55 protein-coding genes, 1 tRNA gene and 1 pseudogene are annotated in these 55,777 nt (G+C 64.5%); 30 read left to right on the forward strand and 27 right to left on the reverse strand.

What is annotated here, in order from left to right; translation table 11 throughout:
- A partial coding sequence (locus IVA98_RS01000) for a thioesterase domain-containing protein (protein ID WP_247354226.1) occupies positions 1-1,036 on the forward strand: 1,036 nt, incomplete at its 5' end.
- Between the two features lie 864 nt (positions 1,037-1,900).
- On the opposite strand, the gene IVA98_RS01005 is transcribed toward IVA98_RS01000, so the two are convergent.
- On the reverse strand, positions 1,901-3,394 hold the full coding sequence (locus IVA98_RS01005) for a tyrosine-type recombinase/integrase (protein ID WP_247354227.1): 1,494 nt from the start codon (positions 3,392-3,394) through the stop codon (positions 1,901-1,903).
- A 90-nt stretch (positions 3,395-3,484) separates the two neighbouring features.
- Positions 3,485-3,569, reverse strand: a tRNA-Leu gene (locus IVA98_RS01010).
- 158 nt (positions 3,570-3,727) lie between these two features.
- On the opposite strand from IVA98_RS01010, the gene IVA98_RS01015 reads away from it, so the two are divergent.
- On the forward strand, positions 3,728-4,267 hold the full coding sequence (locus IVA98_RS01015; protein WP_247299004.1) for a disulfide bond formation protein B: 540 nt from the start codon (positions 3,728-3,730) through the stop codon (positions 4,265-4,267).
- Between the two features lie 2 nt (positions 4,268-4,269).
- Here IVA98_RS01015 and IVA98_RS01020 read toward each other — a convergent pair whose 3' ends face one another.
- Positions 4,270-5,355 (reverse strand): AbrB family protein, encoded by a 1,086-nt coding sequence (locus IVA98_RS01020; RefSeq protein WP_247336607.1) that lies wholly within the window; start codon positions 5,353-5,355, stop codon positions 4,270-4,272.
- Positions 5,356-5,454: 99 nt separating this feature from the next.
- Entirely contained in the window at positions 5,455-5,742 is a 288-nt protein-coding gene (locus IVA98_RS01025) for a PsiF family protein (RefSeq protein WP_247299008.1), read from the reverse strand.
- A gap of 197 nt (positions 5,743-5,939) precedes the next feature.
- Here IVA98_RS01025 and IVA98_RS01030 point away from each other — a divergent pair, with 197 nt between their 5' ends.
- Entirely contained in the window at positions 5,940-6,434 is a 495-nt protein-coding gene (locus IVA98_RS01030; RefSeq protein WP_247299010.1) for a hypothetical protein, read from the forward strand.
- A gap of 47 nt (positions 6,435-6,481) precedes the next feature.
- Here IVA98_RS01030 and IVA98_RS01035 read toward each other — a convergent pair whose 3' ends face one another.
- Positions 6,482-7,030, reverse strand: a complete 549-nt coding sequence (locus IVA98_RS01035) for a TetR/AcrR family transcriptional regulator (RefSeq protein ID WP_247336605.1) — start codon at positions 7,028-7,030, stop codon at positions 6,482-6,484.
- Positions 7,031-7,150: 120 nt separating this feature from the next.
- Here IVA98_RS01035 and IVA98_RS01040 point away from each other — a divergent pair, with 120 nt between their 5' ends.
- Positions 7,151-7,624 (forward strand): PaaI family thioesterase, encoded by a 474-nt coding sequence (locus IVA98_RS01040; protein WP_247299013.1) that lies wholly within the window; start codon positions 7,151-7,153, stop codon positions 7,622-7,624.
- A gap of 98 nt (positions 7,625-7,722) precedes the next feature.
- Positions 7,723-8,382 (forward strand): DsbA family protein, encoded by a 660-nt coding sequence (locus tag IVA98_RS01045; protein WP_247299014.1) that lies wholly within the window; start codon positions 7,723-7,725, stop codon positions 8,380-8,382.
- 78 nt (positions 8,383-8,460) lie between these two features.
- Here IVA98_RS01045 and IVA98_RS01050 read toward each other — a convergent pair whose 3' ends face one another.
- The 3 genes from IVA98_RS01050 to IVA98_RS01060 all read right to left on the reverse strand — a co-directional run bounded on the left by IVA98_RS01050 (position 8,461) and on the right by IVA98_RS01060 (position 10,813).
- Positions 8,461-8,667 carry a hypothetical protein gene (locus IVA98_RS01050; RefSeq protein WP_247299016.1) on the reverse strand — a complete coding sequence of 69 codons (207 nt, stop codon included), beginning with the start codon at positions 8,665-8,667 and terminating at the stop codon, positions 8,461-8,463.
- Positions 8,668-8,748: 81 nt separating this feature from the next.
- Positions 8,749-9,819: a carboxylesterase family protein gene (locus IVA98_RS01055; RefSeq protein WP_247299018.1), complete on the reverse strand. Its 1,071-nt coding sequence runs from the start codon at positions 9,817-9,819 to the stop codon at positions 8,749-8,751.
- Positions 9,820-9,841: 22 nt separating this feature from the next.
- Entirely contained in the window at positions 9,842-10,813 is a 972-nt protein-coding gene (locus tag IVA98_RS01060) for a S1C family serine protease (protein ID WP_247299020.1), read from the reverse strand.
- A 287-nt stretch (positions 10,814-11,100) separates the two neighbouring features.
- On the opposite strand from IVA98_RS01060, the gene IVA98_RS01065 reads away from it, so the two are divergent.
- From IVA98_RS01065 to IVA98_RS01090, 6 genes are all read left to right on the forward strand, one after another.
- A complete protein-coding gene (locus IVA98_RS01065) occupies positions 11,101-12,519 on the forward strand; it encodes a M20 family metallopeptidase (RefSeq protein ID WP_247299022.1) in 1,419 nt (472 codons plus the stop codon).
- A gap of 256 nt (positions 12,520-12,775) precedes the next feature.
- Entirely contained in the window at positions 12,776-14,566 is a 1,791-nt protein-coding gene (locus IVA98_RS01070; protein WP_247336602.1) for a peptide ABC transporter substrate-binding protein, read from the forward strand.
- A 26-nt stretch (positions 14,567-14,592) separates the two neighbouring features.
- On the forward strand, positions 14,593-15,552 hold the full coding sequence (locus tag IVA98_RS01075; RefSeq protein ID WP_247279718.1) for an ABC transporter permease: 960 nt from the start codon (positions 14,593-14,595) through the stop codon (positions 15,550-15,552).
- Positions 15,518-16,435 (forward strand): ABC transporter permease, encoded by a 918-nt coding sequence (locus IVA98_RS01080; RefSeq protein ID WP_247279717.1) that lies wholly within the window; start codon positions 15,518-15,520, stop codon positions 16,433-16,435. The genes IVA98_RS01075 and IVA98_RS01080 overlap by 35 nt, the downstream gene beginning before the upstream one ends.
- Complete coding sequence (locus IVA98_RS01085) at positions 16,435-17,430, forward strand: ABC transporter ATP-binding protein (RefSeq protein WP_247299026.1); 996 nt, start codon at positions 16,435-16,437, stop codon at positions 17,428-17,430. Before IVA98_RS01080 ends, IVA98_RS01085 begins: the two co-directional genes overlap by 1 nt.
- Positions 17,427-18,395 carry an ABC transporter ATP-binding protein gene (locus IVA98_RS01090; protein WP_247279715.1) on the forward strand — a complete coding sequence of 323 codons (969 nt, stop codon included), beginning with the start codon at positions 17,427-17,429 and terminating at the stop codon, positions 18,393-18,395. Before IVA98_RS01085 ends, IVA98_RS01090 begins: the two co-directional genes overlap by 4 nt.
- Positions 18,396-18,419: 24 nt before the next feature.
- Here IVA98_RS01090 and IVA98_RS01095 read toward each other — a convergent pair whose 3' ends face one another.
- The 5 genes and pseudogenes from IVA98_RS01095 to IVA98_RS01115 form a co-directional block, all read right to left on the reverse strand.
- Positions 18,420-19,067, reverse strand: coding sequence for an HAD family hydrolase (locus tag IVA98_RS01095; protein ID WP_247299028.1), 648 nt, complete (start codon positions 19,065-19,067; stop codon positions 18,420-18,422).
- Between the two features lie 61 nt (positions 19,068-19,128).
- The gene (locus IVA98_RS01100) at positions 19,129-21,033 is read right to left on the reverse strand and encodes a sensor domain-containing diguanylate cyclase (protein WP_247336599.1); all 1,905 of its coding nucleotides are present in this window, start codon (positions 21,031-21,033) and stop codon (positions 19,129-19,131) included.
- A gap of 181 nt (positions 21,034-21,214) precedes the next feature.
- On the reverse strand, positions 21,215-21,436 hold the full coding sequence (locus IVA98_RS01105) for a dodecin (RefSeq protein ID WP_247279712.1): 222 nt from the start codon (positions 21,434-21,436) through the stop codon (positions 21,215-21,217).
- A gap of 143 nt (positions 21,437-21,579) precedes the next feature.
- Complete coding sequence (locus tag IVA98_RS01110) at positions 21,580-22,848, reverse strand: glycosyltransferase family 87 protein (protein ID WP_247354228.1); 1,269 nt, start codon at positions 22,846-22,848, stop codon at positions 21,580-21,582.
- A gap of 161 nt (positions 22,849-23,009) precedes the next feature.
- Positions 23,010-23,084 (reverse strand): annotated as a pseudogene (locus tag IVA98_RS01115) (HNH endonuclease); the annotation flags it as partial.
- Positions 23,085-23,241: 157 nt separating this feature from the next.
- Here IVA98_RS01115 and IVA98_RS01120 point away from each other — a divergent pair.
- Entirely contained in the window at positions 23,242-24,855 is a 1,614-nt protein-coding gene (locus tag IVA98_RS01120) for a DUF8728 domain-containing protein (protein WP_247354229.1), read from the forward strand.
- 29 nt (positions 24,856-24,884) lie between these two features.
- On the opposite strand, the gene IVA98_RS01125 is transcribed toward IVA98_RS01120, so the two are convergent.
- The 4 genes from IVA98_RS01125 to IVA98_RS01140 all read right to left on the reverse strand — a co-directional run bounded on the left by IVA98_RS01125 (position 24,885) and on the right by IVA98_RS01140 (position 29,363).
- A complete protein-coding gene (locus tag IVA98_RS01125; protein WP_008543309.1) occupies positions 24,885-25,442 on the reverse strand; it encodes an HNH endonuclease in 558 nt (185 codons plus the stop codon).
- A 211-nt stretch (positions 25,443-25,653) separates the two neighbouring features.
- Complete coding sequence (locus tag IVA98_RS01130; RefSeq protein ID WP_247299037.1) at positions 25,654-26,631, reverse strand: peptidyl-alpha-hydroxyglycine alpha-amidating lyase family protein; 978 nt, start codon at positions 26,629-26,631, stop codon at positions 25,654-25,656.
- Between the two features lie 140 nt (positions 26,632-26,771).
- A complete protein-coding gene (locus IVA98_RS01135; RefSeq protein ID WP_247299038.1) occupies positions 26,772-28,532 on the reverse strand; it encodes a flavin-containing monooxygenase in 1,761 nt (586 codons plus the stop codon).
- A gap of 183 nt (positions 28,533-28,715) precedes the next feature.
- Positions 28,716-29,363, reverse strand: coding sequence for a DNA-3-methyladenine glycosylase family protein (locus IVA98_RS01140; RefSeq protein ID WP_247336588.1), 648 nt, complete (start codon positions 29,361-29,363; stop codon positions 28,716-28,718).
- Between the two features lie 180 nt (positions 29,364-29,543).
- Here IVA98_RS01140 and gluQRS point away from each other — a divergent pair, with 180 nt between their 5' ends.
- Both gluQRS and IVA98_RS01150 read left to right on the forward strand, forming a co-directional pair.
- Complete coding sequence (gluQRS, locus tag IVA98_RS01145; protein ID WP_247299042.1) at positions 29,544-30,413, forward strand: tRNA glutamyl-Q(34) synthetase GluQRS; 870 nt, start codon at positions 29,544-29,546, stop codon at positions 30,411-30,413.
- A 91-nt stretch (positions 30,414-30,504) separates the two neighbouring features.
- A complete protein-coding gene (locus IVA98_RS01150; protein ID WP_247336584.1) occupies positions 30,505-31,797 on the forward strand; it encodes an ATP-binding protein in 1,293 nt (430 codons plus the stop codon).
- Here IVA98_RS01150 and IVA98_RS01155 read toward each other — a convergent pair.
- Complete coding sequence (locus IVA98_RS01155) at positions 31,724-32,617, reverse strand: YihY/virulence factor BrkB family protein (protein ID WP_247279706.1); 894 nt, start codon at positions 32,615-32,617, stop codon at positions 31,724-31,726. The genes IVA98_RS01150 and IVA98_RS01155 overlap by 74 nt on opposite strands.
- Positions 32,618-32,915: 298 nt before the next feature.
- Here IVA98_RS01155 and IVA98_RS01160 point away from each other — a divergent pair, with 298 nt between their 5' ends.
- The 6 genes from IVA98_RS01160 (at position 32,916) to IVA98_RS01185 (ending at position 36,890) form a co-directional block, all read left to right on the forward strand.
- Positions 32,916-33,110 (forward strand): twin transmembrane helix small protein, encoded by a 195-nt coding sequence (locus IVA98_RS01160; RefSeq protein WP_024337274.1) that lies wholly within the window; start codon positions 32,916-32,918, stop codon positions 33,108-33,110.
- A gap of 1 nt (position 33,111) precedes the next feature.
- The gene (locus IVA98_RS01165; protein WP_247299046.1) at positions 33,112-33,684 is read left to right on the forward strand and encodes a cob(I)yrinic acid a,c-diamide adenosyltransferase; all 573 of its coding nucleotides are present in this window, start codon (positions 33,112-33,114) and stop codon (positions 33,682-33,684) included.
- A gap of 124 nt (positions 33,685-33,808) precedes the next feature.
- Entirely contained in the window at positions 33,809-34,558 is a 750-nt protein-coding gene (locus tag IVA98_RS01170) for an electron transfer flavoprotein subunit beta/FixA family protein (RefSeq protein ID WP_247299048.1), read from the forward strand.
- Positions 34,558-35,502 (forward strand): electron transfer flavoprotein subunit alpha/FixB family protein, encoded by a 945-nt coding sequence (locus IVA98_RS01175; RefSeq protein ID WP_247299050.1) that lies wholly within the window; start codon positions 34,558-34,560, stop codon positions 35,500-35,502. The genes IVA98_RS01170 and IVA98_RS01175 overlap by 1 nt, the downstream gene beginning before the upstream one ends.
- Positions 35,503-35,697: 195 nt before the next feature.
- Positions 35,698-36,579 carry a 3-hydroxybutyryl-CoA dehydrogenase gene (locus IVA98_RS01180; protein ID WP_247279737.1) on the forward strand — a complete coding sequence of 294 codons (882 nt, stop codon included), beginning with the start codon at positions 35,698-35,700 and terminating at the stop codon, positions 36,577-36,579.
- A gap of 116 nt (positions 36,580-36,695) precedes the next feature.
- Positions 36,696-36,890 carry a putative motility protein gene (locus IVA98_RS01185; RefSeq protein ID WP_247299052.1) on the forward strand — a complete coding sequence of 65 codons (195 nt, stop codon included), beginning with the start codon at positions 36,696-36,698 and terminating at the stop codon, positions 36,888-36,890.
- A gap of 6 nt (positions 36,891-36,896) precedes the next feature.
- Here the strand turns inward: IVA98_RS01185 and tlpA are convergent, their stop codons facing one another.
- Positions 36,897-37,562, reverse strand: a complete 666-nt coding sequence (tlpA, locus tag IVA98_RS01190) for a thiol:disulfide interchange protein TlpA (protein ID WP_247299053.1) — start codon at positions 37,560-37,562, stop codon at positions 36,897-36,899.
- Between the two features lie 105 nt (positions 37,563-37,667).
- On the opposite strand from tlpA, the gene argH reads away from it, so the two are divergent.
- The 3 genes from argH (at position 37,668) to lysA (ending at position 40,742) form a co-directional block, all read left to right on the forward strand.
- Complete coding sequence (gene argH, locus IVA98_RS01195) at positions 37,668-39,065, forward strand: argininosuccinate lyase (RefSeq protein ID WP_247299055.1); 1,398 nt, start codon at positions 37,668-37,670, stop codon at positions 39,063-39,065.
- 94 nt (positions 39,066-39,159) lie between these two features.
- Positions 39,160-39,453: an LPS translocon maturation chaperone LptM gene (lptM, locus tag IVA98_RS01200; protein ID WP_247299057.1), complete on the forward strand. Its 294-nt coding sequence runs from the start codon at positions 39,160-39,162 to the stop codon at positions 39,451-39,453.
- Between the two features lie 23 nt (positions 39,454-39,476).
- A complete protein-coding gene (gene lysA, locus IVA98_RS01205; protein ID WP_247299059.1) occupies positions 39,477-40,742 on the forward strand; it encodes a diaminopimelate decarboxylase in 1,266 nt (421 codons plus the stop codon).
- Between the two features lie 158 nt (positions 40,743-40,900).
- Here the strand turns inward: lysA and IVA98_RS01210 are convergent, their stop codons facing one another.
- Complete coding sequence (locus IVA98_RS01210) at positions 40,901-41,806, reverse strand: NAD(P)-dependent oxidoreductase (RefSeq protein WP_247299063.1); 906 nt, start codon at positions 41,804-41,806, stop codon at positions 40,901-40,903.
- Between the two features lie 143 nt (positions 41,807-41,949).
- A complete protein-coding gene (locus tag IVA98_RS01215) occupies positions 41,950-42,333 on the reverse strand; it encodes a carboxymuconolactone decarboxylase family protein (RefSeq protein ID WP_247299064.1) in 384 nt (127 codons plus the stop codon).
- Positions 42,334-42,503: 170 nt separating this feature from the next.
- Between IVA98_RS01215 and IVA98_RS01220 the strand changes: the two genes are divergently transcribed.
- Together IVA98_RS01220 and IVA98_RS01225 are read left to right on the forward strand one after the other, a co-directional pair.
- A complete protein-coding gene (locus IVA98_RS01220; protein ID WP_247299066.1) occupies positions 42,504-44,498 on the forward strand; it encodes a TIGR02302 family protein in 1,995 nt (664 codons plus the stop codon).
- On the forward strand, positions 44,486-45,637 hold the full coding sequence (locus tag IVA98_RS01225) for a DUF4175 family protein (protein WP_247299068.1): 1,152 nt from the start codon (positions 44,486-44,488) through the stop codon (positions 45,635-45,637). Before IVA98_RS01220 ends, IVA98_RS01225 begins: the two co-directional genes overlap by 13 nt.
- Positions 45,638-45,793: 156 nt before the next feature.
- Here IVA98_RS01225 and IVA98_RS01230 read toward each other — a convergent pair whose 3' ends face one another.
- Both IVA98_RS01230 and IVA98_RS01235 read right to left on the reverse strand, forming a co-directional pair.
- Positions 45,794-46,168, reverse strand: a complete 375-nt coding sequence (locus IVA98_RS01230; RefSeq protein WP_247299070.1) for a response regulator — start codon at positions 46,166-46,168, stop codon at positions 45,794-45,796.
- A gap of 46 nt (positions 46,169-46,214) precedes the next feature.
- Positions 46,215-47,093, reverse strand: coding sequence for an MJ0042-type zinc finger domain-containing protein (locus tag IVA98_RS01235; protein ID WP_247299496.1), 879 nt, complete (start codon positions 47,091-47,093; stop codon positions 46,215-46,217).
- 179 nt (positions 47,094-47,272) lie between these two features.
- Between IVA98_RS01235 and ftsE the strand changes: the two genes are divergently transcribed.
- The 4 genes from ftsE to IVA98_RS01255 all read left to right on the forward strand — a co-directional run bounded on the left by ftsE (position 47,273) and on the right by IVA98_RS01255 (position 50,666).
- Positions 47,273-47,932, forward strand: coding sequence for a cell division ATP-binding protein FtsE (ftsE, locus tag IVA98_RS01240; protein WP_247299072.1), 660 nt, complete (start codon positions 47,273-47,275; stop codon positions 47,930-47,932).
- Complete coding sequence (locus tag IVA98_RS01245) at positions 47,925-48,893, forward strand: cell division protein FtsX (protein ID WP_247299074.1); 969 nt, start codon at positions 47,925-47,927, stop codon at positions 48,891-48,893. The genes ftsE and IVA98_RS01245 overlap by 8 nt, the downstream gene beginning before the upstream one ends.
- A gap of 272 nt (positions 48,894-49,165) precedes the next feature.
- Positions 49,166-49,870, forward strand: a complete 705-nt coding sequence (locus tag IVA98_RS01250) for a YdcF family protein (RefSeq protein WP_247299076.1) — start codon at positions 49,166-49,168, stop codon at positions 49,868-49,870.
- A 22-nt stretch (positions 49,871-49,892) separates the two neighbouring features.
- Positions 49,893-50,666: a lysophospholipid acyltransferase family protein gene (locus IVA98_RS01255; RefSeq protein WP_247299078.1), complete on the forward strand. Its 774-nt coding sequence runs from the start codon at positions 49,893-49,895 to the stop codon at positions 50,664-50,666.
- Here IVA98_RS01255 and IVA98_RS01260 read toward each other — a convergent pair.
- Positions 50,663-51,274, reverse strand: a complete 612-nt coding sequence (locus IVA98_RS01260; protein WP_247299080.1) for a gamma-glutamylcyclotransferase — start codon at positions 51,272-51,274, stop codon at positions 50,663-50,665. The two genes, IVA98_RS01255 and IVA98_RS01260, sit on opposite strands and share 4 nt — an antisense overlap.
- A 211-nt stretch (positions 51,275-51,485) precedes the next feature.
- On the opposite strand from IVA98_RS01260, the gene IVA98_RS01265 reads away from it, so the two are divergent.
- Positions 51,486-52,670 carry a DUF2125 domain-containing protein gene (locus IVA98_RS01265; RefSeq protein ID WP_247299082.1) on the forward strand — a complete coding sequence of 395 codons (1,185 nt, stop codon included), beginning with the start codon at positions 51,486-51,488 and terminating at the stop codon, positions 52,668-52,670.
- 109 nt (positions 52,671-52,779) lie between these two features.
- On the opposite strand, the gene IVA98_RS01270 is transcribed toward IVA98_RS01265, so the two are convergent.
- From IVA98_RS01270 to IVA98_RS01280, 3 genes are read right to left on the reverse strand one after another with little or no spacing between them, the layout of a single operon-like run.
- A complete protein-coding gene (locus IVA98_RS01270; RefSeq protein ID WP_247299084.1) occupies positions 52,780-53,715 on the reverse strand; it encodes a prephenate/arogenate dehydrogenase family protein in 936 nt (311 codons plus the stop codon).
- Positions 53,712-54,809, reverse strand: a complete 1,098-nt coding sequence (gene hisC / locus IVA98_RS01275; protein WP_247336578.1) for a histidinol-phosphate transaminase — start codon at positions 54,807-54,809, stop codon at positions 53,712-53,714. The genes IVA98_RS01270 and hisC overlap by 4 nt, the downstream gene beginning before the upstream one ends.
- 33 nt (positions 54,810-54,842) lie before the next feature.
- On the reverse strand, positions 54,843-55,691 hold the full coding sequence (locus IVA98_RS01280) for a chorismate mutase (protein WP_247354230.1): 849 nt from the start codon (positions 55,689-55,691) through the stop codon (positions 54,843-54,845).
- Between the last annotated feature and the right edge of the window lie 86 nt (positions 55,692-55,777).

The following is a 55,777-nucleotide window of genomic DNA, read 5'->3' on the forward strand; positions in this document are numbered from 1 at the left end:
GGGCGAGATCGAGATCGCGCTGGCGCAGATCTGGGCCGAGCTTCTGGGCCTGGAACGTGTCGGCCGGCACGACAACTTCTTCGAGCTGGGCGGGCACTCACTGCTGGCACTGCAAGTGCTTGAGCAACTCCGGCGGCGGGGTCTTACCCTCGAACTTTCCGCGCATATCGCGAGTCCCCGCCTCGACCAGTGCGCCGAGAAAGTGCGCTCGCGATCAAAGGACGGTCGAAAATCTGCGGGCCAACTCATTTCTCTTCGAGTCGCCAAGAGTCGGCCGCTTATCCTCTGTCACGCGCGTGGCGGAGGCCTGAGCATCTATGATGACCTCGTGCGGGCGTTGCCACCTACGCAAAACATCTATGGTATTCATGCCCTAAACTTCGGTCACGAACTCGCGAGCGTGCGTTCGATTGACGAGATAGCTGAAGTCTATGCTCGGGCCATTCTTCCAGTGCTACCGGACATGGCTTGTACGCTCGCCGGATGGTCTTTTGGTGGTGTGCTCGCCCACGCCGTCGCTGGGGTACTTATTTCCGCACACGTGAGGGTCGATTTTGTGGCTATGATCGATAGTGCCTATCCGTCGGTCCTAGAAGCGCCTCTCAGTCTCTCCATGGACCAGGAATGGTCTGAATTCCTTATATTCCTTGCGGAGGAGGGTGGATTGTCGCCTCAACACGGTGCAACGACCGAAATTCGGCCAGCTGACTTCGCAGCGCTTGCTCTCGCCCTCTCGGGTGCATGGAAAATTGGTGCACCCGCGCTTGAGGAAATCTTCCAAGTGTTCGTTCGCCATATTCGCGCGGGCAGACTCTACGTACCCAAGAAGGTTTCGGCGCTCGGCGTCTCTTACAATCAGAACTCCGCCAACACAGCAACTTCATGGCGCGCTGTCTTCGATAGCGTCATTGAAGCGCCGCCTCTTCCTGGCGACCATCGCTCGCTTCTGAAGCATCCAAACGTAGTTGTCCTCGCGGACGACCTCTCAAATCGCCTGTTCGCCGACGCTGTTCTCCATTCGTCCGCCATTGAATAAAAGCCGTGGCGGACTCAGTCACGAGCCGGATCGGGTCCTGGGCCCCTGTGCCGGAGGAGATCAGGCTTTCGAGGTCGCGGGCAAGATCACTCTTCGCACGAATTTCGCCAGTAACCGACCTGAGCTGCTGATTCCGCTCGATGTTGCACGCGCCGCCGCCGACCGGGCATGCTCCCGGCGCCGTTTTCCACGTCTAACTCGATCTGCGCCCGTACTTTGACTTTGACGGGGGAGCGGCCGGGTAGGGCCGGCCGGGACAGGTCTGAGCGTCCGATGGAGGAAACCTGCGCAAGCTAGCGGCGGACGGCCAAAGATGACGCGCGACGGGATTTAAGTGGACTTAGGCGGCCGTCCGAATGATCTCGAATCGCACCGCCTTTTCCGGGGGGATCATCAAAACGGCCCCCTGACTCGAACCCCGACTTTCAATACGGCTGTCCTCGCGACGCGAGGCGCCTTGGTCACGGTCCATGAAGCCGCACTCCCGTTTGGATAGCGAGACTAATACGCGGCGCGAACGAAGCGCTATAATCGTGCGACGAATGCCCATTTTCGGTCGGATAAGTCCAGGGGTGCGACCGCTAAGTCATTGATTTTTTCTCAACCCGGCGCTGTCTCTTAATCAGCGGGTCCTCGGAATTCATGCGACAAGCTTCGGGATTTCGTGCTCGATCAATCGCAAGAAATGAGTACGGCGAGCCCCTACAACCATCGATTCTTGAGCTACCAGCGACGGCGCTCCCGAAGGGGCGCCGTTCGCATTTTTGGCCCCATTTCGCAGCGATCGGGTGTTGCGCCTCCCCGCAACCAACGGTTCTTACGATATCGGCGAAGGCAACTCGGAACGGGTCGCCTTCAGGCGACTCAAGCCTGCGCGCCTCCCTTGATCGGCATCACCTTCTTGGGATCGAGCCAGCGGTCGATCCGATCAGCCCAATGCTGCATCAACTTCGTACGCGAGCCGATCAGCGCGAGCGGTCCGTGCCTTTTGTACAGCCCTTCCACAGTAGAGTTATCTAGATGCGCAAGCTGTAACTCGACGACATCGCCATCCCATGCCTTGGCGTCCTTGATCTCTTCGTGGTGAGACAGGGTCGAGAAGGTGGTTCGGAATCCGTGGGCACAATGATCAGTCTTGGTGTCAATGCCAAGCAGCCGCAAGCGTTTGTTGAGCGTGTTGTTTGATAGCGGTGCATCCTTCGAGCAGGAAAACGCGTACCGGCGATGGCCGGTCAGCTTCTGAACGCTGCGCAGAATTGCAAGTGCCTGCCGTGACAAAGGTACGACATGGTCCCAACCGGTCTTCATCTTGGCGGCTGGAACAGTCCAGCGTTCGGCATCCCAATCTACCTCGCTCCACTCCATTTCATTGACCATGCCGGGGCGGGGAATGGTCAGCGCATCAAAGCGCAAGGCAAGGCCAACAACGTCACCAAACCTCGCTCTCGTCCACGGTGCACTGATGAGCTTGAAGACGCGCGTCACGTCGCGCAGCTCGGTGACCCCGGGACGGGGCGTGGAAATATTGGCGATCATCTGCCCCTTCAGGTTGCGGAACGGATTGTAGCCGTCGCCTTCGACATCGGCATAGTCGCAGATTTGCTCACCGATGCTGCGCACGCGGTCGCGCGTTTCCAGCTTTCCCTCGGTTTCGTATGAACGCATGAACGCGAGAACGTCCGGGCGCTTGATGTCCAGCCTAGATAACTTGCCGAAGCGAGCCTTGACGTAGCCGACACGCAGCTCAAGCACCTCGATGGTCTTGGAGCCGCGCACCGCGACGATCCTGCCGCGTTTGACTTTTTCGATTTTCTTCTTCGCGAGCCACTCGTCGGCCCATCGCCCGAAAGAGCGGGCGGCCGTCTGCCTGTGCTTGTCGAGCTGCTTCTCGGTGCTTGGGTCTTTGCCTTCCTTGAGCAGGTCTTTGGCCTTGTTACGCTCTCGCCGCGCGTCAGCGAGCGAGAACGTGCCATCCTTGCCGTTGCCGTAAGGGCCGATGGAGTAGGTTTTCCGACGGGTGTGGAAGCGGTAGTCCATCCGCCAGAGCTTGGAGGCAGCGTTGCCGGGCATGCTTTGGTCGGGCGTGACGAAGAGATAGAGACCGCCGCCGGTCACGTCGGAGATCTTGGCGGGGCTCCACGTGCCGTTGTCGAATTTCGGTCGCGCGGCTCGGCAGTCGACGTCTGTCTTGATCTGCTTGGGGGTGGCGCACACGCCATCACTCTTGCCGGCCATCTGCTCAAGATCCCTTCGTTCGGAGAAGCGAAAGTCGCCGTGAACGTTTGTTCTCTGGATACCGACAAAAATACCGACAAATCGGGCGGTTGGGATCGGATGAGAACAAACGGTGACGAACACCGATGTACGCGGAAAGGCCTATTTTTCAAGGGCTTCCGAGCACTGCGCGAACGGTTGCGGACGTCTTGGAACGGTCTTGAACAGCCTAGTTGGTGCCCCTGGCCGGAATCGAACCAGCACTCCTTGCGGAACTCGATTTTGAGTCGAGCGCGTCTACCAGTTCCGCCACAGGGGCCCTCGGTCGGCCGCTCGGATGAGGGCGTCGCGAAGCCGGCGGACTATAGCCATGGACAGGATGGGGTCAACCCGCGCCAAAGTGATCCCGGCCGTTCTCGACAGCCACATAAGCCGGAGTTAGAGGCTTGGAGCGCGACCGATCGGAGAGAGGCTGCCGTGACGACCCGGAGTGCCGCAATACCAGCGTTCAAGCCGACTGGCGCCGGTCCCGCGCTGACGGCCTCGCTGCTCGTCACATTGATCGCCGCGGCCACGATCGCGGGCGCCTGGTTCTTCCAGCTCGTGCTGGAGATCCTGCCCTGTCCGCTCTGCCTGGAGCAGCGTTACGCTTATTACCTCGCGATCCCGCTCGGTGCCCTCACGGTGCTCGGGGCCAGAAGCGGCGCGCCGCGGCCGCTGCTGCTCGTTGCGCTAGCGATTCTCGCGCTGTCGACGCTCGCCAATGCCGGTCTCGGCGCCTATCACTCCGGCGTCGAATGGGGATTTTGGAAGGGGCCGACCGATTGCTCCGGTCCCGTCGTCAATCTCGGTAACGCTGGCGACCTTTTCTCGCGGCTCGACACCGTGAAGGTGGTGCGCTGCGACGAGGTGCAGTGGCGCTTCCTCGGCCTCTCGCTTGCCGGCTACAACGTGCTGATCTCGCTGCTGATGGCCGCGATCGCTGCATGGGGATTTGTGCGGACGGCGAAGCGCTGAGCTCAATCGTCCACGTCATCCTGCGTACGACCGAACAAGTGCACGATGCCAGGTGTCGCTATCGTCACGAAGACGAAGCGCGACAGGTGATGGGCGCCGACGAAGATCGGGTCGATGTGCAGTGTCAGGGCCAGCGCCAGCATCGCGTCCATCGCGCCCGGAGCGAAAGCGACGACGACATCGGAGAATTTCACCTGCGTGGTGAGCGCGACGATGCCGACGAAGATGGCGGAAACGGCAATTGCGACCGCGAACGAGCCCAGCGCCGCGTTGATATGGCCGGCCAAAGTCTTGATCCGCATCCGCGCAAAGCGGCTGCCGATCAGGGCGCCGATGCCGACCAGCGCCACGCCGCGCACCCAGCCCGGCAGGCCGCCCTCGACCCAGCCGGCGCCATGCAACACGCTGGAGGCGATCATCGCGCCGAACATCCAGCTCGCCGGAAATTTGATCAGCCGCAGAAACAGCGCCAGCGCCAGCGAGGCTGCGGCCAGCGCAACGAGGTCGAGCGGCGATGCAATGGTTGTCGTCAGCGACGGTGCGGCCGAGGGCACCACGCCCGCGATCGCCAGCACCATCGGCAGCGCCGCGGTGAGGATGATGACGCGCATGGTCTGCACCACCGCGATGCCCGGCAGGTCGGCGCCGCGTTCGACCGCCAGGATCGTGATCTGCGAAAGCGCGCCGGGGCTGCCGGCGAGGAAAGCCGAGGTGCGGTCCCAGCCATGGACGCGCTGGAGGTAATAGCTCGAGCCGAAGGTCGAGCAGAACGTCGCGAGCGCAAGCAGGCCGATGGTGACGGGATAGGCGCTGACCTGCTGGATCAGATGGCGCGAGACCACCGAGCCCAGCGAGATGCCGAGCAGCACCAGCACGGTCTGGGTCAGGATCGGCGGCAGCATCAGCTGACGACCGGCAATTGCCGCGATCCCGACCGCGATCATCGAGCCCGAGATCAGCCCGCCCGGCAGGCCGGCGAGTAGAAACACGAGGCCACCGGCGGTGCCGACGACAAGCGTCTCGATCGTGCTCAAGACGTTGGCACGGCTCGGCCATTCGAACGGCAGGGAGGCGACGATTTGCTTCACGTCACCTTATCGCAAATCAGCGAGAGGCACACAATTGCAGGCTCGTCATGCCGCAATGCGCGTGCCTCTCACCGATGCTGGCGGAGGATCGTGACGGACTTACTTCTTGTCGGCGGTGGCGGGGGCGGCAGTGCCGGCCTTCGCTTCCTTCATGCACTCGCGGCGAAATTTCTTGCGCTCCTTGCCCTTCAATGCCTTGGCGTCGGCTTGCTTGGAGCATTCAAGCGATTCGGCCGAGCGCTCCTTCGACGCCTTCTTGTCGGCGGTGGCAGCAGTGTCGGTCTTTGTATCGGTCTTGGCGGCCGGCGCGGCGGTCTGGGCGAAGGCGCTGCCGGTGGCGAGCAAGGAGACGAGAGCCAGGGCGGCGAGGCGGGAGGTGACGGTCATGTGTTGCACTCTTGTTGAATTGCGAGGGGCTGGGAACGTCGGCCTGCGTTGCTGAACGCGACATGAATGAGTCGAACGGCCCCACGACTAAATTTTGCCGGCGCAAACCCATCGCATCCTTGTCGCAAGCGATCGACACGCTAGGATAGCAATCCTCGTTTCACTTTCGTCGGGAAGACCAAGGAGGAGACCCAGGGATGACCATTCAGGCAAAATTGTTGTGTTCGATTGCAGCGTCGGCTGTCGCGGCATTGGTGGCGAGCGCGCCGGCGCAGGCACTGACCGCACAGGAGTGCAGCGCAAAATATCAGGCGGCCAAGAAGGATGGCTCGCTCGGCACCATGAAGTGGAATGACTTCCGCAAGGCCCAATGCGGTGCAGACGCAACGCCAGCCGCTGCGCCCACCGCAGCTGCTCCGGCTGCGCCCGCCGCTCCTGCCGAACCGAAGCAGGCGAAGAAGGAAGCCGCGCCCGCCGCCGCGCCGACGCTGCCCGCTGGACCTGCGATCTATCCGAACGCGGTCGATCCGAAATACGCCAAGGAGACCCCCGGCAAGGCGCGGCTCCACACCTGCGTCGACCAGTACAATGCCAACAAGGCCACAAATGGCAATGGCGGCTTGAAGTGGATCCAGAAGGGCGGCGGCTATTACAGCGAATGCACCAAGAAGCTGAAGGGCGCAGCCGCCTGAGCTTCGAAAGCAATGCGATGGCCGGGGCAAAGCTCCGGCCATTTCGCTTAGTCGAGCAGCTTCTCGGCCGATTTGGCCACAAGCTGCGAGCGCTTGCGCGGCCCGCGCTCGACGAACAAGAGGCTTTGGCCGAAGATGAAGCAGTAGAACAGGAAGGCCTGCGCCTCGGCCTCCTCGGCGGCAAGGCCGGTCGCGCGATAGAGCTCGGCGACGTGCTTGAGCCGCGCGGCATCCACGCTCGCCACCGCCGCCGCCGCGCCCTCATCCGAACGGGCCCATTGCCGGATCGCGAGCTCGATCGCCATGCCCTCCGGATTGAGCCGCTCGGAATAGAGCTGGATTAACGCTTTCAGCCGCTCGCGGGGCTCTTGTCCGTCGAGACTCGTCTGCTGCGCGATCGCCGTGGCGCGTCCCTCGCGCCAGCGTTCCAGAATCGCTTCGAGCAGTGCGGCGCGGTCGGCGAAGCGGCGGTAGAAGCCGCCCTTGGTGACGCCGAGGTTCTTGGCGAGCACCTCCACCCGCACGCCCTCGACGCCCGAGCGGGCGAGCTCGGTAAACCCTGCCTCGACCCAGACATCGCCCTTGCCGTCGCTCATGAAGAAAGCCTCGCCGGTTCTTGATACGGTGCCGTATTGCTAGCGCGGTGGAGCTCTGATACGCTACCGTATCAACACGAAGGCGGAAGAAAAGGATAAGGCGGGGAGGCGTGAACGACGATGGCATTCAAGCCGAAAAACCCGGATTATCGAGCTGCGGCCACGGCGATGTTCGCGGCCCAGCCGGCGATGCACACGCTTGGTATCTCGATCATTCATCTCGGCCCGGGCGAGGTGGAGCTGGCGATGCCGCATTCGGCTGCCTTCACGCAGCAGAACGGATTTGTCCATGCCGGTATCATCACCGCAGGCCTCGACAATGCCTGCGGCGTCGCCGCGTTCACCCTGATGCCGCGTCAAGCGGACATCCTCACCGTCGAATTCAAGACCACGCTGCTCGCACCTGCTCGCGGCGCGCGCTTTGTCTTCAAAGCCGCGGTGGTCAAACCCGGCCGCACGCTGACCTTCTGCGAAGCCAGGGCCTTTGCCGAGCATGAGGGCAAGGCGACGCTGATCGCTTCCATGACCGGCACGCTGATGGCGATGCTGCCGCGCGACGCGGCGTCGCCAACGCCAGCCGCAATCCACGCATAGCATGGCGATGACATCGCGCCCGCGACGCTCTATATGAGCCGTAACAACTCTCGGTCGCGGATCGTATTTGCAGCGATGGGACCGAAACGGGACGAGATATGGCTGGATTTGGCAATAAGGGCCTAGTGCCGACGCGGCGCGCGGCGTTGACGTTGATCGGGGCAGGCGCCTTGGCGGCTGGTGGGATCACTTTCGCCCGCGCCGCCGTCAATGACGACGAGGTGCTGACCGAATCCAAGGTGTTGCGTGATCCCGACACGCCGGTTGCCGGCAATCCCGACGGCAACATCACCATTGTCGAATGGTCCGATTATAATTGTCCCTATTGCCGCAAGCTCGAGCCTGAGCTGCGCCAAGTCGTCCAGGACGACGGCAAGGTGAGGCTGGTGATGAAGGATTGGCCGATCCTCGGGCCGGTCTCGGTCACGGCGGCGCGGACCGCGCTGGCGGCGAAATTCCAGGACAAATACCATCAGGCCCACGACGCCATGATGGGCGTCAGCTCGCGCCTGACCGAGCCGCGCATCAACGAGATTCTTGCTGGCGCCGGTGTCGACATGGACCGCCTGAAGCGCGATCTCGCCGGCCACGCCAAGGACATCGACGCCATCCTCAAGCGCAACAACGAGCAGGCCGAAGCCTTCGGCTTCCGAGGCACGCCGTCCTTCATCGTCGGCAAATACCGCGTACCCGGCGTGCTGAGCATGAACGAGTTCGAGCAGGTCATTGCCGACGCGCGCAAGGCCAAGATGAACTGAGCCAGGCGATAGTCATCACCCGACACAAAGGCGCCGCCGCGGAGTTCGCGACGGCGCCTTGTTCATGATACCGCGTCGCTACTTCGACGAGATCCGGACCCAGTCCTTGTGCGCGCGGTCCCGCAGCGCGTCCCAATCGGCCTTGGCGACATCCCAGTTCACGATGGTGCGATTGGTGATCGCGACCTCGCCATTGGCGACCGACGACGTCTGCATGGAATCATAGACGTAGACCCCGCCCGCAAGCAGCAGCGCGCCGAGGATCATTCCGAAAACAGTCTGCATGGCGAACCTCCGGTGACGAGCGATAACGTCGGTGCGGAGCGATTGTTCCGCGGCGGTGCGGCGCGGGTAAGGACGGATCGTTCATGTCCTATTCAGCCAGTCCAGCAGCTCCGCGTTGATCTCGCGCGGATAGGTGTGACTGAGGTCGTCGATCTCCCGATAGGTGACGTCGGCGCCGGCGGCAGAGAGCCTCGCCTGCGTCTGCCGTGCGGTCTGCACCGGAAACATCCAGTCGAGCTTGCCGTGGGTGATGAAGACCGGCAGGCGCTGGAGGCGCTTGGCGTTCGCCACCTCCGCCATCAGCGGGTGGAAGGTCGCCGACACCGGCGCAAGATGGGTAAAGGGCGAAGCGCCGTCGAGTCCGGTGACGTAGCAGAAGGTGCCGCCGTCGCTCATGCCGGTCAGCAGCATGCGCGAGGCATCGACCGTCCAGCGGCTGCGCACGGTCTCGAGGATGCGCATGAGATTCGGCGTGTCGGCATCATCGCCCATTAGCGCCCATGTCGGGCCGGTTGCGGTCGGCGCTACCAGGATTGCGCCGAGGCTGCGCGCATCGCGCAACCAGCTCCACAGGAAACCGCGCCCGTTGCCGCTGCCGCCATGCAGCGCCATCACCAGCGGCATGGCCCGATCGGGCGTGTAATATTCGGGCACATAGACCGAGAAGCCGCCGCGGCTGCCCGGCTCGTTGTGATCATGGAAGATGCCGGTATTTTCGCTAGCGCCACCTTCGAGCCGGGACAACAGGTCGGCACTTCCGCGATTGGCAGCGTTGAGAAAGAAGCTGCTCACGGGAGGAAACTGCACCGCCAGCGGATAGAGCGCCTCTTGCGCGCGCGGCAGGTGGCGCAGCGCGCGGAACACGGCGACGAGGTCGCCATTGCCGCGCTCGACCTCGCGGATCCCGGCAAAGGCGGCGAGCGTCTCGTTGCAAGCGCGATCGAGCCGCTCGCGCAGCCCGGCGAACTGCTCCGGCCAGTCGCCGATCGCTGCCCGCGCCGCTTGCAGCGCCTCGTCCGGCGAGCCGATCGCGTTCATCACCGAGGCGAAGGCTGGCGGGTGCAGATGCCGCTGGAAGAAGCCGAGCGCCTCCAGCGCATTGAGCAGCGGCGGCAGCACGGCCACGATGTCGTCCACCACGGCCTCGGTCATAACCACTTCCTCAAGCCTTGCGTCAGTGCAGCTGCGGCGCCTTCAGGAGCTTGAAGCGGTCGGTCGAGGTCACCGTGACGTCGAAGGTGACGCCTTCATGGTGCACGGTGAGCGGCACGTCGACGCCGGCGGCGCCGAGCGCCCACATTTTCCGATAGAAGTCGGTCTGGCTCGTGACCTTCTCGCCGTTCACGGCGAGGATGACATCGCCGGTCTTGAGCTCGGCGCGCGCGGCCGGGCCGTTGGCGGAGATGCCGATCACCACCACGCGGTTATCGATCTCGGTCGAGTAGAGCCCGAGCCAAGGCCGCGCCGGCTTGTTTACGCGGCCGAACTTGCGCAGGTCGTCGAGGATCGGCTTCAAGAGGTCGATCGGCACGATCATGTTGACGTGCTCGGCCTTGCCGTCGCGTTCGCGCTCGAGCTGGAGTGAGCCGATGCCGATCAACTCGCCGCGTTCGTTGAGAAGCGCGGTGCCGCCCCAGTTCGGATGTGCGGGATAGGTAAAGATGGCCTCATCTAGCAGATATTCCCAATAGCCGGCGAATTCCTGCTTGGCCACGATTTGGCTCGCAACCGAGCGCGTGCGGCCGCCGGCGCCGCCGACCACGACGCGATCGCCGATCCGCGATTCCGCCGAGGTGCCGAGCGGCAAGGGTTCGACGTCGAGCTGGCCGAGCGCCTGCACGAGGCCGAAGCCGGTGACGGAATCGAAGCCGAGCGCATGGCCTTCGACCACGCGTCCGTCGGCCAGGTGCAGCCATACGGATTCCGCCTCGGTGATGAGGTAGCCGATTGTGAGCACCAGCCCGTCGTCGATCACGACGCCGTTGCCGGCGCGTTCGGTGCCCAGCGTCTCGGCGCTGAAGGCGTCGGGCGGGATGATGGCGTGCAGGCCGACGACGGACGCGAGCGCGCGGTCGAGATCGAAACCATAATCGCTTGCACGCGGCTGATTGGCCGGTGGCACTCTCCATTCGGTCAGTGCGGGCATGGAGTTCTCCTGGCTGAGAGCATCGCTCCGCCGTCGCCGGGGGAACGAGGCGCGAAGCACGCATAATTTAGGCCGGAGGACGCCGTCTTGAAAGCCTCGTTCCCAACTATTCCAGAGAACGCCGCGTGAAATCTTCGAAAGGCATAACGACGGTTCGTGCGCAGGTGACAGCCGGCCCTTTGATCCGGCAGCCGTCGCATGGCTGGTGTCCGGCGAGGTGCTAGGCGCGGTGCAATGAAGCTGCTAACCATTGCCGCTTCGTTTGACCAGGGATCACGGATCGAAGCATGGATAACCGCAGCGACATCTGGCGTGGCGTCGACACGATCAAGGCGCGTTTCATCGACCTCAGCGATAAGATCTGGGGCACGCCCGAGGTGTGCTACACCGAGGCGCGGTCCGCCGCCGAGCATCTCGCCGAGCTGCGTCATCAGGGTTTCCGCATCACCGAGAATCTCGCCGGCATCCCGACTGCGCTGATGGGCGAGTGGGGCGAAGGCGGTCCGGTCATTGCCTTCATGGGTGAATATGACGCGCTGCCGGGGTTGAGCCAGGAGGCGGGTGTCGCCGAGCACCGTCCGATCGAGGTCGGTGGCCATGGCCATGGCTGCGGTCACAATCTGCTCGGTTCCGCTGCGCTGCTCGCCGCGACGGCGGTGAAGGACTGGCTCGCCGAGAACAAGGTGCCCGGCCGCGTGCGCTATTACGGCTGCCCCGCAGAGGAAGGTGGCGCGGCAAAGGCCTTCATGGTGCGCTCGGGTGCGTTCGAAGATGCCGACATCGCCATCACTTGGCATCCGCACAGTTTCTGGGAAGTGGCGGTCACGCCCTCGCTCGCCAACACGCGCGCGGATTTCATCTTCACCGGTCGCACCTCGCATGCGGCGGCCTCGCCGCATCTGGGCCGTTCTGCGCTCGACGCGGTGGAATTGATGAACGTCGGCGTGAACTACATGCGCGAGCACATGCCGAGCGATGCGCGCGTTCACTACGCCTTGCTCGACACCGGCGGCATCGCGCCCAACGTGGTGCAGGCCCATGCACGGGTGCGCTATTCGATCCGTGCCCGCGATCTTCCCGGCATGAACGAGCTGGTCGAGCGCGTGTCCAAGATCGCTCAGGGCGCGGCGCTGATGACCGAGACCAAGATGGAAATGAAGATCATCTCCGCGGTCTCCAACATCCTGCCGAATACCCCGCTGGAGCAGGCGCTGCACCGTGTCATGGAAGACCTCGGACCGCCGCATTTCGACGACGCGGACAAGGGCTTTGCCAGCCAGATTCGTGCGACGCTGACCGACAAGGACATTGCGTCAGTTTACTACGCGATCGGCATGGAGCCCACCGATCGGCCGCTGGCCGACTTCCTGGTGCCGCTGGATGCCAAGCGCAACCCGCTGGTCGGTTCGACCGACGTGGGCGACGTGAGCTGGGTGGTTCCGACCGTGCAGGTTCACGCACCGACGGTTGCAATCGGCACGCCCTTCCACACTTGGCAGGTGGTGGCGCAGGGCAAGAGCCCGCATGCCCACAAGGCGATGGTGCAGGCCGCCAAGGCGATGGCCGGGCTCGGTATCAAGGCGCTGACGGAACCGGAGCTGATCAAGTCTGCCAAGGCGGATCTTCAGAGGCGGACGGCCAAGACGCCTTACGTCTGTCCGTTGCCGGACCATGTCGCGCCGCCGCTCGATATGTCGGTGACGTAGAGCATCGATACTTAGTCTGATCCGACGAACAAATTTTCCGCAGTGCAGCGCGCAATCCAGCATGTTTTGATGCTGGATTGCCGAATGGATGGGCTCACGGAAGGCAGTTCTGCCCAACGGACAGCCAGAAGACCGTTTGCATACATACGGTCCCAGTTGACGCGCCCCCCATTCGGTGTGCCATCTACTGCCAGCTAATTGGGCGGCAGCTCTGACCGCCGTCGTCATCACGATAGGAACCAGACGGGGGACAACCATGCTGGATAAAGAACTGCGTTCGATGATCGGCCAGGTGAAGGACGGGCGGATGGATCGCCGCGGCTTCATCAAGCACATGGCCGCGGTCGGTCTCACCGCTCCTCTGGCCAATCAGATCCTCGCGCTCGGCGGCGTCGCTATGGCCGAGGGCGCCTCGACCTACAAGCCGACCAAGCGAGGCGGCGGCGGCGCATTGAAGCTGTTGTGGTGGCAGGGCCCGACCCTGCTCAATCCGCACTTCGCCACCGGCACCAAGGACCAGGACGGCTCGCGCCTGTTCTACGAGCCGCTCGCCTCCTGGGACCCCGACGGCAACATGAAGCTGGTTCTTGCGGCAGAGATTCCCTCGATCCAGAACGGCGGGCTCGCCGCCGACGGTAAATCGGTGACCTGGAAGCTCAAGCCCGGCGTCAAATGGCACGATGGCAAGCCGTTCACTGCCGACGACGTTGTGTTCAACTGGGAATATGCAAGCGATCCCGCCACCGCAGCAGTCACCATCGGCACCTACCGCGACATCAAGGTCGAAAAGATCGATGATCTCACGGTACGCCTCCTTTTCGCCAAGCCGACCCCCTTCTGGGCCGATGCTTTCGTCGGCGCACCGAACTGCATCATCCCCAAACATCTTTTTGCGGACTACAAGGGCGCCAAATCCCGCGAGGCGCCGAACAACCTGTCACCCGTCGGCACCGGTCCGTACAAGTTCGTGGAATTCAAGCCCGGCGATCTCGTGCGCGGTGTGATCAATTCCGACTACCACATGCCCAACCGCCCCTACTTTGATACGCTTGAGATGAAGGGCGGCGGCGATGCCGTTTCGGCGGCGCGCGCGGTGATCCAGACCGGCGAATACGATTTCGGTTACAACATCCAGGTCGAAGATGACGTGCTGCTGCGCTTGGAAAAGGGCGGCAAGGGCAAGGCGGTCTACGCCGTGGGGGGTGACACCGAGTTCATCGCGCTCAATTTCACCGATCCAAACACCGAGATCGATGGCGAACGCTCTTCGATCAAGACCAAGCACCCGCTGTTCTCCGATCCGGCCGTGCGCAAGGCGCTGTCCATGCTGGTCGATCGCGAGTCGGTCAAAAAGGCCATCTACGGCCGCGCCGGCCGCACGACCGCTAATTTCCTCAACGGTCCCGAGAAATTCGTGTCCAAGAACAACACTTGGGAATTCAGCGTCGAGAAGGCGGCGAAACTTCTTGATGACGCCGGCTGGAAGCCCGGCGCGGACGGCATCCGCGAGAAGGACGGCAAGAAGCTGAAGCTGCTGTACCAGACCTCGATCAACGGACCGCGCCAGAAGACTCAGGCGATCGTCAAGCAAGCCTGCCAGAAGGCTGGCATCGATGTCGAACTCAAATCCGTTGTCGCCTCCGTGTTCTTCTCCTCGGACGTCGGCAATCCCGACACTTATCCGAAGTTCTATGCGGACCTGGAGATGTTCCAGATTCCCATGAGCCAGCCGGATCCTTCGCAGCACATGCGCCGCTATACGTCGGACAGGGTGTCAACCAAGGAGAACAAGTGGCAGGGCACCAATTTTCCGCGTTGGGTCAACAAGGACTACGACGGGATCATCGCAGCGGCGGAAGCCGAAATGGACCCGATCAAGCGCGCCGCGCTGTACATCAAGGCCAATGATCTCTTGATTCAGGAGGTCGTATTCATCCCCGTGCAGCATCGCCTCAAGGTGGAAGCCGCGGCCAACAACCTCGTCTGCATCGTTAGCGGTTGGGCCAACGAGACCGACAACCTGTTCGATTGGTACCGGGAGGCATGATCGCGCGGGCGTAAACGGATTTCCCTATGAGCCAATACGTTCTGCGTCGCCTGCTGATCGCGATTCCGAGCCTGCTCGGAATCTCGGTCGTGCTGTTCGTCGTGCTCGCGCTCGCCCCCGGCGATCCGTTCTCCGAACTGGCGACCAATCCGAACGTGCCGCCCGAAGTGCAGGCGGCACTTCGGGCCAAGTTCGGCCTCGACGATCCGATTCACCTTCGCTACCTGCATTGGCTCAACGCCATGCTGCACGGCGACTGGGGCTTCTCCTTCGTCAGCCGGATGAACGTCGACACGCTGATCCTCCAGCGCCTGCCCGCGACCCTCTACGTGATCGGCTCGGCGCAGATCCTTGCGCTCCTGATCGCGATTCCCGTCGGCGTGTACGCGGCGACCAGGCCATATTCGCTGTTCGACCAGATCGCGAATACGCTCGCCTTCGTCGGCTTTTCGCTGCCGACCTTCTTCACGGGCATCCTGTTCATCCTGATCTTCTCGGTCACGCTCGACTGGCTGCCCTTCGTCTACACCACCGACATCAAGGGCACGGGAATCCACTGGGTGCTGGAGATGATCCGCCAGGCGATCATGCCGGTGGCGGTGCTCGGCCTGTTCCAGGCGGCCTCGATGACGCGCTTCGTGCGCTCGGCGATGCTCGACGTGATCCGGCTCGACTATGTCACCACGGCGCGCGCCAAGGGCCTCGGACAAACCAAAGTCATCGTCAAGCACGTGATGCGCAACGCCATGATCCCGGTCGTGACGCTCATTGCGTTGCAGATGCCGGCGGTGTTCGGGGGCGCCATCGTCACCGAGCAGATCTTCCGCATTCCGGGCATCGGCTCGCTGCTGATCTCCTCGATCCTGTCCAACGACACGCCGGTGGTGATGGCCGTCACCTTCGTGTTCGCTTGCCTCGTCGTGCTGTTCAATCTCATCGCGGACATCCTTTATGGCTGGCTTGACCCTCGCATCTCCTTCCGCTGAGCGGCGCGTTTACTCGCCCTGGCGGGAGACGTGGCGGCGCTATAGTCGCCACAAGCTCGCTGTAGTCAGTGCGTTCCTGCTCCTCGTCCTGATCCTGGCGGTGGTGATTGGCCCCTTCGTCTGGCGGGTCAAGATCGACGACATCGACATCGTCGCGGGTATGCAGGGCCCGTCGCTGGCCCATCCTTTCGGCACCGACGATCTCGGCCAGGACATCCTGGCCCGCATGATCTATGGCGGGCGCATCTCGCTCGCGGTCGGTCTCGCCGCAATGCTGGTCTCGGTCTTTGTCGGTGTGCTGATCGGCGCGCTCGCCGGCATGTCGCGCGGTGCGCTCGGTCATGGGCTGATGTGGCTCACCGATCTCTTTTTGTCGCTGCCGCAATTGCCGCTCCTGCTGTTGCTCATTTATCTCTTCCGCGACGGGCTGAAAGCCGCGTTCGGCCCAGAGGGCGGCATCTTTATTCTGATCGTGCTCGTGATCGGCGGCCTCCGCTGGATGCCGGTGGCGCGCCTCGTGCGCGCGCAGTTCCTGTCGATCCGCGAGAAAGAATTCGTCGAGGCCGCGCGAGCGCTCGGCGCCAGTCCAGTGCGGCAGGTGGTGCGCCACATCCTGCCCAATGCGCTCGGCCCCGTGATCATCGCCGGCACCATCGACGTCGCTGCCGCCATCATCGCTGAATCGACGTTGTCGTTCCTCGGCCTCGGCTTTCCGCCGGATACCCCGACCTGGGGGCGGCTGCTGTATGACGCCAAGGATTTTCTCGACATCGGCCCGCATTGGGCGCTGTTCCCGGGCGGCGCGATCTTCATCGCGGTGGTCGCCATCAACTTCATTGGTGACGGCTTGCGTGACGCGCTCGATGCGCGACGGGTGATCTGATGCCGCCACTGCTCGAAATCAAGGGTCTGAAAACCCACTTCTCCACCGACGACGGCATCCTCCAGGCCGTCGACGGCGTCGACATCTCCGTCAATCGCGGCGAGACGCTCTGCGTCGTCGGCGAGTCCGGCTGCGGCAAGACCGTGACGGCGATGTCGATCCTGAAACTGATCGCTATGCCGCCGGGCCGGATCGCGGCCGGCCAGATCATCTTCGAGGGCCGCGATCTCGTCCCTTTGACGAGCAATCAGCTTGACGAGGTTCGCGCCAAGGAGATCGGCTTCATCTTCCAGGAGCCGATGACCTCGCTCAATCCGGTGCTCACCATCGGCGAGCAGATTGCCGAGAGCCTGCGGCGGCACGAAGCGGTAACCAAGAAGCAGGCGCTCGAGCGCACCATCGAGATGCTGAAGCTGGTGCAGATCCCGAACGCCGAAGGCCGCGTGCACAACTATCCGCACCAGTTCTCCGGCGGCATGCGCCAGCGCGTGATGATCGCGATGGCGCTCGCCTGCAAGCCGAAGCTGATCATCGCCGACGAGCCGACAACCGCGCTGGACGTCACCATCCAGGCCCAGATCCTCGACCTGCTCCAGGACATGAAGGACCGCTTCGGCATGGCGGTGATGCTGATCACCCATGCGATGGGTGTCGTCGCCGAAACCGCGCAGCGTGTCGTCGTAATGTATGCCGGCAAGGTGGTGGAGGAGGCGCTCGTCGACGACCTGTTCGGCGATCCCCGCCATCCCTATACGCAAGGGTTGATCCGCTCGATCCCGCGCATCGATCTCGACAGCGAGCACAAGACGCGGCTGGAGGCGATCGGCGGCTCGGTGCCGATCTTGATCAATCCGCCGGTTGGCTGCCGCTTTGCCCCGCGCTGCAAGTTCGCCATGAACGTCTGCACCGAGAAAGAGCCGCTGCTGCGCGAGATCGCGCCCGGGCATCGCGTGGCCTGCCACTTGGGAGATACCACTCTGGGAGGCGCGGCATGAGCCAACCGTTGCTGCGCGTCAGCGGCCTGAAGAAACATTTTCCCGTGCTCGGCGGTCTGCTGTCGCGCCAAGTTGGCACCGTCTACGCGGTCGACGGCGTGTCTTTCTCCGTCAATCGCGGCGAGACGCTCGGCCTCGTCGGCGAGTCCGGCTGCGGCAAGTCCACGACGGGGCGTTGCGTGCTGCGCCTGATCGAGCCGACAGACGGCGAGGTCACCTTCGACGGCCAGGACGTGCGTAAGCTCGGCGGCAACGATCTGCGCGCGATGCGGCGGAACATGCAGCTCGTATTCCAGGATCCGTTCGCCTCGCTCAATCCGCGCATGACAGTCGGTGCGATCCTCGGCGAGGCCTTCACCATCCACAATCTCGCCTCGTCCGCGAAAGAGCGCGAGGAGCGCGTCGCGGGTCTCCTGGTCAAGGTTGGGCTCAAGGCCGAGCACATGCGGCGCTACCCGCACGAGTTCTCCGGCGGCCAGCGCCAGCGCATCGTGATCGCGCGGGCGCTCGCGGTCGAACCGAAGCTGATCGTCTGCGATGAGCCGGTCTCCGCGCTCGACGTGTCGATACAGGCGCAAGTGATCAACCTGTTGGAAGATCTGCAGGCCGAGCTGAACCTCACCTATCTGTTCGTCGCGCACGATCTCTCTGTCGTCGAGCACATCTCCGATCGCGTCGCGGTGATGTATCTCGGCCGCATCGTCGAGCTCGCGAAGGCGAGCGATCTTTACCGCAACCCGCAGCATCCCTACACCAGGGCACTTCTGTCCGCGGTGCCGGTGCCCGATCCCAAGTTCAAGCGCGAACGCATCCGCCTCAAGGGCGACGTGCCGAGCCCGATGAAGCCGCCATCCGGCTGCCACTTCCACACCCGTTGTCCGATCGCCCAGCCGCGCTGTGCGGAAAGCGCGCCGGAGCTGAGGGAAGGGGCGGGCGGGCACTTCGTGGCGTGCCATCTGGCTTGATGCCGCCGGAAGGCGGAGCGCGAGTCATTCGTGAAGCAGGCCGTGCTCCGAAAGGGCCTGCTTGAAAGCCTGCACCGACGTATGGTGATGCGCGGAGAGACCCGCCTCGCGCGCGCCGGCAACATTGGCCGCGACATCGTCGACGAACAGGGCCGTCTCCGGCCTCACGTTGAGCTCGGACAGGCAGAGGCGGTAGCAGCGCGGGTCCGGCTTCGCCGTCTTGAACTGGGCCGAGGTGTAGATTCGAGCGCCGAACAGCGGGCGCAGGTCCGGCAGCAGAGTGTCGATATGGTCAGCGACCAGCGTGGTGTTGTTGGTCAGGACGGCAATGTCGACGGTTTTGCGCAAGCTGCCGGCAATCTCCAGCATCGCGCGTTTGGCCTGCATTGAACGGCGCCGCGCCTCGACCCATTCGTCGAGCGACAGGGAATAGCCTATGCGCTCGCCGAACCCGCGCAGATAGTCTGAAGCGTCGAGCGCGCCAGTGTCGCCGAGAAACTCGAATCCGGATTCCCAGATCGCCTTGTAGACGGCTTCACTCGTGATCCCGGCCAGCTCCGCAAGAAAGGCGACGCGCTTTTCCCTCTCGTAGTCACAGAGGACGTTGTCCATGTCGAAAAGGACAAGCTTAATCTCGCCAGTCACCGCAGCACTCTCGGATCGGCCGAACATCCGGCCGCGGTGCAAATCATATCCCGTCCGAACCCGACGGACAAATCCAGAGGAGAGGTCGTCACGCGCTCTTGGCCGGCCACGGAACGACCCGTCCCGACATCACCAGCCGGTCACGGCCGCTGTCCTTGGCTGCGTAGAGCGCGCGGTCGGCGGCCGCGACCAGCGTGCTGCAATCCATCGTGGTTTGGGACGGAAGAGCCGTCGCGCCGCCAACGCTCGCAGTCACCAGCCGGGAAGGTGGATTCTGTGCATGCAGCATGCCGAGACCGTGCAGCGCCTGGCGAATCCCTTCGCCGACCTCGGCGCAGCCATCCGGGCCGGTGTTCGGCAACAGCACGGCGAATTCCTCGCCGCCGTAGCGCGCGGCGAGGTCGGCCGGGCGCTTGGCCTGGGCGGACAGGATCCTGCCGAGCGCGCGCAGGCAGGCGTCGCCCGCCTGATGTCCGTAATGATCGTTGAACTTCTTGAAATGATCGACATCGACCAGCAGCAGCGAGAGCTGCGTGCCGTCGCGCCGGGCGCGCGCCCATTCATCGGCGAGACGTTCGTCGAATGTGCGTCGGTTGGCGAGGCCGGTAAGGCCGTCGGTCGTTGCGAGCGAGGCGAGTTTGTCCTGAAGGTCCTTCTGCTCGGTCATGTCGCGCACCACCGCGACGACGCCGTCGATGGCACCACTGTCCGAGGCAAGGGTCACGTGCAGCGCCGCCTCGGCCCAGATCTCGCCCTTGTCGCGATGACGCTGGCGATAGACGAACCGCGCTTCCTCGGCTTCGCCATTCTTCAGCGCGATGATCGCCTGCTCGACCCGTTGCATGTCGTCCGTGTGAATGCCGGCCAGGGCCGACGTGTCCAGCAGTTCCTCGGCGGACCAGCCGGTGATGCGCGCGCATGAGGGAGAGACGTAGAGCAGCCGGTTATCGAGCCCGATCCGGGTCACCATGTCGCTGGATTGCTCGGCCAGCAGGCGGAAATTCGCTTCCTTGGCAACCAAGGCCTGGGCCATGAGCTGCCGCTGCACCAGCTGACGGACCAAGTAGAAGCCGATCACCGCGATCAGCAGAACGAGGCCGAGGACGAAGGTTATGCGCGCGGCCGCCGCGCGTCGCCAGGGCGCCAGCACGTCATCTTGCGACTTGCTCGCCAGCACCATCAGCGGATAGCGGCTGCTGCGCTGGTAGTAGCTCAGCCGCTCCACGCCATCGAGCGGCGACTTGAAATAGTAGACCGAGGCGGCGGGGCGGCTTTTCCAGCTTCTGAACAGGGGCGCATTGGACAGGTCGCGTCCAACGAAGGCGCCGCTCTCGTCGCGACTGCGCGCCAGCATGATGCCACTATTGTTGAGCAGCGATGCCGAGCCGTTCGGACCGATGTCGAACCGCTCGTAGAACTTGACGAAATAGCTGACGTCGATCGTGAGCAGGGCAACGCCGGCGAAGCCGCCGTCGGAATCGTTGATCCGGCGGGATGCGGTGATGATCCATTGGCCGCCGGCTCTGCTCTTGACGGGCGGTCCGATCAGCGTGCCGGTCGCAGGCGAGTCGCGATGGTGGCGGAAATAACTCCGATCGCTGTTGTTGAGGTTGGAAAAGTCGAGGCGTTCAGTCGTGGCAAGCCAGCGGCCGGTCGCGTCGTAGACGAAGATGCCGCGGATGCGGTCCGATGATTTGCGTGTCGGCAGATAAGCCTGGAGTTTCGCAATCGTGTCCGGACCCGTCCCGTCGATTTCGAGCCGATGGACCAGCCCGACCAGGATCGTATCGACGAGCTCGAATGTATCGTCCGCGTGCTGGATCAGCGAATGCGCCAGATTGGTGACGTCGACTTCGGCTGCCCTGAGATCGGCATTGCGCGCTTCCCATTCGCGCCAGGCGCTCAAGCCGAGGATCGCCACGCAAGTCAGCGCGACGAAACTCGCCGCCCAGAGCGGAAGGCGCGTCTTGCCGAGTTCGCGGCTCGTGACCATCAGGCTTGCTCCAAATCGGCGCAAACCTCTCACTTTGGCCTTAACGGCCTGTTGCAACTTCTGCGATGATTTTGTGCGTCCGTAGTCAACCGGACGGGTCGCCGAGATCTTGACCGACTCTGCTCGGCGATTGTTAACCACCTTCGCCGCAGCGTGACGGCCTCATCCTGCGTCCGCCGCGTCATCCTTCCAGCGTGAAGCCAACGCGCAGCGTGACCTGATAATGACGGACAGTGCCGTTCTCGATGTGGCCGCGCGTCTGCACCACCTCGAACCATTTCATCTCGCGAACGGTCTTGGCGGCGCGGCCGATCGCGTTCTGGATCGCATCCTCGATCGAGGTCTCGGATGATCCGACCAGTTCCAGGATCTTATAGACGTGATCATGTTCGGCTGTGGGCATGACTGCTCTCCCTGGCGCTACAGCGGGTTCGGATATGCATCTCGCGAGGCAACTTGGGTTGGCGAGACAAAACGGGCCTCACTCTGAACCGACTCCGGCGCTTCGGGTTCCATGCTCGCCCGGCGCGCGCAGCGGATCTGGAGTTATCCTGCGAGGTGCGTAGTTTGATGCTGTACCGATGCTGGCCGTGCTCCCTGCCACAACATCTTCAACAGCAGCGCAAGCAGGGCCATCATGGCGAGGCCGGCGATGGCGGGCGTGAAGTGCTGGCTGGAATCGGCCTTCGGCCCGAACTGCACTGTGAGCCGCGCCGACTGCAATAATCCGTAGGCGCCTGCGAGCAGGATCAGGCCGTACATCACACCGCGCTCGCGCGCGCTCGCCAGCTTGGCGAGATCGGGCAGCATCAGGGCGAGACCGATCCCGAGCACCGGCAGATCGTAATCATAGGCATAGGGGCTGACCATCACCGACGCCGTCGCGACGACACCGAGCGCGAATGCGGCCGAGGCGCCACGTGCCCGGTGGAGGAAGACGGCGATCACGACAGCGAATAACGCGATGCAGGCAAGGCTCGCCTGCCCCCAGAATGCAAAGCTGGCGGAGACGCCGGCCTTGTAGAGCGCCGCGTAAGCCGAGATCATGCGAAACAGCGGATAAAAGCCCTGCTCGAGATAGCTCGCCGATTCCCTGATCGCGCCGAGCCAGGCGGTCCAGATCTGCCAACCGAACAGGAGCGTGCACAGGAGCGAGCTCGCCAGCACCACGGCTGTGGCGGCCGCGAGCGCCGCCCAGCGTCGCGTCGCCAGCAAATAGATGCCCAGGGCAACAGCGAGATGCGGCTTGATCACCATGGCCCCGAGCGCCAGGCCCGAGAACAGCGGTCGCCGCTCGAGGTTGAGGCAGACGAGCCCGATCAGCGCGCCGGTGAGAAAGCCGTTCTGCCCGCAGCCGATGGTGATCGCCAGTGCCGGAAACAGGATCACCAGCACTTGCGCCAGATTATTACCTGCGATCCTTCGCAGCGTCAGGAGATAGAGCACGAGCGTCGCCGCGGTGAACAACAGATAACTGATGCCGACCGGCAGGAATGCGAAAGGCGCCACCAGAAGATCGTATTGCGGCGGATAGGTCCAAGGCATGAAGCCGGTCATGCCGCCGGCCGCCTCCGCCTGCATCTTCAGCAGCGCCTCGAAATGATAGACCTGGTCGAGATCGCCGCCCCAGACGCGCTGCGCGACGATGTGAAAGGCGTCGAAGTCGGCGAGCTCGCGGTTCGCCCAGGCGCCGAAGCGCCCGAACCAGCAGGCCTTGAAGGCGACGATCGCCATCAGCGCCGCGAGCACGAAGCGCACGTAGGCAATCCGCTTCGAAGGCGAGGACTGAATCGCTTCCAGCGTCGCGGCGAACATGAATGGCAGCCTCATGGTAGCCGGACGGAGGCCGCCGGCCATGCCAAGATGGCCCGCAGAGGCTTAAAGGATGGTAACGAAGCGGAAAGGATTGTTGCCGGCGCCGGAGCGCAGTTCGGTGATCCGCAAACGCTAGCGGGACGCGGGACCAGACGTCCACGCTACGGGTCCAGCTCCGTATCCCAGTAAAGATAGTCGAGCCAGCTGTCGTGCATAGAGTTCGGCGGGAATCTGCGGGCAAGCCAAAGCAGCCGGCCACCGTAGTTAACAATGAACTGACGCAATCGATCAGAATCGAAGGCGCCGAAAATCCAGGATTAAGCACTTGTACCGTATGGTCAGTCAGACTGACGGCGGTCCTCGCACAGACCGCGCTTTGACTGGGGGAGCCGTGTGACGGTCATCGTTGGTGATTTCGATCGCCTGAAAGAGGTGCGCGGGTCATCGCCTGAGCGCGTGGGCGCTGTGTGGAGAAGCCCTTCAACGATCGCCGTACTGCTTTGGCTGTCGCTATTTGCGGCGGCGATCATCGTCAGCGTGGTTCTCTGCGACTTCAGGCTCGTATTCACGCTTGACGACGCCTATATCCATCTTGCGGTCGCGGATCAAATTCTCTCAGGTGGCTACGGCATCAACGCTTGGGAATATTCGTCGCCCAGCTCGTCGGTTGTGTGGCCATATATTCTGGCACTGACCGAGGCGATGCATCTCGGCGTTTTCGGTCCGCTGCTGATCAATGCGGTCGCCGCGTGTGCGACAGTTTTCGCCCTGCTGCGCCTGTTCGAAACGAGTCGGCTGCTCGATGCGGGTCCACTTACCTGCGTGATCGTGCCGCTTCTCATTTTCAACACCAGTGCCGTCGCGCTACCCATGACCGGCATGGAGCACAGCGTTCACGTTTGGGCATCTGTCGTGACCTTTGCTGGCCTTGCCGGGGCGGCGCGCAAATCCACGCCAACCTCGCTGCATTTTCTCGCTCTGGTGCTTCTTCCCTTGATCCGCTTCGAAGGGGCAGCATTCGCCTGTGCCGCGACTGCCGGTTTTGCGATGCTTGGTTACAGACGCTTTGCCGCCGGCGCGGCATTTGTCATCATCATCAGCTTGCTGGGTTATTGCGCGCTGATGTCGTCGCGTGGCCTGCCGCTTCTGCCGAGTTCGGTGCTGTTGAAGGGATATCTCGCCAACCTCGATGAGACCGCAGCCTCATTTCGGGCGATTGTCAACAACGTGCTGCGGAGCTTGACGAGCGTCTATGGCCTGCGGCTGACCATGCTTGGGCTTGCAGTTGCGATCTGCGCGAACTGGCTGCGCGCAGATCGCGAAGCGCTGATTGTTCTTCTGACCGTCATAGCTGCCATCGGTGCGCATCTGGTCTTTGGCCAATACGGCTGGCTCAACCGGTATGAGGTCTACATCATGGCGCTCGCGACGGCTGCGCTATTATGGGCTGCCGGGCAGGTGAGGCCGCATCTCTCGGCGTTGCGGTGGTCGATTGCGAAGGTCGTCCTGGCTTTCGGGCTTGGCACTGCAGCCATGCCGTACGTGACAGCGGCGATAGTCTCGCCGATCGCGGCAAGCGATATCTACGAACAGCAATATCAATTGGCTCGCTTTGCCCGTTCATTCTACAGGCATGCGGTCGGGGTCAACGATTTGGGTCTGCTCGCCTACGGCAATACCGATTACGTGCTCGATCTCTGGGGCCTTGGTTCGGAGGACGTACGCAAGGCGAGGATCGCGGGGGAGTACGGGCCGCCCGAGATGGCGGCTCTCGCGAGCAAGCATGTGGTCGGCCTGGTGATGATCTATGATGCCTGGTTTCCGAAGGGGGTACCTGCGGACTGGACAAAGGTCGCCGTCCTCGAGACAAAGACCGTGACGCTGTCGCAAAGAAACGTCGCATTCTATCGAACGCCACTGGGCAACGAGGCGGAAGTGACCTCAGCGCTTCATGCATTCAGCACGACGCTTCCGCCGCGGGACACGCTGCACATCATTGCGCCGTAGCGCCGTGCGAGCCGCAGAACGCGCGCCCCCTACGGATCCAGCTCCGTATCCCAGTAAAGATAGTCGAGCCAGCTGTCGTGCAGATAGTTCGGCGGAAACAGGCGGCCGTTGCGGTGGAGTTGGTGTACGGTCGGCGCGAACGCACTCTGGCGCGGAAACATTTTTGCTTGCGCCGGGGTGAGATTGCCCTTGCGCAGATTGCAGGGCGAGCACGCCGCGACCACGTTCTCCCAGGTGGTCTGGCCGCCTTTGCTGCGCGGGATGATGTGATCGAACGTGAGGTCTTCAGGCGAGCCGCAATATTGGCAGGCGAAACGATCGCGCAGGAAGACGTTGAAACGGGTGAAGGCGGGATGGGTGGTCGGCTTGACGAAGGATTTGAGCGAAACCACGCTCGGCAATTGCATTTCTAACGTCGGACTTCGAACCGCCTGGTCGTAATGCGCGACGATGTTGACGCGGTCGAGGAACACCGCCTTGATCGCGTCCTGCCACGACCACAAAGACAGTGGGTAGTAACTCAGCGGCCGGAAGTCCGCGTTCAGCACCAACACCGGCCAACTGCCTTGCGAGACATGTGCGTTCAAGTAACGCTCCCGGCCTCCAATGTACGCTGCGAAGCAGCAAGTACTGACATACTACATGCAGCGTGACGGGATTGTGAAGCCCGTTGAGCGACTTATTCAGTCGCAAGCAATGCGGCGGCGAGGTGGCAAAAGCGCTCAAAAAGCCGCGATCCCCGGGGACCATGCAGCCGGCCCGGAACCGCCTTCACGGTGCGTTGCAGCTCTATCTTCGCTACTCCCGCACCCGCTCGAGCTTCTGCAAACATCGCGTGGCGCGCACCGCGGGCGGCATCTCCTCGTCCGGAAAGCTCGTCTTCCAGTCGGTAACACCGACTTCACCGACATAGATGGCGCCCTTCGAATCCAGGGCGATGCCGTGCGGCGCCAAAAACTTTCCGCTGGCCACGCCGGACCCTTCCTCGCCGCCAAGCCGCGCGATGCGCCTGCCCTGCGCGTCTACGATCGATAGCCGCGGCCCGAGATTGGGCACCTTGCGGTTGACGGCCAGGCCGGGGCCGAGCTCGCCGACCACGAAGGTCGGGCTCTTAGCCCCACCGCAGCAGCACAGCGCGCAGGGGCGGTGCAAGTTGTTCCACTGCGCCTCGTATTTGCCGTCTCCATCGAACACCTGCACGCGGTGGTTCTCGCGGTCGGCGATGTAAACCCAGCCGTGGGCGTCAGTGGCAATATTGTGCACGATGTTGAACTGACCGGGATCGGTCCCCGGCTCGCCCCAGCTCCTCATCAGCTTGCCGTCGGGGGTGAACTTGTGCACGCGCGCATTGCCATAGCCATCGGAGACGTAGATCTCGCCCTTCGGCGACAACGCGGTGTGGGTGCAGCGGTGGAAGGGATTGCCGCTCATGAACGGCGCTGGCTTCTCGGGAATGCCGATCGTCAGCAGTACCTTGCCCTCAGTGGTGCATTTGCGCACGGTGTGGTCGCCGTCATCGGTGCAGTAGAGATTGTCCTCCGCGTCGATATGCAGGCCATGCGCGCGCGAGAACAGGCCTTCGCCCCAGCTGCGCAGGAAATTGCCTTCGCGGTCGAGTACCACCATGGGATGAGCGCCGCGGTTGAAAACGTAGATCTGGTCCTTGCTGTCGACCGCGACCGAGGCGACGTCGGTGAGTTGCCAGCTGTCCGGCAGCTTGGCGAAGTTTTCGACGACGCGGTAGCGGTGCTCGCCGCTGCCAAGAATGGCTGGCATGGGTTCCTCCTCCTGTCATTCGGGGGCGCGCGTTATCGCGAGCCCGGAATCCATCCATCCGCCAATATGCGACGCAATGGATTTCGGGCTCGCGACTTCGTTGCGCCCCGGAATGACGGCTGGATCATGTGGCACTCACCTCACGCCCGCAATATCCCCTCCTCGATCGCCTTGATCTGGAGCGCGAGATATTTCGAGTTGATCCGGCACTGCGCGAGGCTGCCTGCGATGAACCAGAGACCTGGCTGCTTCGTGCGTGTGTACATGTTGCGCAGCTCGAAGCCATCGCCAAAACCCCAGACCGGGCCGACGCGGTCGGCGATGGCGTCCCCAAACAATTTACGCACCAGATATTCCTGCGGCTTGTAGCCGGTGGAGAGGACGATGAGATCAGCCGGAATGATCGAGCCGTCCTTCATCCGTGCACCCTCGGTGACGAAGCTCTCGATGTCGGTAAACTGCTTCAGCTTGATCGCGCCCTCGATGATCAGGTTGGAGCAGCCGACGTTGAAATAATAGCCGCCGCCGCGGGTGAGGTATTTGAATTGCCAGCCGGTACCGGCCTCGCCGAAGTCGAGCTTGAAGCCGACGCGCCGCAGGCCGTCCAGCAGCTCCTTGTCCAACTCCTTCGACTGCTCCGTCAGCATCACATGGGTCTTCCGCGCGAGCGGTGTCGGCATCGAGGCCGCGATCAGATCATTGTCCTCGAGCGTGCCCTCATTGTAGGTCGCGTAAGCCAGTTGCGCCGACGGCTCGATATTGGTGACAAGCGTCGGCGAGCGCTGCACCAGCGTCACCTTCGCGCCGCTGGAGTGAAGGTCCTGCGCGATGTCGTGGCCGCTATTGCCGGTGCCGATCACGATGGCGCGCTTGCCCGTCCAGTTCTCGCCGTCCTCATAGCGGCTGGAATGCAGCAGCGTGCCCTTGAAATCGGCAAGGCCCGCAATGTCGGGCATGTTGGCGATGCCGCTGACTCCGGTCGACATCACCACATGGCGCGGATGCATGGTCCGCTTGCTGCCGTCGGCGCGGCGCAGCGTCACCAACCAGCGCCCCTTCGCCTCGTCATAGACGCCGCCCTCGAGTTCGGTGCCGGTCCAGAAATTCAGCTCCATCGCCTCGACGTAAGCTTCGAACCAATTGGCGAGCTTGTCCTTTGGAATATAGACCGGCCAGGTCGGCGGGAACGGCATGTAGGGCAGGTGATTGACCTGCACCTGGTTGTGCAGGGTCAGCGCATGGTAGCGCTTGCGCCAGTTGTCGCCGATCCTCATCTCGCGATCGACGATCAACGTATCGACATTCAACTGCTTCAACCGCGCCGCGATGGCGAGCCCGGCCTGGCCGCCGCCGACGACCAGCACCGCCGGGTCGCGATCGGCGTAGTGACGCGAGGCGTTGCGGTGGTCGAGCCAGTTCGGCCCGCGGAAATCGCGCGAATAGGCCTGGTCGCGGGGCCGCGACCTGCCGAGCTGCTCCTCGAACCCCTTGAGCTCGTCGAGGGCGGTGAGCAGCGTCCACGCCTGCAGGCGGTCGCCATTGGCAGTATCGGGAACGAGCCGCACGATGCCACTGCCGCGTCCGATCGCCGTCTCGAAATCGAAGATCGCTTCGATGGTGTTGGTGCCGGCGCGCGTGACCCAGCGCGGCGGCGCTCGGTTTGGCGCGATCTTGAAACCGGTCGGTGCCGCCTTCGGTGCGACGATGGTCAACTCCCGTGCGATAGCATCGTGGCCTGCGAGCGTCTGCAGATTCCAGCTTAGTGCCAGCACATCGCGCCAAAAGCTGTCGGTGAGAAAGAGGCGGTCCAGCGCAGCGGGCTCGGGCCGGCCCAATGTGCGCTCGAATTCATCGAGCCAAGCCTGTGCGGAGACGGAAATATCCTTCGTCCTGTCCAGCATGCGCGACCTCGTGGCCGTCTTCGCGGCGTTTGCTCGCGAGCATGATCCGGAAAGGCGTGTAGCGGTTTTCCGAACAGATCATGCTCTGATATAGAGCTCGACGCTATACTGGATGAGCTTTCGTCGAAAGCGGTTTACCCGAGCAGCGAAAGCATGTGGCCCTGCTCGGGCGGAATACGCCCGTCAGGCCGAGAGCACGCCCTCGCGCTTCTTCACCGCGCGATAGTAGCTCCACCACAGATGCGCCGCGGCGCCGCGCAGCGGACGCCAGGGTTCGGCGAGCGGCGCCATCTGCTTCTCCGTCGGCCGCGTCTTCAGGCCGAGCCCAATCTTGATCCCCTCCTGCACAGCGAGGTCGCCGGCCGGCCAGGCGTCGCCATGGCCGAGGCAAAACAGCAGATAGACGTCGGCAGTCCAGGGGCCGATGCCGGGCAGCGAGATCAGCGTGTGATGCGCGGCGTCGGCATCCTCCTCGGCGAGCACCTCGAGGTTCAGCCGTTGCGCGCCGATCTCGCGCGCGAGGTGTTTCAGCGTCTTGATCTTGGCGGCGGATAGGCCGAGCCGCCCCAGCCGGTCGGTGCGGGCGCGCCGGACCGCCTCATGGTCGAACGGATCGAAGGCGGCGGCCAGCCGTCCCCAAATCGCCGCCGCGCTCGCCGTCGACAGCTGCTGCCCGCACACGATATGGGCAAGCCCCGCAAAACCCGGCTCGCGCCGCCGCAAGGCCGGCATGCCGGCAATTTCCAGCACGGGCTTGAGGCGCGGATCGCGCTTGATGAGCGCATGGACGGCCTCTTCGAGATCGGACTGGGATTCGAGGTGGATGGCCATTGCTTTGCTCAACTCGTCATGCGCGGGCTCGCCGTTTCTGCTACAGCTACGCCGGCCCAATGCCGTAAAGCCCGCCGAAGCCTTCGGCGTCGGCGGGACCGGCGCATCGATCTCCTCACAAGAGTCCTGGAAGATGGATTGCCGGGTCAAGCCCGGCAATGACGAATACACCGAGAACTCATGCCGCCCGTTTTCCGATTTGCCCCGAGCCCGAACGGCTTCCTGCATCTCGGCCACGCCTATTCCGCGCTGCTGAACTTCGAGCGCGCACGCGAGACCGGGGGGCGGCTGTTGCTGCGGATCGAGGACATCGACGCGACGCGCTGCCAGCCGGACTATGAGTCGGCGATCTACCAGGATCTCGCCTGGCTCGGGATCTCCTGGGAGACACCGGCGCGGCGGCAGTCGGAGCATCTTGCCGACTATCGCGCCGCGCTGGAAAAGCTCTCTGCGCTCGGTCTCGTCTATCCCGCCTTTGAAAGCCGCGCCGAGATCGCAAGGCTCGTTGCCGCGCGCGAGGTGGATGGGCCGTGGCCGCACGATCCCGACGGCGCGCCGCTATATCCCGGCGACGCCAAATTGCTGTCGGCCGGCGAACGCGAGCAACTGATGACGTCCGGCGCGCCTTATGCGCTGCGGCTCGACATGGTGGCCGCCTCTCGGCGCGTCGCCGGTCTGACCTGGAACGAACTCGGCGCGGGACCGGATGGCGAGCGCGGCATCGTCCCGGCGCGACCGGAAGCCTGGGGCGACGTCATTCTCGCCCGCAAGGAGACGCCAACCAGCTACCATCTGTCCGTCGTGGTCGACGACGCCCTCCAGGGCGTCAGCGAGATCGTGCGGGGCCAGGACCTGTTTCATGCCACATCGGTGCACCGCCTGCTGCAGGTTCTGCTTGGCCTGCCGGAACCCGCTTATCGCCACCATGCTCTGATCCGCGACGGCGAGGGGCGGAAGCTGTCGAAATCGAGCCGCTCGACGGGCCTGCGGGACTTGCGCGCAGCCGGCGCCACGCCGGCCGATATCCGCCGAACGGTGGGATTAGGTTAAGTTTCTCTGGGGGTTAGCCAAACGCCGCCGTGACTCCGGGCGTTCTGCCGTGCCATGCTTCCCCCCGATAGCCCGGGGTTCGAAGGGGATCATGGCGGCGAAAACGCGCCCAGTGCGCACCACGCGGACGTCCAAGCGACCGCCTCGGAAGCGGTCCGGGGCGGCCGGCCGGTTGGGCAAGCGCAGCGCCAAGGCGGTCGCGCCGGACGTGGTCCAGGCCGCGCTCGCCGCCTTTGCCCATGAGGTCCGCACTCCCCTGACCGGTATACTGGCAATCAGCGACCTGCTCGCGACCTCCGATCTCGGCGAGCGGGAGCGGCGCTGGGCCGACACCATCAAGGCCGGCGCCGAACATCTGGCGAGCCTTGCCACGCTGTTTGTGGACGCGGTCCGGACAGGAAAGCGGGCCGGGAAGGGTGGACACGCGCTCCGGCAGGACCTGTTCGACCTGCGGACGCTTGCCCGCAGCGCCGGCGATTCGCTGGCCGGCCGCGCCGCGGCCAAGGGTCTTCGAGCCCAGGTCGATATCTCCGAGAAGTTGCCGGGGCTGGTGGTCGGCGATCCGGTCCGCCTGCGCGCTGCGCTCGAGAACCTGATCGACAATGCCGTGAAGTTCACCGACCAGGGCGGCGTGGCGCTTGCGGTGGCGCCCTGGCGCCCCGTCAAGGACGAGCGCAAGGGCAAAGCAAAGGATAAAGCAAAGGGTAAAGGTAGAGTCGGCATCGCCTTCGCCGTGTCTGACAGCGGCATCGGCCTTACCATGGCCGAGATCAAGCGGCTGTTCCGCCCGTTCACCCAGGCCAATGTGACCATTGCCTCGCGCTTCGGCGGCGCCGGCCTGGGGCTATCCTCGGTGAAGCAATTGGCGCGCGCGATGGGCGGCGACATCACGGTCGCTGCGCGCCGCGGCGGCGGCGCCACGTTCACGCTGACGGTGTCGCTGGATGCGATGGAAGCGGGTAAATCGCGCAAGGCGAAGGACGGTAGTGAGCCCGAGGCGATGGCCGCCCTCCGCGTGCTCAGCGTCGAGGACAATCCATTCGGCCGCGTGGTGCTCAACACCATTTTGACCGAGCTCGGCCATCATGCCGAGTTCATCGGCCGCGGCGAGGACGCGGTGGACCGGCTCGCGCAGGGCACCTTCGATGCGGTGTTGATGGACATGGTACTGCCCGGAATCGACGGCGTCGAGGCCATCCGGCGGATACGCAGCATGGCGCCGCCGCTGGCGCAGATTCCGATTATCGGGGTGTCAGGTCGCGGCGAAGACGAAGCGGCGTCGCGCGAGGCCGGTGCCGACGCCTTCCTGGTCAAGCCTGTGTCCCCGCGGGCCTTAGCGACTGCGCTGCTTGAAGCGACACGCCGTGTGGCAGCCGCGACTTGATGATCGCCGCGTTGAGCTCGCCGCCGTACACGAAGATCGCCGCGATGAAATACAGAAACACCAGCGCGATGATCACCGATGCCAGCCCAGCATACATCGTCACATAGTTGTTGGCGAAGCGCGCGAGATATTGGCCGAACACGATGCTCGAGATCAGCGACGCCACGATGGTGAAGACGATGCCGGGCAGGATCTGGAGAAAACTGCGGCGTCCCGCCGGCAGCCAGGCGTGCAGGATGAGCAGCGCCACCACCAGCGCGCTGATGGAGATGCCGTAGCGCAGCCAGGTGAGAATGCTTTCGTTTGACTCGACGAACAAGGGAATGTGGCGTCGTGCCGCTTCGATGATCAGCGGACCGAGCACGATCAGGAACGCCATGGCGAGTGCAGTGAAGGCGGCAATCAACGTGTAGGCAATCGATTCCAGCCGCAGCCAGTACCAGCGCCGCATCTCCACCACCGCATAGGCGCGGTTGAGCGCGACGCGGAGCGCCTCGACGCCGTTGGAGGCGAAATAGACCGACAGCGCCGCGCCGATCGTCAGAATACCGGTGCGGGTCGTGGTCAGCACGTCGTGGACCTCGCCGGAGATCGAGTCGGCGACCTGCTTTGGCCAGACCTGGAGCATCAGGCTGGCGGCCTGGTCGGCGAGTTCCTTGGAGCCGAAGAAGCCGGCGAGCGAGGTCAGCACGATCAGGAACGGGAACAGCGCCATCAGCGTCGACAATGCGATGTGGCTCGCGATCGCCCAGCCGTCGTCGGCGAGGAACGTGTAGAAGGCGTCCATCACGACGACGTAGATGTAGCGGATCGCTTTCACGTAGCACCTACACCGCTGCTCTCTCCCCCTGCGCGCAGGGAGAGATCGGAAGAACAGGCAATCGGCGCAAATCGGAAATCATCGCGCTACCATCTGATATTATCGGCCCAAAAGCCAGTTCGCGAAGCGCGGCGCTGGTCATTCCGGGGCGCGCGCAGCGCGAGCCCGGAATCCATTTAGCCGCAGGACAGATGGCCCGATGGATTCCGGGCTCGATGCTTCGCATCGCCCCGGAATGGCGCCGGAGGCTGGCGTGGCACCATGGCGGAGCGGCGCACACGGTGCTATCTACCCTCAAATGGCATCTCTCCTGAGTACTTTCATCCTGCCGGCGGCAGCCGGCGCCGTGGCCCTGGTGCTGCTGCTCGGGCTCATCAACATGATGCGCGGCGGCTCGCCCAACACCTCGCAGAAGCTGATGCGCTGGCGCGTGCTGCTTCAGTTCGTGGCGATCATCATCGCAATGGCCGCGGTCTGGGCGATGGGGCGCTGACATGGTTGTATTGAATCGAATCTACACGAAGACAGGCGACGACGGCACCACCGCGCTCGGATCCGGCGAGCGTCGTCCGAAATACGATCTGCGCATCGAGGCCTATGGCACCGTGGACGAGACCAATGCCGCGATCGGCGTGGTGCGGCTCCACACCTCTGATATGCCCGAGCTCGACGCGATGCTTGGCCGCATCCAGAACGATTTGTTCGATCTCGGCGCCGACCTTGCGGTGCCCGAGCGTGAAGGCAAAGCGGAGCGGCTGCGGGTGGTGGCGAGCCAGGTCGAGCGGCTCGAGCGCGACATCGACGCACTCAACGACAAGCTCGCGCCGCTGACTTCCTTCGTGTTGCCGGGCGGCACGCCGGCCGCGGCTCATCTCCATGTCGCCCGCACGATATGCCGCAGGGCGGAACGAGTGGTGGTAGAGCTGGCGGCCCGGCCCAGCGAACCGGTGAGCGCGGCTGGCATCCAATATATGAACCGTTTGTCGGACTTCCTGTTCGTGGCCAGCCGAGTCGCCAACGGGGACGGTGCCGGCGACGTGCTCTGGGTTCCCGGCCAGAACCGCTGACCCATTTGGGCCGGGCGTTTCTAAGGTCTAAAATTTGGCCCTTCGCGCGTTGACCGGGCCTGATCAGGCCTTTAGGTTCCGCGCCAGTTGATAACCCCTTCCCAAATTGACTGAAAGAGGATCGATGAAGGTCTTAGTGCCGGTAAAGCGGGTGGTCGATTACAACGTCAAGGTCCGCGTCAAAAGCGATGGATCGGGCGTTGAACTCGCCAACGTCAAAATGTCCATGAACCCGTTCGATGAAATCGCGGTCGAGGAAGCGCTGCGCCTGAAGGAAGGCGGCAAAGCGACTGAGATCGTGGTGGTCTCGATCGGGCCCGCACAGGCGTCGGAGACGATCCGCACCGGCCTCGCCATGGGCGCCGACCGCGGCATCCTGGTGAAGGTCGATGGCAATGTCGAGCCGCTCGCGGTGGCCAAGATTTTGAAGAAGGTTGCCGAAGAAGAGCAGCCGGGCCTGATCATCCTCGGCAAGCAGGCAATCGACGACGACTCCAATCAGACCGGCCAGATGCTGGCCGCGCTGCTCGGCTGGTCGCAGGCGACCTTCGCCTCCAAGCTCGAGGTCGAAGGTTCTGACTTCAAGGTCACGCGCGAAGTCGATGGCGGCCTCCAGACCGTGAAGCTGAAGGGACCGGCGATCGTCACCACCGATCTGCGTCTCAACGAGCCGCGCTATGCCTCGCTGCCCAACATCATGAAGGCCAAGAAGAAGCCGATCGCGGAAAAGACCGTCGCCGATTACGGCGTCGACGTCGCTGCGCGCCTCGAGATTCTCAAGACGACCGAGCCGGCGGGCCGCAAGGCAGGCGTCAAGGTCAAGGACGTCGCCGAGCTGGTGTCGAAACTCAAGAACGAAGCCGGGGTGCTCTGATGACGACGCTTCTGATTGCCGAACACGACAATGCGTCGTTGAAGGATGCGACCAACAAGGCGCTCACCGCGGCTGCCGCGCTCGGCGCGGAGGTCGAGGTGCTGGTGGCCGGCCAGAACGCCAAGGCCGCGGCGGATGCCGCCGCCAAGCTTGCCGGCGTCAAGAAGGTGCTGCTCGCCGATGGCGAGCTCTACGCGCACGATCTCGCCGAGCCGCTGGCCGCGCTGGTCGTGTCGCTGGCGTCCAGCTATGACGCGATCGTCGCGCCCGCGACCTCGCGCTTCAAGAACGTGATGCCGCGTGTCGCAGCCCTGCTCGACGTCATGCAGGTCTCGGAGATCATCAAGGTGGTCGCACCCGATACCTTCGAGCGCCCGATCTATGCCGGCAACGCCATCCAGACGGTGAAGTCGAAGGACGCCAAGAAGGTCATCACGGTGCGCACCTCCACCTTCGCCGCAGCAGGCGAGGGCGGCAGTGCGCCCGTCGAGAACGTCGCGGCGGCCGCCGATCCCGGCCTGTCGACGTTCGTCGGCGAGGAAGTCGCCAAGAGCGACCGTCCGGAACTGACCTCGGCCAAGATCATCGTGTCCGGTGGCCGCGCCATGCAGAGCCGCGAGAATTTCGCAAAGTACATCGAGCCGCTCGCCGACAAGCTGGGCGCCGGCGTCGGTGCCTCGCGCGCGGCGGTCGACGCGGGCTATGCGCCGAACGACTGGCAGGTCGGCCAAACCGGCAAGGTCGTGGCTCCCGAGCTCTATGTCGCGGTGGGCATTTCCGGCGCGATCCAGCATCTGGCTGGCATGAAGGACTCCAAGGTGATCGTGGCGATCAACAAGGACGAGGACGCGCCGATCTTCCAGGTCGCCGATTACGGCCTGGTGGCGGACCTCTACCAAGCGGTTCCGGAGCTGACGGCCGAACTCGGCAAGCTCGGCAAGTAAAACGGGCTAAAAACACCGGCCGGAGCTATAAACTCCGGCCGGTGTTGCTTTTCTGAGGCGTTTTCTTTGGCGTGGGGCACGCCTTGGAAGCGATCCAATCTAGGTTTCGAGCCAGGGTTCTGATTAAATCGGAGCTCCCGGCTCGAGGGGATAGGCAGGGCGCGCTCGTCGCGCGCCGTTCCGGTGGATGACATGATGGCGGCAGTGATCAAGAAGGTCGGCGTGATCGGCGCGGGTCAGATGGGCAACGGTATCGCGCATGTTGCGGCGCTGGCCGGCTTCGACGTGGTGCTCAATGACGTCTCGGCCGACCGCCTCAAGTCGGGCATGGCCACCATCAACGGCAATCTGGCGCGACAGGTCTCCAAGAAGGCCGTCACCGAGGACGACAAGGCCAAGGCGCTCGCGCGCATCAAGCTTGCCGAGAAGCTGGACGACCTCGCCGACTGCGACCTCGTGATCGAGACCGCGGTCGAGAAGGAAGAGGTCAAGCGCAAGATTTTCCACGAACTGTGCGCGGTGTTGAAGCCGGAGGCGATCGTCGCCTCCGACACGTCGTCGATCTCGATCACGCGGCTCGCCGCCGCCACCGACCGGCCGGAGCGCTTCATCGGCATTCACTTCATGAATCCGGTGCCGCTGATGGAGCTGGTCGAGCTGATCCGCGGCATCGCTACCGATGATGCGACCTTCGAGGCATCCAAGGAATTCGTCGCCAGGCTCGGCAAGCAGGTCGCAGTCTCCGAGGATTTCCCGGCCTTCATTGTCAACCGCATCCTGCTGCCGATGATCAACGAGGCGATCTACACGCTGTACGAAGGCGTCGGCAACGTCGAGGCGATCGATGCCGCGATGAAGTTAGGGGCCCATCATCCCATGGGCCCGCTGGAGCTCGCCGATTTCATCGGCCTCGACACCTGCCTCTCCATCATGCAGGTGCTGCATGAGGGGCTGGCAGATTCCAAGTACCGCCCGTGCCCGCTGCTCGTGAAATACGTCGAAGCCGGCTGGCTCGGCCGCAAGACCCAGCGCGGCTTCTACGACTATCGCGGCGCCAAGCCGGTACCGACGCGGTAAGGTACTCTCGTGCCCCCGGACGCAGCGCGGAGCGCTGCCGAGCCGGGGCACGGAAACTCGCTCACCTCTCGTTAACCCCTCACGCCTAGGTTAGGGCCGGTACGAGGGTTCGCGTAATGGACATGATGGCGATGGTCAGCACCATGCTGGCCGCTCAGCAAGGCGCGCTGCAATCGAATATCGCAGCGACGCTGACCAAGCAGAACATGGACATGGAGAAATCCACCGTCCTGGCGCTGATGGGCGCCGGCCAGCCCTCGCTCGCCAATGTAGGCCCCGGCATCGGCGGCAATCTCAACGTCACGGCCTAAAATTCTCTAAAGCGACGCGGCAGCCTTGCCCGTCGCCGCCCGGATCAGCTTGAGCGCGTCCTCGCTGGCCCATTCCGCCGGCCCCGCAATCGTCGCGATCTCGCAGCCTTGCGGGTCGACCAGCACCGATGTCGGCATCCCCAAGGCCCGGCCCACGGCTTTAAGATCCTGAAAAACCTTGGCTTTCTGGTCGCTGAAATAGCCGAGCCGGGTCAGATTGGCCTCTCTCAGGAAGGTCTTGGGCTTTTCGGGGTCGCGGGTGTCGATGTTGATCGCCACCACCTCGAAATTCGGGCCCGACAGCTTGCCCTGGAGCTCGTCCAGCGCCGGCATCTCCTTGCGGCAGGGCACGCACCAGGTGGCCCACAGGTTCACCAGCAGCGTCTTGCCGCGGAAGTCGGACAGCTTCTTCGGCTTGCCGTCGGCGTCCTCGAAGACGAGGTCTGGCAGCTTGAAGGGGGTGCTCGCCATGGTCAGCGCCGCCACCTCGCCATGGGCGAGCGGGGCGATTTTCTGCGCAGTCGCCACCGCGGACCGGCAGACCGGATCGCCCGACGGCGCCCGGCTCAGACCCAGCCCGTACAGCGCGGCGAAGCCGGCCAGGCCCCCGATCGCCACAATGGCGATGACGAGTGGGATTCGGCGCGTGGCCGAAGGCGTTTTGTCGAGCATATCGTTTGTCATCCGGTCGCAGATGTGGCTATCAGGGGCCTCTTAATACGGCTGGCCGCGGCCAGCAAACGTGACTAGCGACAGGCAAGGCGTGAGCAGGGGATCATGAGCAACAAGATGTGGGGCGGCCGGTTCTCGGAACGTCCCGATGAGATCATGGAGGAGATCAACGTTTCTATCGACGTCGATCGTCACCTGTTCGCCCAGGACATTGCCGCGTCCAAGGCCCACGCCGCGATGCTCGCCAGCCAGGGCATCATCACTGCCTCTGATGCGAAAAATATCGGCAAGGGTCTAGACACGATTTTGTCAGAGATCGGCAAGGGCGGCTTCGCGTTCAAGCGCGCGCTCGAGGACATTCACATGAACGTCGAGAGCCGGCTGTCCGAGCTGATCGGCCCCGCCGCCGGAAGGCTGCACACGGCGCGCTCGCGCAACGACCAGGTCGCAACCGATTTTCGCCTGTTCGTCCGCGACGTCATCGACGAGACCGATGCTGCGCTGGCCGCGTTCCAGCAGGCGCTGGTGGAGCGCGCGCTGGAGCACGCCGCGACCGTGATGCCCGGCTTCACGCATCTGCAGACCGCGCAGCCCGTCACTTTCGGCCACCACCTGCTTGCCTATGTCGAGATGGCCGCGCGCGACCGCGGCCGCTTCCAGGACGCGCGCAAGCGGCTCAATGAATCGCCGCTGGGCGCGGCCGCGCTCGCCGGCACCTCATTCCCGATCGACCGCCACGCCACGGCGAAGGCGCTCCTCTTCGACCGGCCGATGGCGAACTCGCTCGATGCGGTGTCCGATCGCGACTTCGTGCTGGAGACGCTGGCGGCCGCCTCGATCTGCGCTGTGCACATGTCGCGCTTTGCCGAGGAGATCGTGATCTGGACCTCGCCGCTGGTTGGCCTCATCCGCCTCAGCGATAAATTCACGACTGGCTCCTCGATCATGCCGCAGAAGCGCAACCCGGATGCCGCCGAGCTCGTGCGCGCCAAGACCGGCCGCGTGATCGGTGCGCTCAACGGTCTTCTGATCGTGATGAAGGGCCTGCCGCTCGCCTATCAAAAGGACATGCAGGAGGACAAGCAGGGCGCGATGGAAGGTTTTGCCGCGTTGTCGCTGGCGATCCGCGCCATGACCGGCATGGTCCGCGACCTCGCGCCCGACGAAGCGAGGATGAAGGCGGTCGCGGGCGAGGGTTACGCCACCGCGACCGATCTCGCCGACTGGTTGGTGCGGACGCTGAAGATGCCGTTCCGCGAGGCCCACCACGTCACCGGCCGAATCGTGGCCAAGGCCGCCGAAGGCGGCGTCGCGCTGCACGAGCTGCCACTGAAGGAGATGCAGGCGATCGAGCCCAAGATCACCAAAGACGTGCTCGGCGTGCTCTCGGTCGAATCGTCGGTGAAGAGCCGCACCAGCTTTGGCGGCACCGCGCCGAAGAACGTGGCGTCGCAGGCCAAGGCTTGGGCGAAGCGGCTGGAAAAGCAGCGAAAATCGGGCTAATGGCAAAATTTGGCTTGTTTTTCATGGTCATGCGGGCTCTCGCCAGAGCGCACCAATCTCTGTATGGTGCGCGCCGCGTAGTGGGGATTTCGTCGTGACGTCAAAGTTTCGCCCGGCCGGCTCGGGGTGGGCCATCATTGTCCTTAGTCTGACGGCGCTGGCGCTCGCCGGCTGCGGACGCAAGGGTCCGCTGGATCTGCCGCCGACCGCCTCCAATGCGCCCACGGCCAACGGTGCGGCGCCGACCGACACCGAGATCGAAGCCCAGGGGACGCCGAGCGTGTTCAATCCCACCTACGGTGTGGACGCCGCGCCCGCGGCGGCCAAGGGCAGGAAGAAATCGTTTATTCTCGATCCGCTCCTGGACGAACCTCCCGGTAAGAAATAAGCCGGGACAACCGAGCCTGCGCCATGAACCATTTCGACTATCGCAACGGCGTGCTGCACGCCGAGGCGGTGAACCTGTCCGAGCTGGCCGCAACCGTCGGCACGCCGTTCTATTGCTATTCGACGGCGACGCTGGAGCGGCACTATCGCGTCTTCTCGGAAGCCTTCGCCGGCGAGAAGGTGCTGGTCTGCTACGCCATGAAGGCGAACTCCAACCAGTCGGTGCTGCGCACCCTGGCCAAGCTGGGCGCCGGCGCCGACGTCGTCTCCGGCGGTGAATTGAAGCGCGCGCTCGCCGCGGGCATCCCCCCAGCTAAGATCCTGTTCTCCGGTGTCGGCAAGACGGAAACCGAATTGCGCGCGGCGCTTGCCGCCGACATCCTCTGTCTCAACGTCGAATCCGAGCCCGAGCTCGAGCTTTTGTCGCGACTTGCGACCGAGATGGGCAAGACCGCGCGCATCTCCGTGCGCGTCAATCCCGACGTCGATGCCGGCACGCACGCAAAAATCTCCACCGGTAGGTCCGAGAACAAGTTCGGCATTCCGATCGCTCATGCCCGCGAGGTCTATGCCCGCGCCGCAAGACTCCCGGGCATCGAGGTGACCGGCACCGACGTGCATATCGGCAGCCAGATCACCGACCTCTCCAAGATGGAGACCGCGTTCCGGATCCTCTCCGAGTTCGTGCAGACGCTGCGCGCCGACGGCCACAACATCTCGCATGTCGATTTCGGCGGCGGCCTCGGCATTCCTTATTACATGGATCGCGAGGCGCCGCCGGCACCCGACGCCTACGCCGCCATGGTCAAGCGCGTCAGCCACAATCTCGGCTGCACGCTGATGTTCGAGCCGGGGCGCATGATCGTCGGCAACGCCGGCATCCTGGTCACGAAGGTCATCTACGTGAAGCATGGCGACGGCAAGAATTTCGTCATCATCGACGCTGCCATGAACGATTTGATCCGCCCGACGCTGTACGAGGCGCATCACGACATCCTGCCGGTGACGCAGCCCGCCAAGGGTGCGGCCACCATCATGGCCGACGTCGTCGGCCCGGTCTGCGAGACCGGCGACTATCTCGCCCTCGACCGCACGCTGCCGACGCCAAAGGCGGGCGATCTGCTCGCCATCATGACCGCCGGCGCCTATGGCGCGGTGCAGGCGGGCACCTACAACACGCGGCCGCTGGTGCCGGAGGTGCTGGTGAAGGGCGAGCAATACGCAGTGGTGCGCCCGCGCATCGAGGTCGAACAGCTGATCGCGATGGATACGCCGGCGCCGTGGCTGTGACAGCACGACGGCGGGGCGCCACAAATTCAGTGTCGTCGTGCGACAGCCAGGATCCATAACCCCCGAGGGCGTGTCGCGCGAAGCTGCTAACGACGAATCTTCGGCAGACCTTTCCCTCGGGTAGTGGGTGCTGCATCTGCACTTCGATCTGCACTTCGCTACTTCCCGGCCAAACCGCCCTTCGCTTCAACCACAACTCCCGCCTTCCTCTCGATCGGCTTGATTGCCGCGGTGAAGTCGGACTCGGCGCCTTCCGCGCTGATCACCGTCTCCCACAACCGTCCCACGGCATCAGCGACTTCCATCGATAGCCCGAGCTGCTTCATCTCCTCCAGCGCCAGCCGCACGTCCTTCACCATCAATCCCGTGGCGAAACCGAAGTCGAAGGTGCGCGGCAGAACCGAACGCGGAAACTTGTCGCGGCTCGCCGTGTTCATGCCCGAGCCCGCATTGATGACGTCGATCATCACGGCGGGATCGAGCCCGGCCTTGACACCCATCACCACGGCCTCCGACGTTGCCACGATGGCCGTGGCCGACAGGAAATTGTTGGCGAGCTTCATGGTCTGCGCTGCGCCCGGCTTCTCGCCGATGAAGAACACCTTTCCGATCACGTCGAGCGCCGGCTTGAGCAGCTCGAACTCGGCTTTCGGCCCTGAGACCATCACCGCCAGCGTGCCTTTCTCGGCGCCGCCGACCCCGCCGGACACGGGGCAGTCGACCTGCACGATGTTGCGTTTGGCGAGCAGGCCGTGAATCTTCGAAGCCATCTGCGAGCCGACCGTCGACAGATCGACGAAGCGTTTCGCGCGCCTGCCCTCGATCACGCCGTTTGCGCCCGTCGCGACCTCGAGCGAGGCCTGCAGCGACGGCAGGCTCGCCATCACCGTCTCGACCTGGTCGGCGACATCCTTCGGTGATGTCGCAGCCGTCGCGCCGCGTGCCATCAGCCTGTCGACGACCTCCTTGCGCGTGTCGAACGCGACGAGCTTGTGTCCGGCCTCAATCAGCCGTCGCGCCATCGGGAAACCCATGTTTCCGAGCCCGATGAATCCGATGTCCATGCTGTTTCCTTGGGTTTGTTATTCGTTGTTATGAAAGATGCGCACTCCACCCTCGGAGTCGTCCCGACAAGCGCGGCTCAAGCGCGCGCCGATCGAGATTTGCGCTGACGCTTGACCGGGATGACGGCGGAGGTGGCTTGCCCTCACGCCTTCCCATCGATCTCTGCGAACACCTCGCGCGCGATGCGGAAACTGTCGACGGCGGCCGGCATGCCGCCATAGATCGCGACCTGCATCAGGATCTCGCGGATCTCCTCTCGGGTGACGCCGTTGGTCAGTGCGCCCTTCAGATGCGCGCGGAACTCGTGCTGGCGGTTGAGGATCGCGATCATCGCGATGTTGAGCATGCTGCGGGTCTTGCGCGGCAGTTCCTCGCGGCCCCACACCGCGCCCCAGCAATATTCGTTGAGCATCTCCTGGAACGGACGGTTGAAATCGTCGACGTTCTTCAGGGCGTTGTTGACATAGGCCTCGCCCAGCACCGCTTTGCGGACTTCCAGGCCCTTGTCGTGCATCTTCTTGTCCATGGCGTTTCCTTCGTTTTTCCTCGGAATGGCGTCGCGGAAATTACGGGGTTGCGCCGGGCCAGTCACGTCCTCGTGTTATGCGGGAAAAGGGGTCTCTCCCGTGCCGGAATGGATGCCTCAGTGCTGCCGTTGTGGTAGGCTTCTCTCTACCGGGCAACCTGGAGAGCTGATTGAACGGCGTCACCCCCGACCCGTCAGACCCGATCCGCGAGGGCGACGCTCTGTCGCGGCTGAAGCTGGCGCAGGCCCTCGATCGGGCGACCTATGCCATCGCGTGGGAGCGTGCCTGGCCGAATCTGGCGCGGCTCCTGACTGTCGCCGGCCTTTTCCTGGTGGTGTCCTGGGCTGGCCTCTGGCTGTCCTTGCCGTTTGTCGCCCGCGCGATCGGTCTTGTCATCTTCGCCGGCGTCGCGATTGCTACCCTGTTCCCGTTGATACGCTTTCGCTGGCCGAGCCGTGAGGAGGCGCTGAGCCGGCTCGACCGTGGCTCCGGCATCCGCCACCGCCCGGCCACCACACTCACGGACACGCTGACCTCGCAAGACCCGGTCGCCAAGGCGCTGTGGCAGGCGCAACGCGAGCGCACGCTGGCCTCGCTCAAGCGCATCCGCGCCGGTCTGCCGCATCCGCGGCTCGCGTTTCACGATCCCTGGGCGCTGCGTGCGCTGGTCATGGTAATGCTGGTTGCGACCTTCTTCGCCGCCGGCGACGAGCGCGCGATGCGGCTCCGGGCCGCCTTTGACTGGAATGGCGTGCTGGCCCCGACCAATGTTCGCGTCGACGCTTGGGTGACGCCCCCGCTTTACACCGGCAAGCCGCCGGTCATCCTGTCGGCCGCCAACAAGGAAGCCGCGGCATTGCCGGCCAGCAGCCCCCTTGCCGTCCCGGCCGGCTCGACCCTGATCGTGCGCTCCTCCGGCGGCAGTCTGGATGTCGCGGTCTCCGGCGGCCTCAAGGAGGTCGCCCCGGTGGAAGCCGCGCCCAAGGGCACCAACGAAAAGCACTTTGCCATCGCCGCCGACGGCACCGCGCATGTCCGCGCGCCCTCCGGCCAGCCGCAATGGACCTTCACGGCGACGCCGGACCGCCCGCCGACGATCGCGCTCGCCAAGGACCCCGAGCGGCAGGCGCGCGGCGCGCTCCAGCTCTCCTACAAGATCGAGGACGATTACGGCGTCACCGGTGCCGACGCGCACATTGCGCTGCGCCCCGCCGACGCCAAGGATGCTGCCAAGGATGCCGGCAAGAATGGCGCCAAGGATACCGCCAAGGATAACAAGGACAACAGCAAGGACGCCGACGGCAAAGGCGCGGCGCGGCCGCTGTTCCAGCCGCCGCAATTCCCGCTGGTGCTGCCGAACGCGCGCACCCGTAACGGCGTCGGCCAGACGGTGAAGGACCTCAGCGAGGATCCCTATGCCGGCGCGGAGGTCACGCTGACGCTCACCGCCAAGGACGAGGCCGGCAACGAGGCGCGAAGCGAGCCCTTCAACATGCGCCTGCCCGAACGGCTGTTCACGAACTCGCTCGCGCGCGCGCTGATCGAGCAGCGCCGCATCCTCGCGCTCGACGCCAACAGGAATTCCGACGTCTACACCGCGCTCGACGCGCTGATGATCGCGCCCGAATTGTTCACGCCGGATGCCGGCTGCTATCTCGGCCTGCGCAGCCTGGCGTCCCAGCTGGAGGCGGCCCGCACCGACGACGCGCTGCGCGAGGTGGTGGCGAGCATGTGGGCGTTCGCGGTCACCATCGAGGACGACGGCGTCGCCGGCAGCGTCAACGCGGCGCTGCGTTCGGCGCAGGACGCGCTCAAGGCGGCGCTGGAGCGCGGCGCCAGCGAGGACGAGATCAGGGTGCTGACGCAAAAGCTCCGCGAGGCCATGGCCGGCAAGGTGCGCGACCTCGCGCGGCGCGCCGAGCAAAATCCGCTCGGAGCGCGGCAGCCGTTCCCCGCGGAGGTCCAGCTCATCCTCGACAAGGCGATCGAGCTGCGACAGAAGACCCAGCATGCGACGCCCGAGCAGCTCGCAGAGCTGGCGCAGCAGCAGGACACATTGCGCGAGCAGCTTCAGGCCTATCGGAAGTCGGCAAGCAGCGGTGCCAACAAGACGGGGGACGACAAGACCAACCAGTTTACGCGGGACCGGAAATGCGGAAGCTAGCACGCGTGCCAGTCTTGAAGGCGATGTCGATCGCCTGTGTCGCCCTGCTGCTCGGCGGCGTCTCGCCGGTCGCTGCCCAGCTGGATCAGGATCCTGACGCGCTGCTCGACAGCGCCGAAAAGGCGATGCAGGAGTCCGGCGACAGCCTCAGGCAGAAGGAATCCGGCAAGAGCCTGAGCAATCAGTCTGACGCCATCCAGAAGCTGGAGGAGTACAAGCGGGCGACGGAACGCAGCCAATCCTCCAGCCGCGATCGCAATGTCATCACGCAGCGCGATCTGGACGACCTCTTGCGGCAGATCGAGAAGGCGGCGCGCGAAGGCAACCGCGAGGCGGCCCAGCGCATGCTCGAGCAGCTCGCGCAGATCATGGAAAATCTCCAGATGGCGCAGCCCGGGCAATCCGGCGACAGCGACATGGAGCAGGCGCTCAACGAGCTCAGCGACATGATCCGCAAGCAGCAGCAATTGCGCGACAAGACGTTCAAGCAGGGCCAGGACTCCCGGCGCGACCGTTCGCGCGGCAAGCAGCAGGGCGACCAGTCGATGTCGGACCTCCAGCAGGACCAGCAGGCGCTGCGCGACCGTCTGAAGAAGCTGCAGGACGAACTCGCCAAGCGCGGCCTCGCGCAGAAGGGACAAAAAGGTCAGAGTCAGAAAGGGCAGAAGGGTCAGCAAAGCGACCAGGGCCAGCCCGGCCAGAATGGCGATCAGGACGGCGACCAAGGCGATGACGACGGCAGTCTGGATGACGCCGACGGGGCCATGGGCGATGCCGGATCGAAGCTCGGCGAGGGCAACGCCGACGGCGCCGTGGATTCGCAGGGCAAGGCCCTCGATGCCTTGCGCAAGGGCGCGCAGAAGATGGCCGAGGCCATGCAGCAGGGGGACGGTGACGGGCAGGGCGATGGTCCCGGCAATCGGGCCGGCCGTCAGCAGAGCGGCGCCAATCAGACCGATCCGCTGGGCCGTCCGCTTCACGGCCGCGATCTCAGCGACGACTACACCGTCAAGATCCCCGGCGAGATCGACGCCCAGCGTGTCCGCCGCATCCTCGAAGAGCTCCGCCGCCGCTTAGGCGATACCTCGCGCCCGCAGATCGAGCTCGACTATATCGAGCGCCTGCTCAAGGATTTTTGACCTCACACTTGGTGTCATCGCCCCCCTTGTGCGCTTGCGCACTGGGGCGGGCGATCCAGTATTCCGACACAATTGTGGTCCGAACGATAGGCTGCAGCGTACTGGATGCCCGCCTTCGCGGAGCATGACAGCGCTATGCGTGGCTAATGCCGCCCGCTACCCCTTCCTCGCTGCCAGCGCATCCGCCACGGCGGTGCGGATGTCGGCGACCGAGAAGGGTTTTGTCACGACATCATGCACCAGCGCATTGAGGTTCGAGGCGCGCTCGCGCTGATCGGCAAAGCCGGTCATCAAGAGAATGGTCAGGTTGGGGAAATCGCGCGCGGCGGAGAGGGCGAGCGCGATTCCGTCCATAACGGGCATCTGGATGTCGGTGAGCAGCAGGTCGAACGCCCCGCCCTCTCGGTTCAGGATCTCCAGCGCCTCGGCGCCGTCTTGCGCGGTGACGGTCTCGTGGCCGTCCATGGCGATGGCGCGCGCCACCAGCGTGCGCATCGAATCTTCGTCATCGGCGATCAGGATTTTCGGCATCAGACAAACCTCGGGACCAACTCCCGCGCGGATCTTGTGAGGCTGATTATACGCTGCCACCGGCAATGTCGCGCCGGTTGAAGAAGCGAACGTCGATATTGCGGCCGTCCGGCGGCGGCGAGGCCAGGCGCGAGCGGAAGAAGGCGCGCTCGCCGGGCCGCAGCACGGTCTGCTCCAGCACCGTGTTCCAGGCGTAGATCTCCGCTCCTTGCGCGTCGCGCACGGCGAAGCGCAGGCGCGGGATGTCGAGCGGCTTCTTGCCCTCTCCGACGATCACGCCCTCGATCACCAGCACCTGCTTACCGTCCACGGTCTCGCTGGATAGCTTGACGTCCTTGAAGGCCAGCCCTCTCACATTAACCTCGAGCCCCACCAACTTGTAGAACGCCGCCGTCTGCGGCAGCAGCCGCACCATGTCACCGCGCCAGATCACCAATGCCAGCACCAGCGCGCCCATGGCGGCGCAGGCCGTCGGCAGGCCGAAATTGGATTTTGGCGACGCCGCCGGGGCGGCCGGGCGACTGACCCGCGCGCCGCGGCGACGGAATAGGCCGCGGAACCAGGACTGGTGCTGCGCGCCGGCGACGTCCTCCTCGGCGGCCCGGGCCGCCGCCGACCACTCATCCTCGATCTCCTTGATGTCCTCGGTCGGCCAGTCGCTGGCGATCGAGGGGCTTTCGACAACCGGAGTGTCGGCAGTGCTATCGTCCTTGGCGTATGAGTTCCACTGCGCGGCGAGGTCGGACTGGTCCTCGGCCTGGCTTGCCGCGGCCATGGCCGGGACGGACGCCTCCTCGATCGCATCCTCGGCATGGGCGACCCAGGTCTCCTTGCAACGGGAGCAGCGCACCGTCCGGCCGTTCGCACCCAGGCTCGCAGGCTTGATGGCGTAGGATGTCGTACAATGAGGGCAGACGATATGCATGGACGAGCCTTGATGCATGGACTGGTCTTGACGATGTCACGGTCGCGAAGAACCGGGTTGTCCTTATGCTACCGGGCGAGCGTTAACGAACCGGAAACCATAACGGTCGCAAAACCCGTCAGTCGCGTATGGCAGGGTGCAGCCGTGTGGCCCGCGCCCCCTCTCGAACGGAGCTGAGCTTGGTTCGGTTCGAAAATGTCGGATTGCGTTACGGTCTGGGGCCGGAGGTTCTGCGCGACCTCAACTTCCAGATCCCGGCGCATTCCTTCCAGTTCCTCACCGGACCGTCCGGCGCCGGCAAGACCTCACTGTTGCGCCTGTTGTTCCTGTCGCATCGGCCGACACGGGGCCTCGTCAATCTATTCGGCGAGGATATCTCGCGGCTCGGCAAGGACGAGATCGCCGACCTGCGCAAGCGCATCGGCATCGTGCTCCAGGATTTCCGCCTGCTCGACCACATGACGACCTATGAGAACGTCGCGCTGCCATTCCGCGTCATGGGGCGTAGTGAGTCGAGCTATCGCAAGGAGGTCATCGATCTTCTGCGCTGGGTCGGCCTCGGCGACCGCATGGATGCGCTGCCGCCGATCCTGTCCGGCGGCGAAAAGCAGCGCGCGGCGATCGCGCGCGCCGTGATCTCGCGCCCGCAGCTGCTGCTCGCGGACGAGCCGACCGGCAGCGTCGACCCGACGCTCGGCCGCCGCCTGCTGCGGCTGTTCATCGAGCTCAACAAATCAGGCACGGCCGTCATCATCGCAACCCATGACATCGGCCTGATGGACCAGTACGAGGCGCGGCGCCTGGTGCTGCATCAGGGACGGTTGCACGTCTATGAGTAGGACCGACGAGCGCGGCGTGCTGGTTGACCTCGGGCAGGAGCGTCCGCAGCTTCCGGCCCAGGCGCGCAACATGTCGCCGATCGTGCCGCGTGCCTCGATCCACGGCCGCGCGCTGGTCGCCGTCGTCGCCATCATGACCTTCCTCGCCTCGATGACGACCGGCACGGTGCTGCTGGTCAGCGCTTCCGCCGCCGAATGGCAGTCGGAGGTCGCGAGCGAAATCACCATCCAGGTCCGTCCGCAGGCTGGCCGCGATCTCGAACGCGACACCGCGGCGGTAACGGAGGCGATGCGCGCGCAAGCCGGCATCGTCGAGGTCAAGCCGTTCAGCAAGGACGAAAGCGGCAAGCTGCTCGAGCCTTGGCTGGGCAGCGGCCTGTCGATGGACGATCTGCCGGTGCCGCGCATGATCATCGCGCGCGTGCAACCGGGCACGCCGCTCGATCTCGGCGTCCTGCGCGCGCGGGTCACCCAGGTGGCGCCGAGCGCGAGTGTCGACGATCACCGCGCCTGGATCGAGCGCATGCGCTCGATGACCAACGCCACCGTGCTCGCCGGCATCGGCATTCTCGCCCTCGTCATCATCGCCACCATCATCTCGGTCTCGTTCGCGACCCGCGGCGCCATGGCGGCGAACCGCCCGATCGTCGAGGTCCTGCATTTCGTCGGCGCCGGCGACCGTTACATCGCCAACCGCTTCCTGCGCCACTTCCTCAGGCTGGGCCTGGAGGGCGGCGTGATCGGGGGCGGCGCCGCCATGCTGGTGTTCGGCTTCTCCGAGTCGATCGCGGGCTGGTTCTCCGGCACCCCTGTCGGCGATCAGTTCGCCGCGCTGCTCGGCACCTTCTCGCTGCGGCCATCCGGCTACATCGTGCTCGCGGTCCAGGCGGTGCTGATCGGCGCCATCACCGCGGTCGCCTCCCGCCAGACGCTGTTCGCGACGCTGAATGATATCGATTGAGTGTTGGGTGATAGAGTTGGACGACATACTCGCGACTGACTCGCTGCTTCCCTTCTCCCCTTGTGGGAGAAGGTGGCGCGAAGCGCCGGATGAGGGGTATCTGTCCGCGCGCACGAACGTCGAGGCCGAATGTGCGGAGACAGACCCCTCACCCGTCTCGCCGCTTCGCGGCGAGCCACCCTCTCCCACAAGGGGAGAGGGTAAAGAAACCAGACTCCACTTCGCCTCAAAACGTCTTAAAATCACCTCTGGGAAGGGATCACCGACATCGCATGACCTCGCCGACCGACGATCGATCGCCAAAACTGCCGCGCGGCTGGCTGCGCGCGGCAATCGTGTCGACGATCGCGCTTGCCTTCATCGGCGCGGCAGCAGGCTTCGTTGCGTTCCTGTCGCAATTGCGCGGCGCCGAGATGGTGCCGGATCGCAAGGCGGACGGCATCGTGGTGCTGACCGGCGGCTCCTCCCGGGTGTCGGACGCGATGGAGCTGCTCGCTGCCGGCTACGGCAGGAGGCTCCTGATCTCGGGCGTGCATCCGACTTCGACGGCGAGCGACATCTCCCGCACCCTGCCGGAGAACCACTCCTTCATGTCCTGTTGCGTCGACCTCGACCGCACCGCGCTCTCGACCCGCGGCAATGCGGCGGAGGCGCGGCGCTGGGCCGAGGGGCGCCAGTTCAAATCGCTGATCGTGGTCACCTCGAACTATCACATGCCCCGCGCGCTGGTGGAATTCTCCCATGCGATGCCGCAGACCACATTGATCCCGTTCGCGGTGGTCGGGGACAAATGGCGCGAGGAGCCGTGGTGGACTTCGGCGCCGACGTTGCGGCTGCTGCTGTCGGAATACGCCAAGTACGTCGCGGCCGAGCTCAGGGTGCGGCTGGAGAATTTCGGGATTGACCTTTCGCCCGAAGTGTCGGAGCAGCCTGTGGGCGTGCAGCCGAAGCGGCCCGCCACAGCACAGGCCAATTGACCGGCAATTGATCGGATCGTCGATGTTCCTGATTTTCCTGCGCTCGCTCGTGTTCAACGTGCTGTTCTACGCCGTGCTGGTGTGCCTGGCGATCGTGGCGCTGCCGACCTTCGCATTGCCGCCGCGCGCCATGCTGACGGTCGCGGAATGGTGGGCGAAGGCGACGCTGATCCTGATGCGCGTGATCTGCAACATCAAGGTGGAATTCCGCGGGGTCGAGAAGATCCCGCAGGGACCGTTGCTGGTCGTGGCAAAGCACCAGTCGTTCTGGGAGACGTTCGTGCTGCCCGGCTTTTTCGAGCACCCGATCTTCATCCTCAAGCGCCAGCTCATGCAGATCCCGGTCTTTGGTCAATTCCTGGTCAAGACCGGCATGATCGCGATCGACCGCAATGCCGGCGTGAAAGCGCTGCTGGACATGACACGGCGGGCGCGCGAGGCCGTGCGCGGCGGCCGTCAGCTCGTGATCTTTCCGGAAGGCACGCGCCGCGCGCCGGGCGCTGCCCCCGCCTACAAGACAGGGTTTGCGCAGATCTACTCCTCCTGCGGCGTGCAGTGCCTGCCGGTCGCGCTCAATTCCGGCCTGTTCTGGCCGCGTCGCACCTTCATGCGCTATCCCGGCACGCTGGTGGTGGAATTCCTCGATCCACTGCCGTCGGGCCTGCCGAAGGACGAGTTTCTCGCGCGCGTGCAGACGGCGATCGAAGACGCGACCGACCGTCTCGTCGAAGCCGGCCGGAAAGAGCAGGAGCACTTGATCGGCTCCGCGCCGAGCTACGCGCGGTCGGACAGTTAGCGGTTCTCGCGATCTTCGGTCGGCGCCGGCGCGTGCAGGGAATGCGCATCGCCGTGCAGCATCGTCGCAAGCTGGTGCAGCTGCGTGTCGCGAAAGCCTTCGGCTTCGATCGCTTTCACCGTCGCGGTGACGTAGTCGCGATTGGCGCCGGACTGGCCATGGCCCTGGATGACATGGCGGTGCTGCTCGGTGAGCGAGAGCCGGCCGGCATATTGGACATGACCGCGGTCCACGACATAAGTGAGTGCGGAGACGCGCTGCCGCGCATCGTTCTCCAGCCATACCGAGCGCATCACCTCGCGGTAGACCGAGGTGACCTGCTCGCGTGCCCGCAAATAGGCGACGACCTCGCTGCGGTTCTTCTCGGCGACGCGGAAGGCGATGCCGCGGCAGGCGCCGCCGCGGTCGAGCCCGAGCACCAGGCCGGGCTTCTCCGGCGTGCCGCGGTGCACGAAGGAATAGACGCAGAGCGCGCGATGCTCGCCGACCAGCCGCGCCGGGACGCGCTCCTCGAATTCGAACCCCGGCCGCCACATCAGCGAGCCGTAGCCGAACACCCAGAGGTCGCCGTTGGCGGTGGTGACGGAGGGGAGGGTGATTTCCGACATTTCGGGCACGGCTAAAGCATGATCCGGAAAAGTGTGAAGCGGTTTTCCGAAAAGATCATGCTCGAACAAGGAGCTAAAGCGCGATGACGATTTTTCCAAATCGCGCCGCGCTTTAGCAGAACGGTGCCCCCAAGCGAAGCGGATTCTCCGCCTTTCGTCGGGGGCGGACCTCGCTTACATTTGCCTGAATCTGGGGTCAAAGGGTCGCCGCATGTCCAATATGACCGTTGCCACAGGCCGTCGCTCCCGTTGGGGCCTTTTCATCGCACCCGTTCTCGTCCTGGTCCTCGCGGTCGCCTGGAGCTGTTTCTGGTTCTACGCGGCGTCGCAGGCCGAAATTGCCGCAGACGCCTGGCGCGCGCAGGAGGCCAAATCCGGACGCATCTATGATTGCGCCAAGCGCTCGATCGCGGGATTCCCGTTCCGCTTCGAGGTCCAGTGCTCCGGCGCCAGCGTCGCCCTGGTGTCGCAGAATGCGAGCAAGACGCCGTTTACGGCCAAGCTCGACAACATCCTGGTCGTCGCCCAGGTCTACGACCCCAAGCTCGTCATCGCCGAGTTCTCCGCGCCGGCGACGCTGACTGACGGCGTCACGCAAAACACCTTCGTGGTGAACTGGAGCAAGGGCCGCGCTAGCGTGGTGGGTCTGCCGGCCGTGCCGGATCGCGCCTCCATCGTGTTCGACGATCCCGGCCTCAACCGTCTCGACGGCAGCGTGCCGGTGCCGCTCGCGCGCGCCAAGCAGGTCGAGCTGCACGGCCGCCTCGCGGACGGATCGTCGCCCGATCATCCGGTCATCGAGACGGTGCTCCATGTCGCGCAGGGCAGCATCCAGGGCGTTCATCCCTTGCTCGCCGAGCCGTTCGAGGCCGACACGCGCGCGAAGGTCACCGGCCTCACCGACGTCACGCCAAAACCCTGGCCGCAGCGCTTCCGCGAGATCCAGGCCGCCGGCGGCCATATCGAGATCGTGCAGTCGCGGATCCAGCAGGGCGAGATGATCGCGGTTGCGGCCGGCACGCTCGGCCTCTCGGCCACTGGCCGGCTCGACGGCGAATTGCAGATGACGGTGACGGGCCTCGAGCGCGTGATCCCGGCGCTCGGCATCGACAAGATACTGGAGGAGGGCGTACCGCAGGCAACGCTCGACCGCGTCGCGCCCGGCGTGAAGTCGCAGGATCTCAACAATCTCTTCGGCGCGCTCGACCGCGCCGTTCCGGGGCTCGGCAAGGTCATCAAGCAGAACGCCAATGCCGGCGTCGCCGCCGGCATCAATTCGATCGGCACCGAGAGCACGCTCGAGGGCAAGAAGGCGAGAAGCTTTCCGCTGAAATTCGTCGACGGCGCCGTGCTGCTCGGTCCGGTCAAGGTCGGCCAGATCCCGCCGCTGTATTGACTCGCCGTCATTCCGGAGCATTTGCGAAGCGAATGAACCCGGAATCTCGAGCCGCAATCTCGAGATTCCGGGTTCGCGCTTCGCGCGCCCCGGAATGACGGGAGTGAAGTTACGGCTTCTTCAGCGCAGCGTGCGGCCGGCCGAAATCGGGCGCGGCCGAATCCTGGCCGATCTCGACGATGCCGCGGCGGATGGCGCGGGTGCGGGTGAAGTGGTCGAACAGAGCTTCGCCGTCGCCGCGGCGGATCGCGCGGGTGAGCTTGGCGAGGTCCTCGGTGAAGGTGCCGAGCATCTCCAGCACGGCCTCCTTGTTGGCGAGGAAGACGTCGCGCCACATCGTCGGGTCGGACGCGGCGATCCGGGTGAAATCGCGAAAGCCGCCGGCGGAGAATTTGATCACCTCGGATTCCGTCACCTGCGCCAGCTCGTCGGCCGTGCCGACGATGGTGTAGGCGATCAGATGCGGCAGATGGCTGGTGATCGCGAGCACGAGATCATGATGATCCGGCGTCATGATTTCGACCTTGGCGCCCATCGCCGCCCAGAACGCGCGCAGGCGATCGGTGGCAGCAGCATCGACGCCTTCCGGTGGCGTGAGGATGCACCAGCGGTTGATGAAGAGCTCGGCAAAGCCCGAATCCGGACCGGAATGCTCGGTGCCCGCGACCGGATGCGCCGGCACGAAATGAACGCCCTGCGGCAGATGCGGGGCCATGTCCCTGACCACCGCGCCCTTGACCGAGCCGACGTCGGAGATGATTGCACCCGGCTTGAGATGCGCGGCGATCTCCCGCGCGACCTCGCCACAGGCGCCGACGGGAATGCAGAGGATGACGAGATCGGCATCCTTCACCGCTTCCGCGTTGGTCGCCACGACGTGGTCGACGATGCCGAGCTCGGCGACCCGCGCGCGCGTCTTTTCCGAGCGCGCGGTGGTGACGATCTCACTCACCAAGCCCTGGAGCTTCGCAGCGCGCGCGATCGAGCCGCCGATCAGGCCAAAGCCGATCAGCGCGACGCGCTGGAAGTGCGCCTGCGCGCTCATTTGCCGCCCATGAAGTCGCGCAAGGCCTCGACCACGAGGCGGTTGGCCTCCTCGGTGCCGATAGTCATGCGCAGCGCATGCGGCAGGCCGTAATTCTTCAGCGCGCGCAGCACCAGGCCCCGCTCGGTGAGGAAGGCGTCGGCATCATCCGCGGTCTTGCCCTTGTCGGTCGGGAAGTGGATCAGCACGAAATTGGCGACGCTCGGCGTCACCTTCAGCCCGATCTTGCCGATCTCCTCGGTCAGCCGGTTGCGCCAGGTCTCGGTGAACTGCTTCGACATCGCCTGGTGCGCGGTGTCCTCGATCGCGGCGACCGCGGCATACATCGCCGGCGTCGACACGTTGAAGGGACCGCGGATGCGGTTGACTGCGTCGATGATGTGCTCGGGGCCGAACATCCAGCCGATGCGCAGCGCCGCAAGTCCGTGGATCTTGGAGAAGGTGTGCGTTACCACCGTGTTCTCGGTGGTGGCGACGAGCTCGATTCCCATCTCGTAATCGTTGCGCGAGACGTAGTCGCAATAGGCGGCGTCCAGCACCAGCAGCACCTGCGAGGGCAGGCCGGCGCGCAGGCGCTTGACCTCATCGAACGGCAGATAGGTGCCGGTCGGGTTGTTGGGATTGGCGAGCCAGACCAGTTTTGTCCGCGGTGTCACGGCCTCGAGGATGGCGTCGACGTCGGCGGTGAAGTTGGTTTCGGGCGCCACCACGTTCTTGGCCCCGTTCGCCATGGTCGCGATCGGGTAGACCAGGAAGCCGTGGGTGGTCGAGATCGCCTCGTCGCCCTGGCTGAGATAAGTGTGCGCGAGCAGATTGAGGATCTCATCGGAGCCGGCGCCGCAGATGATGCGGTTGGGGTCGAGGCCGAAGCTGCGGCCGATCGCTTCGCGCAGCACGCGCGAGGTGCCTTCCGGATAATCCTCCAGATGATCCGCCACGCGCTTGAACGCCTCGATCGCCTTCGGCGAGGGCCCGAACGGCGTCTCGTTGGCCGAGAGCTTGAACACCTTGCGGCCCGGCTCCGGCACCGGGCTCTTGCCGGGCGTGTAGGGCGCAATATCGAGAATGCCGGGATTCGGCACGGGGCGGGACATCTTCAACTCCGGATTGGCGGGACGGCTCGCGACTTACGATTTCGGCCCGGTCGGGGGCACCGTATAGCGCGTTGCGTGGCTGCCGACGAGGGCCGTGGAGCGCACCGAGGCCCCCGCCTCGATCAGGGCAGCCCTGATCTTGTCGATGCTGGTCGCGCTCGTGACCGAGACCAGCAGGGCGGCGCCGTCGAAGGCGGTATCGGGCACCGCCACGATTTCGGCAAGCGGCGACAGGGCGCGCGCGACCTCGGCGTTCCAGCCCGATACGCGCACGCTGAAGGTCTCGACCTCAGTCACCAGCGCGCTGTCGGCGACGCGCGAGATCGCGAACACCGGCAGTGCAGCCGGATGGTCGGCGCGCTCGACGAACGGCATCCGCGCGATGATCTTGGGCGCGCCGGTCTCTTCCAGCTCCAGCCACCACGGCGTGCGGCTCGAGGTCGCCGAGACCAGCGCCAGGTCGCCCTTCGACTTCGCCACCGCCTCGACCGCGGCCTGCGCGCTGAAATGCGCGATGTAGGGCACGGTGAAGCCGAAATGGAAGCGCGCGGAATCGCGCATCGCCGGCTCGCTCACCGAGATGTCGGCATGCACGGAGAACGGCGCCTGCACATAGGTGAAGGTCGAGATGATGACGCGCCAGATGCTCTCGACCGTGTCGAGCGGCAGGATGCCGCGATGACGCTGGACGAGGTCGCGCATCATGGCGGCCTCGCGCGCCGGCCGGAATGCGGAGCCGACCTCCTGGGTCTGCTTCACCTCGATCAGGCGGTGGATGATGTCGCCGCGCTGCATCAGGAGGCGATGCATGCCCTCGTCGATCGCGTCGATCTCCTTGCGCAATTCCTGAAGCGATGGCGGCGCGGGCGGACGTTGGGACATGACTGACAACGGCTGTTCAGAGGCGTTCCAATGCGGATCGGTCAGTGCCGTCACCGCTGCGGTCGATGTCCTGATTAGGCAGGATA

This window comes from Bradyrhizobium sp. 160 (assembly GCF_023073735.1).
Lineage (GTDB): Bacteria > Pseudomonadota > Alphaproteobacteria > Rhizobiales > Xanthobacteraceae > Bradyrhizobium.

Coding starts and splice junctions, on each gene's coding strand:
- IVA98_RS01025 (WP_247299008.1), bottom strand. CDS start 5,742: ATGACCGTCACCTCCCGCCTCGCCGCCCTGGCTCTCGTCTCCTTGCTC.
- IVA98_RS01030 (WP_247299010.1), top strand. CDS start 5,940: ATGACCATTCAGGCAAAATTGTTGTGTTCGATTGCAGCGTCGGCTGTC.
- IVA98_RS01035 (WP_247336605.1), bottom strand. CDS start 7,030: ATGAGCGACGGCAAGGGCGATGTCTGGGTCGAGGCAGGGTTTACCGAG.
- IVA98_RS01040 (WP_247299013.1), top strand. CDS start 7,151: ATGGCATTCAAGCCGAAAAACCCGGATTATCGAGCTGCGGCCACGGCG.
- IVA98_RS01045 (WP_247299014.1), top strand. CDS start 7,723: ATGGCTGGATTTGGCAATAAGGGCCTAGTGCCGACGCGGCGCGCGGCG.
- IVA98_RS01050 (WP_247299016.1), bottom strand. CDS start 8,667: ATGCAGACTGTTTTCGGAATGATCCTCGGCGCGCTGCTGCTTGCGGGC.
- IVA98_RS01055 (WP_247299018.1), bottom strand. CDS start 9,819: ATGACCGAGGCCGTGGTGGACGACATCGTGGCCGTGCTGCCGCCGCTG.
- IVA98_RS01060 (WP_247299020.1), bottom strand. CDS start 10,813: ATGCCCGCACTGACCGAATGGAGAGTGCCACCGGCCAATCAGCCGCGT.
- IVA98_RS01065 (WP_247299022.1), top strand. CDS start 11,101: ATGGATAACCGCAGCGACATCTGGCGTGGCGTCGACACGATCAAGGCG.
- IVA98_RS01070 (WP_247336602.1), top strand. CDS start 12,776: ATGCTGGATAAAGAACTGCGTTCGATGATCGGCCAGGTGAAGGACGGG.
- IVA98_RS01075 (WP_247279718.1), top strand. CDS start 14,593: ATGAGCCAATACGTTCTGCGTCGCCTGCTGATCGCGATTCCGAGCCTG.
- IVA98_RS01080 (WP_247279717.1), top strand. CDS start 15,518: ATGGCTGGCTTGACCCTCGCATCTCCTTCCGCTGAGCGGCGCGTTTAC.
- IVA98_RS01085 (WP_247299026.1), top strand. CDS start 16,435: ATGCCGCCACTGCTCGAAATCAAGGGTCTGAAAACCCACTTCTCCACC.
- IVA98_RS01090 (WP_247279715.1), top strand. CDS start 17,427: ATGAGCCAACCGTTGCTGCGCGTCAGCGGCCTGAAGAAACATTTTCCC.
- IVA98_RS01095 (WP_247299028.1), bottom strand. CDS start 19,067: ATGTTCGGCCGATCCGAGAGTGCTGCGGTGACTGGCGAGATTAAGCTT.
- IVA98_RS01100 (WP_247336599.1), bottom strand. CDS start 21,033: ATGGTCACGAGCCGCGAACTCGGCAAGACGCGCCTTCCGCTCTGGGCG.
- IVA98_RS01105 (WP_247279712.1), bottom strand. CDS start 21,436: ATGCCCACAGCCGAACATGATCACGTCTATAAGATCCTGGAACTGGTC.
- IVA98_RS01110 (WP_247354228.1), bottom strand. CDS start 22,848: ATGTTCGCCGCGACGCTGGAAGCGATTCAGTCCTCGCCTTCGAAGCGG.
- IVA98_RS01130 (WP_247299037.1), bottom strand. CDS start 26,631: ATGCCAGCCATTCTTGGCAGCGGCGAGCACCGCTACCGCGTCGTCGAA.
- IVA98_RS01135 (WP_247299038.1), bottom strand. CDS start 28,532: ATGCTGGACAGGACGAAGGATATTTCCGTCTCCGCACAGGCTTGGCTC.
- IVA98_RS01140 (WP_247336588.1), bottom strand. CDS start 29,363: ATGGCCATCCACCTCGAATCCCAGTCCGATCTCGAAGAGGCCGTCCAT.
- gluQRS (WP_247299042.1), top strand. CDS start 29,544: ATGCCGCCCGTTTTCCGATTTGCCCCGAGCCCGAACGGCTTCCTGCAT.
- IVA98_RS01150 (WP_247336584.1), top strand. CDS start 30,505: ATGGCGGCGAAAACGCGCCCAGTGCGCACCACGCGGACGTCCAAGCGA.
- IVA98_RS01160 (WP_024337274.1), top strand. CDS start 32,916: ATGGCATCTCTCCTGAGTACTTTCATCCTGCCGGCGGCAGCCGGCGCC.
- IVA98_RS01165 (WP_247299046.1), top strand. CDS start 33,112: ATGGTTGTATTGAATCGAATCTACACGAAGACAGGCGACGACGGCACC.
- IVA98_RS01170 (WP_247299048.1), top strand. CDS start 33,809: ATGAAGGTCTTAGTGCCGGTAAAGCGGGTGGTCGATTACAACGTCAAG.
- IVA98_RS01175 (WP_247299050.1), top strand. CDS start 34,558: ATGACGACGCTTCTGATTGCCGAACACGACAATGCGTCGTTGAAGGAT.
- IVA98_RS01180 (WP_247279737.1), top strand. CDS start 35,698: ATGGCGGCAGTGATCAAGAAGGTCGGCGTGATCGGCGCGGGTCAGATG.
- IVA98_RS01185 (WP_247299052.1), top strand. CDS start 36,696: ATGGACATGATGGCGATGGTCAGCACCATGCTGGCCGCTCAGCAAGGC.
- tlpA (WP_247299053.1), bottom strand. CDS start 37,562: ATGCTCGACAAAACGCCTTCGGCCACGCGCCGAATCCCACTCGTCATC.
- argH (WP_247299055.1), top strand. CDS start 37,668: ATGAGCAACAAGATGTGGGGCGGCCGGTTCTCGGAACGTCCCGATGAG.
- lysA (WP_247299059.1), top strand. CDS start 39,477: ATGAACCATTTCGACTATCGCAACGGCGTGCTGCACGCCGAGGCGGTG.
- IVA98_RS01210 (WP_247299063.1), bottom strand. CDS start 41,806: ATGGACATCGGATTCATCGGGCTCGGAAACATGGGTTTCCCGATGGCG.
- IVA98_RS01215 (WP_247299064.1), bottom strand. CDS start 42,333: ATGGACAAGAAGATGCACGACAAGGGCCTGGAAGTCCGCAAAGCGGTG.
- IVA98_RS01225 (WP_247299068.1), top strand. CDS start 44,486: ATGCGGAAGCTAGCACGCGTGCCAGTCTTGAAGGCGATGTCGATCGCC.
- IVA98_RS01230 (WP_247299070.1), bottom strand. CDS start 46,168: ATGCCGAAAATCCTGATCGCCGATGACGAAGATTCGATGCGCACGCTG.
- IVA98_RS01235 (WP_247299496.1), bottom strand. CDS start 47,093: ATGCATATCGTCTGCCCTCATTGTACGACATCCTACGCCATCAAGCCT.
- IVA98_RS01245 (WP_247299074.1), top strand. CDS start 47,925: ATGAGTAGGACCGACGAGCGCGGCGTGCTGGTTGACCTCGGGCAGGAG.
- IVA98_RS01250 (WP_247299076.1), top strand. CDS start 49,166: ATGACCTCGCCGACCGACGATCGATCGCCAAAACTGCCGCGCGGCTGG.
- IVA98_RS01255 (WP_247299078.1), top strand. CDS start 49,893: ATGTTCCTGATTTTCCTGCGCTCGCTCGTGTTCAACGTGCTGTTCTAC.
- IVA98_RS01260 (WP_247299080.1), bottom strand. CDS start 51,274: ATGTCGGAAATCACCCTCCCCTCCGTCACCACCGCCAACGGCGACCTC.
- IVA98_RS01265 (WP_247299082.1), top strand. CDS start 51,486: ATGTCCAATATGACCGTTGCCACAGGCCGTCGCTCCCGTTGGGGCCTT.
- IVA98_RS01270 (WP_247299084.1), bottom strand. CDS start 53,715: ATGAGCGCGCAGGCGCACTTCCAGCGCGTCGCGCTGATCGGCTTTGGC.
- hisC (WP_247336578.1), bottom strand. CDS start 54,809: ATGTCCCGCCCCGTGCCGAATCCCGGCATTCTCGATATTGCGCCCTAC.
- IVA98_RS01280 (WP_247354230.1), bottom strand. CDS start 55,691: ATGTCCCAACGTCCGCCCGCGCCGCCATCGCTTCAGGAATTGCGCAAG.